The organism is Microbispora sp. CA-135349 (genome assembly GCF_050947365.1).
Lineage (GTDB): Bacteria > Actinomycetota > Actinomycetes > Streptosporangiales > Streptosporangiaceae > Microbispora.
Genome location: NZ_CP192001.1, coordinates 2,200,839 through 2,258,509, shown reverse-complemented (window position 1 = coordinate 2,258,509; position 57,671 = coordinate 2,200,839). Strand labels below are relative to the sequence as shown.

52 protein-coding genes and 2 riboswitches (2 of these 54 cut by a window edge) are annotated in these 57,671 nt (G+C 70.6%); of the genes, 17 read left to right on the top strand and 35 right to left on the bottom strand.

The annotated features are described in order from the left end of the window. The 5 genes from ffh to ACQPZZ_RS10770 form a co-directional block, all read right to left on the bottom strand. A protein-coding gene (gene ffh, locus ACQPZZ_RS10790; protein ID WP_363647266.1) for a signal recognition particle protein crosses the window boundary here: on the bottom strand, positions 1-268 show its 5' end (the start). Its footprint begins 1,280 nt before the window's first position; the window shows 268 of its 1,548 coding nt (coding positions 1-268); it begins with the start codon at positions 266-268; its stop codon lies beyond the left edge, outside the window. Positions 269-395: 127 nt separating this feature from the next. Beyond that, complete coding sequence (locus ACQPZZ_RS10785; protein WP_432934344.1) at positions 396-947, bottom strand: GTP-binding protein; 552 nt, start codon at positions 945-947, stop codon at positions 396-398. 7 nt (positions 948-954) lie between these two features. Beyond that, positions 955-1,389 carry a DUF742 domain-containing protein gene (locus ACQPZZ_RS10780; RefSeq protein ID WP_432931221.1) on the bottom strand — a complete coding sequence of 145 codons (435 nt, stop codon included), beginning with the start codon at positions 1,387-1,389 and terminating at the stop codon, positions 955-957. A 3-nt stretch (positions 1,390-1,392) separates the two neighbouring features. Then, the gene (locus ACQPZZ_RS10775; RefSeq protein WP_432931219.1) at positions 1,393-1,821 is read right to left on the bottom strand and encodes a roadblock/LC7 domain-containing protein; all 429 of its coding nucleotides are present in this window, start codon (positions 1,819-1,821) and stop codon (positions 1,393-1,395) included. Further along, entirely contained in the window at positions 1,818-4,577 is a 2,760-nt protein-coding gene (locus ACQPZZ_RS10770; protein WP_432931217.1) for a sensor histidine kinase, read from the bottom strand. The genes ACQPZZ_RS10775 and ACQPZZ_RS10770 overlap by 4 nt, the downstream gene beginning before the upstream one ends. A gap of 402 nt (positions 4,578-4,979) precedes the next feature. On the opposite strand from ACQPZZ_RS10770, the gene ACQPZZ_RS10765 reads away from it, so the two are divergent. Genes ACQPZZ_RS10765 through ACQPZZ_RS10745 form a run of 5 tightly spaced genes read left to right on the top strand, consistent with a single transcriptional unit; the run spans position 4,980 to position 9,371 of the window. Then, positions 4,980-5,951, top strand: a complete 972-nt coding sequence (locus ACQPZZ_RS10765) for an ABC transporter substrate-binding protein (RefSeq protein ID WP_432931215.1) — start codon at positions 4,980-4,982, stop codon at positions 5,949-5,951. Continuing rightward, a complete protein-coding gene (locus ACQPZZ_RS10760; RefSeq protein WP_432931213.1) occupies positions 5,948-6,721 on the top strand; it encodes an ABC transporter permease in 774 nt (257 codons plus the stop codon). The genes ACQPZZ_RS10765 and ACQPZZ_RS10760 overlap by 4 nt, the downstream gene beginning before the upstream one ends. Positions 6,722-6,723: 2 nt before the next feature. Continuing rightward, a complete protein-coding gene (locus ACQPZZ_RS10755) occupies positions 6,724-7,533 on the top strand; it encodes an ABC transporter permease (protein ID WP_432934342.1) in 810 nt (269 codons plus the stop codon). A 12-nt stretch (positions 7,534-7,545) separates the two neighbouring features. Next, positions 7,546-8,361, top strand: a complete 816-nt coding sequence (locus ACQPZZ_RS10750; protein ID WP_432931211.1) for an ABC transporter ATP-binding protein — start codon at positions 7,546-7,548, stop codon at positions 8,359-8,361. A gap of 5 nt (positions 8,362-8,366) precedes the next feature. Further along, a complete protein-coding gene (locus ACQPZZ_RS10745) occupies positions 8,367-9,371 on the top strand; it encodes a methyltransferase (protein ID WP_432931209.1) in 1,005 nt (334 codons plus the stop codon). Between the two features lie 28 nt (positions 9,372-9,399). On the opposite strand, the gene ACQPZZ_RS10740 is transcribed toward ACQPZZ_RS10745, so the two are convergent. From ACQPZZ_RS10740 to ACQPZZ_RS10635, 22 genes are all read right to left on the bottom strand, one after another. Next, positions 9,400-9,963 (bottom strand): GTP-binding protein, encoded by a 564-nt coding sequence (locus ACQPZZ_RS10740; RefSeq protein WP_432934340.1) that lies wholly within the window; start codon positions 9,961-9,963, stop codon positions 9,400-9,402. A 7-nt stretch (positions 9,964-9,970) separates the two neighbouring features. Next, entirely contained in the window at positions 9,971-10,408 is a 438-nt protein-coding gene (locus ACQPZZ_RS10735; RefSeq protein ID WP_432931207.1) for a DUF742 domain-containing protein, read from the bottom strand. Positions 10,409-10,529: 121 nt separating this feature from the next. Then, the gene (locus ACQPZZ_RS10730; protein ID WP_076434898.1) at positions 10,530-10,952 is read right to left on the bottom strand and encodes a roadblock/LC7 domain-containing protein; all 423 of its coding nucleotides are present in this window, start codon (positions 10,950-10,952) and stop codon (positions 10,530-10,532) included. After that, positions 10,952-13,774: a sensor histidine kinase gene (locus ACQPZZ_RS10725; RefSeq protein WP_432931205.1), complete on the bottom strand. Its 2,823-nt coding sequence runs from the start codon at positions 13,772-13,774 to the stop codon at positions 10,952-10,954. The genes ACQPZZ_RS10730 and ACQPZZ_RS10725 overlap by 1 nt, the downstream gene beginning before the upstream one ends. A gap of 260 nt (positions 13,775-14,034) precedes the next feature. Further along, positions 14,035-14,592 (bottom strand): GTP-binding protein, encoded by a 558-nt coding sequence (locus tag ACQPZZ_RS10720; protein WP_363648214.1) that lies wholly within the window; start codon positions 14,590-14,592, stop codon positions 14,035-14,037. A gap of 7 nt (positions 14,593-14,599) precedes the next feature. Next, the gene (locus tag ACQPZZ_RS10715; protein ID WP_432931203.1) at positions 14,600-15,043 is read right to left on the bottom strand and encodes a DUF742 domain-containing protein; all 444 of its coding nucleotides are present in this window, start codon (positions 15,041-15,043) and stop codon (positions 14,600-14,602) included. Between the two features lie 98 nt (positions 15,044-15,141). Beyond that, a complete protein-coding gene (locus ACQPZZ_RS10710; RefSeq protein ID WP_076434898.1) occupies positions 15,142-15,564 on the bottom strand; it encodes a roadblock/LC7 domain-containing protein in 423 nt (140 codons plus the stop codon). Beyond that, positions 15,564-18,764, bottom strand: coding sequence for a sensor histidine kinase (locus tag ACQPZZ_RS10705; RefSeq protein WP_432931201.1), 3,201 nt, complete (start codon positions 18,762-18,764; stop codon positions 15,564-15,566). Before ACQPZZ_RS10705 ends, ACQPZZ_RS10710 begins: the two co-directional genes overlap by 1 nt. Before the next feature lie 269 nt (positions 18,765-19,033). Then, a complete protein-coding gene (locus tag ACQPZZ_RS10700) occupies positions 19,034-20,308 on the bottom strand; it encodes a glycosyltransferase (protein WP_432931199.1) in 1,275 nt (424 codons plus the stop codon). Positions 20,309-20,328: 20 nt separating this feature from the next. Beyond that, on the bottom strand, positions 20,329-21,447 hold the full coding sequence (locus ACQPZZ_RS10695; protein ID WP_432931197.1) for a polyamine ABC transporter substrate-binding protein: 1,119 nt from the start codon (positions 21,445-21,447) through the stop codon (positions 20,329-20,331). Positions 21,448-21,709: 262 nt separating this feature from the next. After that, on the bottom strand, positions 21,710-22,249 hold the full coding sequence (locus ACQPZZ_RS10690) for a GTP-binding protein (protein ID WP_363644202.1): 540 nt from the start codon (positions 22,247-22,249) through the stop codon (positions 21,710-21,712). A 28-nt stretch (positions 22,250-22,277) separates the two neighbouring features. Beyond that, positions 22,278-22,637: a DUF742 domain-containing protein gene (locus ACQPZZ_RS10685; RefSeq protein ID WP_030510865.1), complete on the bottom strand. Its 360-nt coding sequence runs from the start codon at positions 22,635-22,637 to the stop codon at positions 22,278-22,280. A gap of 15 nt (positions 22,638-22,652) precedes the next feature. Beyond that, positions 22,653-23,072 carry a roadblock/LC7 domain-containing protein gene (locus ACQPZZ_RS10680; protein ID WP_432931195.1) on the bottom strand — a complete coding sequence of 140 codons (420 nt, stop codon included), beginning with the start codon at positions 23,070-23,072 and terminating at the stop codon, positions 22,653-22,655. Further along, complete coding sequence (locus ACQPZZ_RS10675) at positions 23,069-26,470, bottom strand: nitrate- and nitrite sensing domain-containing protein (protein ID WP_432931193.1); 3,402 nt, start codon at positions 26,468-26,470, stop codon at positions 23,069-23,071. The genes ACQPZZ_RS10680 and ACQPZZ_RS10675 overlap by 4 nt, the downstream gene beginning before the upstream one ends. Before the next feature lie 230 nt (positions 26,471-26,700). Beyond that, entirely contained in the window at positions 26,701-29,019 is a 2,319-nt protein-coding gene (locus ACQPZZ_RS10670) for a [protein-PII] uridylyltransferase (protein ID WP_432934338.1), read from the bottom strand. Between the two features lie 7 nt (positions 29,020-29,026). After that, entirely contained in the window at positions 29,027-29,365 is a 339-nt protein-coding gene (locus ACQPZZ_RS10665) for a P-II family nitrogen regulator (protein ID WP_030510869.1), read from the bottom strand. Then, entirely contained in the window at positions 29,362-30,678 is a 1,317-nt protein-coding gene (locus ACQPZZ_RS10660; RefSeq protein ID WP_363644208.1) for an ammonium transporter, read from the bottom strand. The genes ACQPZZ_RS10665 and ACQPZZ_RS10660 overlap by 4 nt, the downstream gene beginning before the upstream one ends. A 334-nt stretch (positions 30,679-31,012) precedes the next feature. Further along, a complete protein-coding gene (locus tag ACQPZZ_RS10655) occupies positions 31,013-31,945 on the bottom strand; it encodes a sigma-70 family RNA polymerase sigma factor (RefSeq protein WP_363644210.1) in 933 nt (310 codons plus the stop codon). Between the two features lie 224 nt (positions 31,946-32,169). Further along, entirely contained in the window at positions 32,170-33,318 is a 1,149-nt protein-coding gene (gene hutI / locus ACQPZZ_RS10650; protein ID WP_432931191.1) for an imidazolonepropionase, read from the bottom strand. Positions 33,319-33,393: 75 nt separating this feature from the next. Further along, positions 33,394-34,737, bottom strand: a complete 1,344-nt coding sequence (locus ACQPZZ_RS10645; RefSeq protein ID WP_432931189.1) for a formimidoylglutamate deiminase — start codon at positions 34,735-34,737, stop codon at positions 33,394-33,396. 67 nt (positions 34,738-34,804) lie between these two features. After that, positions 34,805-35,491 (bottom strand): SDR family oxidoreductase, encoded by a 687-nt coding sequence (locus ACQPZZ_RS10640; protein WP_432931187.1) that lies wholly within the window; start codon positions 35,489-35,491, stop codon positions 34,805-34,807. A 74-nt stretch (positions 35,492-35,565) separates the two neighbouring features. After that, complete coding sequence (locus ACQPZZ_RS10635; protein WP_432931185.1) at positions 35,566-35,940, bottom strand: hypothetical protein; 375 nt, start codon at positions 35,938-35,940, stop codon at positions 35,566-35,568. A gap of 39 nt (positions 35,941-35,979) precedes the next feature. Here ACQPZZ_RS10635 and ACQPZZ_RS10630 point away from each other — a divergent pair, with 39 nt between their 5' ends. Genes ACQPZZ_RS10630 through ACQPZZ_RS10620 form a run of 3 tightly spaced genes read left to right on the top strand, consistent with a single transcriptional unit; the run spans position 35,980 to position 37,931 of the window. Next, positions 35,980-36,531: a PadR family transcriptional regulator gene (locus ACQPZZ_RS10630; protein ID WP_432931183.1), complete on the top strand. Its 552-nt coding sequence runs from the start codon at positions 35,980-35,982 to the stop codon at positions 36,529-36,531. A gap of 13 nt (positions 36,532-36,544) precedes the next feature. Then, a complete protein-coding gene (locus ACQPZZ_RS10625) occupies positions 36,545-37,162 on the top strand; it encodes a DUF4162 domain-containing protein (protein WP_432931181.1) in 618 nt (205 codons plus the stop codon). 19 nt (positions 37,163-37,181) lie between these two features. Continuing rightward, complete coding sequence (locus tag ACQPZZ_RS10620; protein WP_432931179.1) at positions 37,182-37,931, top strand: ABC transporter permease; 750 nt, start codon at positions 37,182-37,184, stop codon at positions 37,929-37,931. On the opposite strand, the gene ACQPZZ_RS10615 is transcribed toward ACQPZZ_RS10620, so the two are convergent. From ACQPZZ_RS10615 to ACQPZZ_RS10590, 6 genes are all read right to left on the bottom strand, one after another. Beyond that, positions 37,928-38,746 (bottom strand): alpha/beta fold hydrolase, encoded by an 819-nt coding sequence (locus ACQPZZ_RS10615; protein ID WP_432931177.1) that lies wholly within the window; start codon positions 38,744-38,746, stop codon positions 37,928-37,930. The two genes, ACQPZZ_RS10620 and ACQPZZ_RS10615, sit on opposite strands and share 4 nt — an antisense overlap. Positions 38,747-39,042: 296 nt before the next feature. Further along, on the bottom strand, positions 39,043-40,830 hold the full coding sequence (locus tag ACQPZZ_RS10610; RefSeq protein ID WP_432931175.1) for an ABC transporter ATP-binding protein: 1,788 nt from the start codon (positions 40,828-40,830) through the stop codon (positions 39,043-39,045). A 140-nt stretch (positions 40,831-40,970) separates the two neighbouring features. Continuing rightward, positions 40,971-41,687, bottom strand: coding sequence for a nucleotidyl transferase AbiEii/AbiGii toxin family protein (locus ACQPZZ_RS10605; RefSeq protein WP_432931174.1), 717 nt, complete (start codon positions 41,685-41,687; stop codon positions 40,971-40,973). A gap of 38 nt (positions 41,688-41,725) precedes the next feature. Then, a complete protein-coding gene (locus ACQPZZ_RS10600; RefSeq protein ID WP_363644229.1) occupies positions 41,726-41,920 on the bottom strand; it encodes a hypothetical protein in 195 nt (64 codons plus the stop codon). 77 nt (positions 41,921-41,997) lie between these two features. Further along, on the bottom strand, positions 41,998-45,537 hold the full coding sequence (locus ACQPZZ_RS10595; RefSeq protein ID WP_432931172.1) for a WD40 repeat domain-containing serine/threonine protein kinase: 3,540 nt from the start codon (positions 45,535-45,537) through the stop codon (positions 41,998-42,000). Positions 45,538-45,681: 144 nt separating this feature from the next. Further along, a complete protein-coding gene (locus tag ACQPZZ_RS10590) occupies positions 45,682-45,999 on the bottom strand; it encodes a hypothetical protein (protein WP_363644233.1) in 318 nt (105 codons plus the stop codon). 205 nt (positions 46,000-46,204) lie between these two features. Here ACQPZZ_RS10590 and ACQPZZ_RS10585 point away from each other — a divergent pair, with 205 nt between their 5' ends. Further along, positions 46,205-47,194: a hypothetical protein gene (locus ACQPZZ_RS10585; RefSeq protein ID WP_432931170.1), complete on the top strand. Its 990-nt coding sequence runs from the start codon at positions 46,205-46,207 to the stop codon at positions 47,192-47,194. 50 nt (positions 47,195-47,244) lie between these two features. Here ACQPZZ_RS10585 and ACQPZZ_RS10580 read toward each other — a convergent pair whose 3' ends face one another. Next, a complete protein-coding gene (locus ACQPZZ_RS10580; RefSeq protein WP_432931168.1) occupies positions 47,245-48,114 on the bottom strand; it encodes a hypothetical protein in 870 nt (289 codons plus the stop codon). Between the two features lie 61 nt (positions 48,115-48,175). Next, positions 48,176-48,934: a FadR/GntR family transcriptional regulator gene (locus tag ACQPZZ_RS10575; protein WP_432934336.1), complete on the bottom strand. Its 759-nt coding sequence runs from the start codon at positions 48,932-48,934 to the stop codon at positions 48,176-48,178. Between the two features lie 280 nt (positions 48,935-49,214). On the opposite strand from ACQPZZ_RS10575, the gene ACQPZZ_RS10570 reads away from it, so the two are divergent. The 8 genes from ACQPZZ_RS10570 to ACQPZZ_RS10535 all read left to right on the top strand — a co-directional run. After that, entirely contained in the window at positions 49,215-50,552 is a 1,338-nt protein-coding gene (locus tag ACQPZZ_RS10570) for a glutamine synthetase family protein (RefSeq protein ID WP_432931167.1), read from the top strand. Then, positions 50,519-51,904: an aldehyde dehydrogenase family protein gene (locus ACQPZZ_RS10565; protein ID WP_432934332.1), complete on the top strand. Its 1,386-nt coding sequence runs from the start codon at positions 50,519-50,521 to the stop codon at positions 51,902-51,904. The genes ACQPZZ_RS10570 and ACQPZZ_RS10565 overlap by 34 nt, the downstream gene beginning before the upstream one ends. A gap of 4 nt (positions 51,905-51,908) precedes the next feature. Beyond that, on the top strand, positions 51,909-52,673 hold the full coding sequence (locus ACQPZZ_RS10560) for a 3-oxoacyl-ACP reductase (RefSeq protein WP_432931165.1): 765 nt from the start codon (positions 51,909-51,911) through the stop codon (positions 52,671-52,673). A gap of 10 nt (positions 52,674-52,683) precedes the next feature. Further along, positions 52,684-53,373: a gamma-glutamyl-gamma-aminobutyrate hydrolase family protein gene (locus ACQPZZ_RS10555; RefSeq protein WP_432931163.1), complete on the top strand. Its 690-nt coding sequence runs from the start codon at positions 52,684-52,686 to the stop codon at positions 53,371-53,373. Between the two features lie 509 nt (positions 53,374-53,882). Then, the gene (locus ACQPZZ_RS10550) at positions 53,883-54,665 is read left to right on the top strand and encodes an AfsR/SARP family transcriptional regulator (protein ID WP_432934330.1); all 783 of its coding nucleotides are present in this window, start codon (positions 53,883-53,885) and stop codon (positions 54,663-54,665) included. 104 nt (positions 54,666-54,769) lie between these two features. Then, a riboswitch (glycine riboswitch) is annotated at positions 54,770-54,867 on the top strand. Next, positions 54,868-54,963, top strand: a riboswitch (glycine riboswitch). Between the two features lie 42 nt (positions 54,964-55,005). Next, a complete protein-coding gene (gene gcvT / locus ACQPZZ_RS10545) occupies positions 55,006-56,097 on the top strand; it encodes a glycine cleavage system aminomethyltransferase GcvT (RefSeq protein ID WP_432931161.1) in 1,092 nt (363 codons plus the stop codon). Next, positions 56,094-56,486 (top strand): glycine cleavage system protein GcvH, encoded by a 393-nt coding sequence (gcvH, locus tag ACQPZZ_RS10540; RefSeq protein WP_432931159.1) that lies wholly within the window; start codon positions 56,094-56,096, stop codon positions 56,484-56,486. The genes gcvT and gcvH overlap by 4 nt, the downstream gene beginning before the upstream one ends. Before the next feature lie 24 nt (positions 56,487-56,510). After that, positions 56,511-57,671 carry the 5' portion of an L-serine ammonia-lyase gene (locus ACQPZZ_RS10535; protein ID WP_432931158.1) on the top strand. It continues 213 nt past the right edge of the window, so only the first 1,161 of its 1,374 coding nucleotides appear in the window; its start codon is at positions 56,511-56,513; its stop codon lies beyond the right edge, outside the window.

Here is a 57,671-nt window from a genome sequence, read left to right as displayed (position 1 = left end):
TCTCGCCGCCCAGCACCTCGATGAGCTCGTCGTTGACGATCTTCACGACCTGCTGCGCGGGGTTGAGCGCCTGGGAGACCTCGGCGCCGCGGGCCCGCTCCTTGACCCGGGCCACGAAGTCCTTCACGACCGGCAGCGCGACGTCCGCCTCGAGCAACGCGATGCGGATCTCACGGCAGGTCGCGTCGATGTCGGCGTCGGAAAGCCTGCCTTTGGACCGAAGGGAGGAGAAGACCGAAGTCAGCCGGTCGGAAAGCGTCTCGAACACGTGTTTGGCCAGCCTCGAAGCGAGTGGACGGGTCGGTGAATCATCAGTCTCCCCAGACTATCCGCCCGTACGCCCTTCACGCCCGTGCCGCCGTGGAGAGATCGCCGGTCCGGTCCGTTCGGGGTCCTCACCGGATCGCGCCCACATGGGATGCCAGCGCGTGTTCGACGAGCGTGATCAGGGTGCTCTTGACCGATTCCCGGTCCCGGGCGTCGGTGCGGACGATCGGGGTGTGCGGCGACAGCGTCAGGGCCTCGCGTAGTTCGTCCTCCCCGTGGGTGTACTCCCCGTTGAAACCGTTGACGCCGACGACGAAGGGCAGGCGCGCCTCCTCGAAGTAGTCCACGGCGGGGAAACTGTCGGCCAACCGGCGGGTGTCGACCAGCACCACCGCACCGATCGCCCCCCGCACCAGGTCATCCCACATGAACCAGAACCGATGCTGACCCGGCGTACCGAACAGATACAAAATCAGGTCCTGGTCCAGCGACACCCGGCCGAAGTCCATCGCCACCGTCGTCGTGGTCTTGTGCGGCACCAGCCCCACATCGTCCACCCCCGCCGAGGCGTCGGTCATCACCGCCTCGGTCGTCAGCGGCACGATCTCCGACACCGCCCCCACGAAGGTCGTCTTCCCCACGCCGAAGCCCCCCGCAACGACGATCTTCGTCGAGGTCAGCCCCCGGCTAGAGCCTGCGAAGTCCACTGAGCACCCTTTCCAGCAAGTTCAGATCCGGCTTACCGGCCTCCAACTGCGGCTGATGCACATGCACCAGCCCCTCCGCCGCCATGTCCGCGATCACCACACGAACCACACCCAGCGGGATCCGCAGCAACGCCGACACCTCCGCCACCGACCGCACCTGACGGCACAAAGAGGCGATGGCCCGAAACTCCGGGGGCCTCGCGGACAGGTCGTAGTGCGTGGTCGTGGCGGAGGAGACCAGCGCCTCCATCGCGAGTTGCATGCGAGGGGTCGTACGCCCGCCCGTGACCGTGAACGGGCGGACCGGAGACGCGGGCTCCTGGGGTGCCGGGGCGCCGGGCGGCCGTCCCCACGGGTCCCCGCCGGGCTCCTGACCCCACGGTTCCGCGCCCGGCTGCTGTCCCCACGGATCCATCCGTCACCTCCGGGGATACGACATGGATTGGAGTTCGGCGCGGACCGCGGGGGTCAGCACCTGACCCGCCCGTTCCACCAGCAACGTCATCTGATAAGCCACCAGCCCCAGATCCGAATCCGCCGCCGCCAGCACCGCAAGACAGGAACCGTCACTGATCGACATGATCAGCAACAACCCCCGCTGCATCTCCACCACCGTCTGCGTCACCGGGCCACCCTCGAACACCCGCGAAGCGCCCTGCGTCAAACTGATCAACCCGGCCGCCACCGCCGCCAACTGGTCGGCCCGGTCCTTGGGAAACCCGTGAGAGAACGCCAGGGGCAACCCATCCGCCGACACCACCACGGTGTGCGCCACACCCGGCACGTTGTTCACAAAGTCCGTGATCAACCAGTTCAGGCCGCGTGCGCCCTGACTCAACTCACTCATGCGCCGTCCCCTTTCGGCAGTCGGTAGCCCTCGTCCTCGCTCAGTTCGCCCCGGGCCACCGCCCGGCCCTGCCGAACGCCCTTCTGCAGGCTCGCCAGCCGGCTGCGGGCCCGGTCGGGCGACAGGATCGGCTGCGACGTGGCGGGCGCCGCCGACGCCGGCTCGGCCGAGCCGGGCACCAGGTTGGCCTTCGGCACCCGCTTCGGCAGGCCGGAGGTGGTGGTGCCGTCCGAGGCCGGCTTCTCGGTGGCCGCGGCCGCGGCCTGCCACCCGGCGTCCACGGAAGGCGCGGGCTGCCAGTCGGGTCCGGTGTCGGCGGCGGGAGTGCGCCGGAACCAGGCGGACTCGACGGAGGCGAAGATCGGCAGGTACTCCTCGGTGGGGGCCGGGCCGGTCTGTGTCCCGTCCTGGGAGATCGGCGCGCCGTGCATCGGAGCGGAGATCGAGACCGGCCCGGTCGACAGCCGCGACGCCCCCGCGCCCAGGGGGACGGGCCCGGTCACCTTGGGCAGCGGGCCGGTGGCCGCCTCGTCCGGCACCGAGTCGAACCGGCGTCCGCGCAGCCGCGTGAGCGGGTCCTGCGCCGGAATCGGCGGGGAGATTGGCGGAGGAGCCGACGGGGAGGGCCCGCCCCAGGACGACTGGCCGGGCTGGGAGCTCCAGGCGGGGGCGAAGGCGTCCGAGTAGGACTGTTGCGCGGAGGCCGGACGGCCCATCAGGGTCTCCGGCAGCAGGACCATCGCGGTCAGCCCTCCCCCGTCGTGCGGCCTGAGCTGCACCCGGATGCCGTTGCGCATGGCGAGGCGGCCGACCACGAACAGGCCCATGCGGCGGGACACCGACACGTCCACGACCGGCGGGTTCGCCAGCCTCCAGTTGGCCTGGGAGATCTCCTCCGTGGTCATCCCGATGCCGGAGTCGGTGACGGAGATCATCACGCCCCCGCCGTCGATCCGGTTGCCCGAAACGACCACCCGGGTGTCGCGAGCGGAGAACGACAGCGCGTTCTCCACCAGCTCGGCGAGCAGGTGGATGACGTCGTTGACGGCCTGGCCGGCGATCGAGACGTCGGAGGGGAAGTTCAGCACGACCCGCTCGTAGCCCTCGACCTCCGACAGCGAGGCCCGCAGGACGTCGGTGATCTCGACGGGCTGGCTCCAGCGGCGCGCGGGCTCCTGGCCGGCGAGGACCAGGAGATTCTCACTGTTGCGGCGCATACGGGTCGCCAGGTGGTCGAGCTTGAACAGGTTCGCGAGCCGCTGCTCGTCCTGCTCGCCCTGCTCCAGCCCGTCGATCAGGGTGATCTGCCGCTCCACCAGCGTCTGCGTACGCCGCGACAGGTTCACGAACATCGCGTTGACGTTACTGCGCAACCGGGCCTCGTCGCCCGCCAGCCGGATCGCCTCGCGGTGGACCTCGTCGAACGCCCGCGCGACCTCGCCGATCTCGTCCGCCGAGACCACCCCGATCGGCTGCACCTGCTGGGAACCGGCGGAGTCCGACTCGCGCAGGCGCTGCACGAGGTCGGGCAGCCGGTGGCCGGCGATCTCCAGCGCCTCGCTGCGCAGCCGCCGCAGCGGACGTACGACCGAGCGGGCCATGACCGAGGTGATGAGCAGGACCACCAGCAGGACGGCGGCGACCAGGATCACGTTGACCGCGGCGATCCGCTGGTCGGACCCCTGGAGCTCCACGCTGCGCGAGATCACCGAGCGGGCGACCGCCAGGTTCACCTTGTGCATCTGGTCACCGGTCTCGGTGATCGCATCGAACCAGGTGTCCACCGCCTGGCCGCCGGGCTCGATCCGGCGCAGCGTCAGGCCGTCGCGGGTGAGACTCAGGGCGAGCGCACGCAGGTATTCGGCGCGGTCGACCTTCTGGCCGGTGACAGTGTCCGAGAAGAGCTGACGCTGCGCGAGCGTGGCCTGCGCGAGGAACGCGTTGCGCTCGCTGACCTCGCGGGCGCGAGCGGCGGTGAACGCGTCGATCTCCGCGGTCTCGAACCGGTCCCGCACCAGCGCGGCGGTCAGCAGCGCACGCTGCTTGGAGATCTCCTCCTCCGCCCGCGCGAGCGAGGCCATCGACTTGAGGCCGGCGATGACGCCCTCGTCCACCGCGCCCTGCACGGTCTCGTCGTACAACCGCAGGGCGTCGGCGACGAACAGCGAGTACTTGTCGATCGTGGGCAGCGCGGGAAGCCTGCTCTGCAGGACCGTGCCGCGCAGCGCGGTCAGCTCGTCGAGACGGCCGTGCAGGCGGACGAGGTCGGCGCGGCCGATGTCGCCGAACGCGTCACCCGCGGTATCCGCCTTCGACCGCACCCGCTGTGCGGCCGCGTCGACCGCCGCCTGCTGCTCGCGGATCAGCGAGAGCATCGTGCCGCTGCGGCGGTCCATCGCCACGTAGCGGGCCGTCAGGTCGCGCTCGAGCTGCAGCTCGTGGACGAAGTCGCCAATGCCGACGATCAGCTCGGCCACGTCCTGCACCCGCTGGTACTCGGCCGCGCTGCTGATCGAGGAGGCCACCCGCAGGCCCCCCAGCGTGACCGCGACGGCGGTCGGCACCAGGATCAGCGCCAGCAGCCGGGTGCGCAGCCGCCAGTTCTTCAGCGCCAGCGGACTGCCGGCGTCGTGCCCGGGCGGCTCGGGCTGCTCCGGTTGTTCCCCCTGGTCCGCCGCGGGCGCCCCGGAGCCGACCGGCAGCGGGGGCGGCTTCCGTTCACTACGACGACCGCTCTCGACTGTTGCCGTCCTCACTGGTGCAACCTCACGCGGTTCTTCTAGATGGGATTCGGACCTATCACTCGGGATACCTCCCATAAGACATCGGCAATTGGAGCATAAGGCGACGAGATAGACCAACCTGTCGAATCTTTTGGCACGTTCCAAGCAGCCAGACTTTCGTGCGACGATGCGCGGGAAGGCCTTTCGCGAGCATCAACGGGCGGCGAACAGCATCTCAGAATAAGGTTCCGGACATGTATCGGTCCAAACCACCACACCCCAGGTTATGGGGCATAGTGGATTTACTGACAAGTTTTATGACATAGGACTCTTAATCCTGTTATCTCGGTTTAAGTACAGCTACGCTTCTCGCCCGTCGCCCAGTGCCGCCATCTCCCGCCGGGCGCCTTCACTTCCCCCACCTGAGGAGACTCCATGAGGCTGACGGGTCGCAGGACCGTCATCGGCGTCATAGCAGCGTTGACACTCACCGCCTGTGGCGGTACGGATACGACAGCGACCGGCAATAACGGACTGGAAAAAACCACCATTAAAGTCGGCATTCTCCCCATCGCGGACGTCGCGGCGCTGTACATCGCGACGGAACGGGGTTTCTTCAAAGCCGAAGGGCTGACCGTAAAGCCCGAAATTGTGGCGAGCACTCAGGTCGCCATCCCGAAGCTGGTGAGCGGTTCGGTGGACATCACGCTCGGCAACTACTTTTCGGTACTTTCGGGACAAGAGGCGAAGGTAGCGAACTTCCGCATCCTTGCCGACACTTTCCAGGCCAAACCGGATGTCTTCGACATCGTGGTGAAGAAGGACTCACCAATCCAGTCGGTGAAGGACCTCAAGGGCAAGAAGATCTCGGTCGCGTCGTTCAACAGCATCGGCACGCTAGCCGTCGACTCGACCCTGCGGGCCAATGGTCTGTCGCCTAAGGACGTGACGTACGTACCGGCCGCGTTCCCCGACGCGCCGGGCAAGCTGGCGTCGGGCCAGACGGACGCCGCCTGGCTCACCGAGCCGTTCCTCACCGGTGTGCAGAAGGACATGGGCGCCCGGAAGATCGCCGACACGATGACCGGCGCGATGGCGGACTTCCCGATCGCGGGCTGGACCACGACCGAGCCCACCCTGTCGAAGTACCCGAAGGCGATGGCCGCCTTCCAGCGCGCGATCGTGAAGGCGCAGCAGATCGCCGACTCCGACCGCAAGGCCGTGGAAAAGGTGCTGCCGACGTACACGAAGATCACTCCTGACGGCGCCTCGATCATCACGCTCGGCGCATACCCGTCCACCCTGAACGCGACGCGCATCCAGCGGGTGGCCGACCTGATGCTGGAGTACGGCTATCTGAAGACCAAGATGGACGTGAACCCGCTGCTGGTGCCGATGCCGCAATGATCCTCAGCAGAGTGGCCCGCGGCGCCGCCGGCGTCGCGGGCCTGCTCGTCGCCGCGGAGGTCGCCGGCCGCACCGGCCTCCTGGACACCCAGATCATGCCTCTCGCGTCCACGGTGCTCGCGGGGGCCGCGGGGCTCGCCGCCGACTCCGGGTTCCTGCGCGACGTCTCGGCCACCGTCGAGGTGTGGGCCGAGGGCCTCCTGCTCGCCACCCTGCTGGCCGTACCGGCCGGAGTGCTGCTGGGCAGCCTGCCGAGGGCGGAGACGGCGCTGCGGCCGGTGATCGAGTTCCTCCGGCCGATCCCCTCGGTCGCGCTGATCCCGCTGGTCGCGCTCATCGCGGCAGCGGACGGCGCGATGAAGGTCACGGTCATCGTCTACGCCGCCTGCTGGCCGGTGCTCGTCAACACGATGTACGGCCTGCACGACGTGGACCCCGTCGCCAAGGACACGATGCGCGTCTTCGGCTTCGGCCGCCTGGCCGTGCTGCTGCGGGTGACGCTGCCGAGCGCCGCGCCGTTCGTCCTGACCGGCGTACGGCTGGCGGCCTCGGTCGCGCTGGTGGTGGCGATCAGCGCCGAGCTGCTCGCCGGCGGCGAGGGCGGCATCGGCGTCTACATCGTCAGGGCCGGGTCCGGCTACCGGATCGACCTCATGCTGGCGGCCACTGTGTGGGCCGGGCTGATCGGCCTGGTCGTCAACGCGCTGCTCGTCCGGACCGAACGCGGCCTGTTCCGCTGGCACGCCGCACGCGCGGGGGTGACCCAGTGACGATGACCGTCGCGAGCGGCAGCCGGTTGCGCGGGCTCGCCCTGCGGCTGTGGACCGTGCCCGTCGTCGTCGCCGTGTGGGAGGCCGCCGCCCGCGCGGCGGAGTCGGTCTACTTCCCGCCGCCGTCGGCGATCCTGGCCCGGCTGCGCGAGCTGTGGTTCTCCGGGCCCCCGGTCCGCCTGTTCCTCAGCGACGCCGCCCTCGCCGACTTCCTGCCCAGCCTCGGCCGGATGTTCGGTGGCTGGGCGCTCGCCTGCCTGGGCGGAATCGCCCTCGGTGTGGCGATCGGCCGGTCGAGGACGCTGGCCGGCTACGTCGACCCGCTGATCGAGTTCGGGCGGGCGATCCCGCCGCCGACGCTCATCCCACTGTTCGTCGTGCTGTTCAAGGCGGACACGCGGATGCAGGTCGCCACCATCGTGTACGGCGTGGTCTGGCCGGTCCTGGTCAACTCGGTGGACGGCGCCCGCTACGTGGACCGCCTCCACATCGAGACGGCGCGGGTCTTCGGCCTGTCGCGGGCCGAGCGGCTCACCCGGGTCATCCTGCCCGCGGCGGCGCCGAAGATCTTCGCGGGGCTGCGGCTGAGCCTGTCGCTCGCGCTCATCCTGATGGTCGTCGCCGAGCTCGCGGGCAGCGCGACCAGCGGAATCGGCTACGAGCTGCTCTACACGCAGCAGAACTTCGACCTCCCGGGGATGTGGGGGACGATCGCGCTGCTCGGCGTCCTCGGCTTCCTCCTCAACTCGTCGTTCCTCGTCGTGGAACGGCGCACGCTGTCCTGGCACCGGCGTGCCGGGCGGACGAAGTGAGGTGACATCACCGTGCTCGACGTCGTCAACCTGACCCACACCTACGGCAGCGGCCCGGACGCCCACCGGGCGCTCGGCGGAATCGACCTCAATGTCCCGGAGGGCCAGCTCGTCTGCGTCGTCGGCCCGTCGGGCTGCGGGAAGTCGACCCTGCTGCGGTCGATCGCCGGGCTCGTACGGCCGACCGGCGGCGAGGTGCGCGTCAAGGGCCGGCCGGTCACCGCGACGCCGGACGACCTCGCCGTGGTCTTCCAGGACTACAGCAGGTCGCTGTTCCCCTGGATGTCGGTCCGCGACAACGTGGCGCTGCCGCTGCGGCGGCGCGGCCTCGACCGGGCGGCCCGCCGCACGGCGGCGGCCGAGGCGCTGGCGGCGGTGGGGCTGGAAATCGCCGCGGCCAAGTATCCCTGGCAGCTGTCCGGCGGCATGCAGCAGCGGGTGGCCATCGCGCGGGCCCTCGCCTACCGTCCTTCGCTGCTGCTGATGGACGAACCGTTCGGCTCCGTTGACGCCCAGACCCGCGAGGACCTGGAGGATCTCGTCCTCGCCGTACGCGGGCACCACCGCATGACGATCGTCCTGATCACCCACGACATCGACGAGAGCGTCTACGTCGGCGACCGGGTGGTGGTGCTGACCAAGGCGCCCGCCGTGGTCGCCGCCGACCTGCGGGTCGATCTGCCCGGTCCCCGCGACCAGATCGGGACCCGGGAGCTGCCCGCCTTCGTGCACCTGCGGAGCGAGGTGAGCCGCCTGGTTCGCGGCAGACCCGAGTTCAGCATGACCCCGCCTCACATGATGACCCCTTCACACATCAACAAGGAGTAGTGGACGTGACAGAACCCAGCAGCGTCGTATGGGAGCTCCTGCGCGGGGCCTACCGGGCCGCGGCGCTCGGCGCGGTCGTCGACCTCGACTGCGCCGGCCACCTGAAGGACGGGCCGCTCACCGTCGAGGAGCTCGCCACGCGCTGCGGCGCGCACGCGCCGTCCCTCGCCCGCCTGCTGCGGACGTGCGCCGCCAGCGGGCTGTTCACCTCCGTCTCCCCCGGCACGTACGCGCTTACCGACGCGGGCCGGCTGCTGGTGGATGGGGTTCCCGGCTCGCTGCGCACGGCCGTCCAGACCAACACCACGCCCACGCTCTCGTACGGCATGCACAATCTGGTCACGACGGTGCGCCAGGGACGGTCGGCGTTCGTCGAGAAGTACGGCGTGCTCTACGACCATCTGGGGACCGACCCCGAGCTGAACCGCGTCTTCAACGACTTCATGACCCAGCGGTCGCAGCCGATGGCCGACGGGGTGGCCGCGAGCTACGACTTCTCGTCGGTCAAGACGCTGGTGGACGTGGGCGGCGGCCGGGGCCACATCCTGGCGACGGCGCTGCGGGCCAACCCGCACCTGCGCGGAGTGCTGGTGGAGCTGGCGCACGTGCTGCCGGACGCGCGGGCCGCCTTCGACGAGTGGGGGCTGTCGGAGCGGGTGGAGCTCGTCGAGGGCGACTTCTTCGCGTCCGTCCCCGCGGGTCACGACGCCTACCTGCTGGGCAGTGTGATCCACAACTGGGACGACGAGGACGCGACCCGCATCCTGCGGGTGGTCCGCGAGGCCATGAGCGACGACGGCCGGGTGCTGCTGGTGGAGATAGTCCTGCCGGACGACGACTCACCGCACTTCGGCAAGGACCTCGACATGCGGATGCTCGGCCTGTTCGGGCAGGGAAGGGAGCGCAGCAGGTCGGAGCACGACGCTCTGCTGCGGGCGGCCGGGCTGCGCCTCGTCGGCGCCTACGACCTGCCGTTCCACGCCACCCTCATCGAGGCGATCCGCGCCTAGACCGGTGACTCCCGAGCCGGGGGCCGCGTCAGGCGCGCCCCCAGCCGGGTACGGCGACACGCATGGTCAGCGCGTGCTCGACGAGCGTGATCAGGGTGCTCTTGACCGATTCCCGGTCCCGGGCGTCGGTGCGGACGATCGGGGTGTGCGGCGACAGCGTCATCGCCTCCCGCACTTCCTCCCCGGCGTGCGGGAACTGCCCGTTGAAACCGTTGACGCCGACGACGAAGGGCAGGCGCGCCTCCTCGAAGTAGTCCACGGCGGGGAAACTGTCGGCCAACCGGCGGGTGTCGACCAGCACCACCGCACCGATCGCCCCCCGCACCAGGTCGTCCCACATGAACCAGAACCGATGCTGACCCGGCGTACCGAACAGATACAAAATCAGATCCTGATCCAGCGACACCCGGCCGAAGTCCATCGCCACCGTCGTCGTGGTCTTGTGCGGCACCAGCCCCACATCGTCCACCCCCGCCGAGGCGTCGGTCATCACCGCCTCGGTCGTCAGCGGCACGATCTCCGACACCGCCCCCACGAAGGTCGTCTTCCCCACGCCGAAGCCCCCCGCAACGACGATCTTCGTCGAGGTCAGCCCCCGGCTAGAGCCTGCGAAGTCCACTGAGCACCCTTTCCAGCAAGTTCAGATCCGGCTTACCGGCCTCCAACTGCGGCTGATGCACATGCACCAGCCCCTCCGCCGCCATGTCCGCGATCACCACACGAACCACACCCAGCGGGATCCGCAGCAACGCCGACACCTCCGCCACCGACCGCACCTGACGGCACAGCGTGCTGATCGCCTGGCGTTCCGGGGTGAGCGTGGAGATGTCCTGGTGCATCACCGTGGCGGAGGAGACCAGCGCCTCCATCGCCAACTGCACGCGCGGTGCCGTACGCCCGCCCGTGACCGCGTAGGGACGCACCAGTGAGCTCTGCTCCGCCGCCGTCGGCGTCGGGACGGGGTTCGTGCCGCCGTACTGCCGGTGGGCGTCGCCCACCGGCGGATAGGCCTCGTTGTTCCAGCCGCCGCCTGCCACAGCGTCCTCCTGACCTGTTAGCTCTCACTCCGGAACCCGCCGGCCGCTCCGGCCGCCCCGATCCCGGGGCGTCTTCCCCGATCTGTCCTCCGCCGCGTGCCTGACTTCGCGGAGTCTTCCGTCACCGCGGGTGGGAGGCCTGGAGTTCGGCGCGGACCGCGGGGGTCAGCACCTGACCCGCCCGTTCCACCAGCAACGTCATCTGATAAGCCACCAGCCCCAGATCCGAATCCGCCGCCGCCAGCACCGCAAGACAGGAACCGTCACTGATCGACATGATCAGCAACAACCCCCGCTGCATCTCCACCACCGTCTGCGTCACCGGGCCACCCTCGAACACCCGCGAAGCGCCCTGCGTCAAACTGATCAACCCGGCCGCCACCGCCGCCAGCTGATCCGCCCGGTCCTTGGGAAACCCATCCGAGAACGCCAGAGGCAACCCATCCGCCGACACCACCACGGTGTGCGCCACACCCGGCACGTTGTTCACAAAGTCCGTGATCAACCAGTTGATGCCGCGCGCGGCCTGGCTCATCTCCCTCATCAGTCCTCCTTCTCACTGTCCTGGGCATCGGGCCTGCCCAGGGCCGCCGCCCCGGGATATCCCTGGTCCTCCCCGGCCTCCCCACGAGCGACCGCCCGGCCCTGCCGAACGCCCTGCTGCAGGCTCGCCAGCCGGCTGCGGGCCCGATCGGGCGACAGGATCGGCTGCGACGTGGCGGGCGCCGCCGACGCCGGCTCGGCCGATCCGGGAACCAGGTTGGCCTTCGGCACCCGCTTCGGCAGACCGGACGACGTCACCCCGCCCAGGGCCGGCTCGCTGGCCGCCTTCGCCGCCTGCCAGCCGACGTCCGCCGGGGACGACCAGGCGTTGCTTTCCACACCGGTCTCGCCGTCGGAGTCGCTCTTGTCCCCCGGGACGTCGACCTTCCTGAACCAGTCCGACTCCACCGCGGCGAAGATCGGAAGGAACTCCTCCCCCGACTCCAGCGGCGAGGTCCGCACCACCGGCAGCGGGCCGGTGTTGTCATCGCCCTCGAAGGCGCCGCGGCCCGTCTGTCCGGGCCAGCCGGCGCCGCCCTCCTGCGGGGTGCCGGGCCAGGAACCACCCCCCGGCGGAGGCAGATGACCAGGCCAGGGCGTGTCCACCGGAGCCTCGCCGACATGACCCCGGCTGAAGGGATCGGTGTCGAACGGGCTGGTGTCGAAGGGACTAAAAACGAACGGATCGGGGTCGAAGTCGACGGTCTCCCGCGGGAAGGACTCGAACGGCCCCCGTTCGAAGGGATCGGCACCCGGAGCACCCACACCCGGCGCATCCGCACCGAACACCCTGGTGGGCTCCGGCTGCGGCACACCCGGGAACGCCCCACCGGCATTGGCCAGCAACGCCTCGGGCAACAACACCATCGCCGTCAGACCACCCGTGTCCTGCTGACGCAACTGCACCCGAATGCCATGACGCAACGCCAGACGACCGACCACGAACAAGCCCATGCGACGCGACACCGACACATCCACAACCGGCGGATTGGCCAGCCGATAATTCGTCTGAGCCAACTCCTCCGGCGTCATACCGATGCCCTGGTCACTCACAGAGATGATCAACCCACCGCCGTCGATCCGGTTACTCGACACCGTGACCTTCGTCTCACGAGGCGAGAAGGAAATAGCGTTCTCCACCAGCTCAGCCACAAGATGAACGACGTCGTTCACCGCCTGACCGACGACCGACGCCCCCGCCTGAACCTGAACGCTGACCCGCTCATAGTTCTCGACCTCCGACAACGAGGCACGCACCACATCGACGATCGGCACCGGCTGACCCCACCGACGCGCGGCCTCCTGCCCGGCCAAAACCAGAAGGTTCTCACTGTTACGACGCATACGAGTCGCAAGATGATCCAGCTTGAACAGGTTCCCGAGCCGCTGCTCGTCCTGCTCACCCTGCTCCAGCCCATCAATCAAAGACAGCTGACGCTCCACCAACGTCTGCGTACGCCGCGACAAGTTCACGAACATCGCATTGACATTGCTACGCAACCGCGCCTCATCACCCGCCAGCCGCACAGCCTCCCGATGCACCTCGTCAAACGCCCGCGCCACTTCACCGATCTCGTCGCGGCCGACCACCTGGATCGGGGCGGTGAGCGGGATCTCGGCGGCGTCGCCGGCCTCCCGCAGCTTCTGGACCGTGCCGGGGAGGCGACTGCCGGCGATCTCCAGCGCCTCACTGCGCAGCCGCCGCAGCGGGCGTACGAGCGACCGGGCGACGCCGGTGGTGACGAGCAGCACCGCGATCAGCAGGAGGGCGACGGCGACGGCGACAATGATGGCCCGCTGCTGCTCGTCGTCCTTGAGCGTCTGGCTCCGGGCCACGATGGAGGAGGTCAGCTTGGCCTCGACGGTGCGCATCCGGTTGACGGGCTGCGACATCGCGTCGTACCACAGGCGGGTGTCGTCGCGTTCCGACACGTCGAGGCCCTTGAGTGGAAAGCCCGCGTTGGCACGGTCGAGCACCAGGGTGCGGATGAACTCCGCCCGGTCGACCTGGCCGCCGATGACCGTGTTGTCGTAGCCGGTCCGCTCTTCGGGGGTGGCGCTCTTGCGGAAGGCGCGCAGCTCGCTCTCCTGAGCGGACACGGCACCGAGGAAGCTCTGCAGCTGGTCCTGCTCGAAGCGGCCGACTGGCAGCACCGTGGTCAGCAGGCCGCGCTGCACGGAGGCGTTCTCCTTCGCCCGGGCGAGCGCGGCCAGTGTGACGGCGGAGCCGGCGAGCCGGTCGTCCTGGGTGCTCTTCGCCAGCTCGTCCTGCAGGGACAGCAAGGTGTCGATGACAAGGCCGTACTGGTCCAGCACGGCTCTCGGGAGGAGGTTTCCCTCCATGGCCTGGCCGCGCAGGGACTCCACACCGTCGAGCCTGCCGAGGATGTGCTCGATCTCGGCGGAGGGGCGGCTGTTCACCTTCGACCTGAACTCGTCGGCCAGGTCACGGACGGCGGTGGCCGCCTTGTTCGTAAGAACGATCTGTGCCCGCACGGCGGCCGTCGCCTTCGCCGGGCGGCCGATCGTCGCGTTCCAGGCGGCCAGGTCGCGTTCGGACTGCAGCTCGTGGGTGAGGCCCGCGACCTTGTCCACGAGCCGTGCCAGGTCGCTGATCTGCTGATACTCAAGCGCCGTGTTGATCGACGTGACGACCCGCAGGCCGCCCAGCAGCAGCGCCGCCAGGGTCGGGATGAGGATCAGCGCCACAAGCCTGGAGCGCACGCGCCAGTTGCGCAGGCGGATGCGGCTTCCTTCTTCGGGCCTCCGCTCGGGAACCCCGGTCCCGGGGCTCTCGTCGGGCCTGGGGTCTTGTGTCCTCACGGGCCTCGCAACCTCCACCGTACGTGCGCCCAGGGGGGAGCGCCTCGTCACTCATGTGGTTGCCGTGACATCGGAGACGTCCTGCGGGCAAGGGTAATTGCAGCACGCCGAATACGCGGAGGCCAAGCAAAAGATTCTGCGCGAATGACAGAAGAAATCCCCTGAATGGGGATAATCAGCCAAGAACGGTGCCCGTCTTATTACCGGACTCTGTCCTTACGGCAAGCCGACGAAATACGTCCCCTGCCGGCCGAAGGGCTTCAGGGCGTCCTCTCATAGGCCGCGCGGACCGTCAGGACGTACTCCACCAGGCTGATGAGAGTGTTCTTCACCGCCTCGCGGGACCGGGCGTCCGTGCGGACGATGGGCACGTTCGGCGACAGGGAGAGGGCTTCGCGAATTTCGTCCTCCGCGTGGATGAATTGCCCCTCCCAGCCGTTCAGGGCGACCACGAACGGCAGCCGGGCCTCCTCAAAATAGTCAATTGCGGGAAAACAGTCCGCCAGTCGCCTGCTATCCACGAGTACGATCGCACCGATCGCCCCCCGCACCAGGTCGTCCCACATGAACCAGAACCGATGCTGACCCGGCGTACCGAACAGATACAAAATCAGGTCCTGGTCCAGCGACACCCGGCCGAAGTCCATCGCCACCGTCGTGGTCGTCTTGTTGGGCACCAGCCCCACATCGTCCACGCCCACCGAGGCGTCGGTCATCACCGCCTCGGTCGTCAGCGGCACGATCTCCGACACCGCCCCCACGAAGGTCGTCTTCCCCACGCCGAAGCCCCCCGCAATGACGATCTTCGTCGAGGTCAGCCCCCGGCTAGAGCCTGCGAAGTCCACTGAGCACCCTTTCCAGCAAGTTCAGATCCGGCTTACCGGCCTCCAACTGCGGCTGATGCACATGCACCAGCCCCTCCGCCGCCATGTCCGCGATCACCACACGAACCACACCCAGCGGGATCCGCAGCAGCGCCGACACCTCCGCCACCGACCGCACCTGACGGCACAGCGTGCTGATCGCCTGGCGTTCCGGGGTGAGCGTGGAGATGTCCTGGTGCATCACCGTGGCGGAGGAGACCAGCGCCTCCATCGCCAACTGCACGCGCGGTGCCGTACGCCCGCCCGTGACGGCGTAGGGACGCACCAGTGAGCTCTGCTCCGCCGCCGTCGGCGTCGGCGTCGGGAGGGGGTTCGTGCCGCCGTACTGCCGGTGGGCGTCGCCCACCGGCGGATAGGCCTCGTTGTTCCAGCCGCCGCCTGCCACAGCGTCCTCCTGACCTGTTAGCTCTCACTCCGGAACCCGGCGACGCTGTGGCCGCCTCGCCTCGAACCTTCTCGCCCGTCCTGATCTCCCACCACTCATCATCTCGGGTGGGAGGCCTGGAGCTCGGCGCGGACCGCGGGGGTCAGCACCTGACCCGCCCGTTCCACCAGCAACGTCATCTGATAAGCCACCAGCCCCAGATCCGAATCCGCCGCCGCCAGCACCGCAAGACAGGAACCGTCACTGATCGACATGATCAGCAACAACCCCCGCTGCATCTCCACCACCGTCTGCGTCACCGGGCCACCCTCGAACACCCGCGAAGCGCCCTGCGTCAAACTGATCAACCCGGCCGCCACCGCCGCCAGCTGATCCGCCCGGTCCTTGGGAAACCCATCCGAGAACGCCAGAGGCAACCCATCCGCCGACACCACCACGGTGTGCGCCACACCCGGCACGTTGTTCACAAAGTCCGTGATCAACCAGTTGATGCCGCGCGCGGCCTGGCTCATCTCCCTCATCAGTCCTCCTTCTCACTGTCCTGGGCATCGGGCCTGCCCAGGGCCGCCGCCCCGGGATATCCCTGGTCCTCCCCGGCCTCCCCACGAGCGACCGCCCGGCCCTGCCGAACGCCCTGCTGGAAACTGGAGAGCCTGCTGCGCACCCGCTCGGGCGAGAGCACGGGCGGAGGCGACGGCGGGGAAGCCGGCGCCGCGGCGGCGGGCTCCGCTGAGCGGGTGGGAGCCGTGGCCGATCCGGGCACCAGGTTGGCCTTCGGCACCCGCTTCGGCAGACCGGACGACGTCACCCCGCCCAGGGCCGGCTCGCTGGCCGCCCTGGCCGCCTGCCAGCCGACGTCCGCCGGGGACGACCAGGCGTTACTTTCCACACCGGTCTCGCCGTCGGAGTCGCTCTTGTCCCCCGGGACGTCGACCTTCCTGAACCAGTCCGACTCCACCGCGGCGAAGATCGGAAGGAACTCCTCCCCCGACTCCAGCGGCGAGGTCCGCACCACCGGCAGCGGGCCGGTGTTGTCATCGCCCTCGAAGGCGCCGCGGCCCGTCTGTCCGGGCCAGCCGGCGCCGCCCTCCTGCGGGGTGCCGGGCCAGGAACCACCCCCCGGCGGAGGCAGATGACCAGGCCAGGGCGTGTCCACCGGAGCCTCGCCGACATGACCCCGGCTGAAGGGATTGGTGTCGAACGGGCTGGAACCGAACGGCCCCGAATCGAACGTCGTGCTCTCGAACGGGTCTCGCTCGGACGCCGTCTTTCCGGACGGCGCGTCGAACGGCGCCTTGTCGAAGGCCGCCCGGTCGAACGGCCCGGACTCGAACGGGCTCCTGGCGAACGGATCGGGCTGCTGCCCGCCCTGTCCTGCCGCGCCCTGTCCTGCCGCGCCCGGGCCGAAACCGCCCGTGTCGAAGGGGTTGCGGGCGAAGGGATCGGAGTCGCCCTGACGCCCCTGGCCGCCCGTGTCGAACAGGTTGCGCGCGAACGGGTCGCCGCCCGCGCTCCGGCCCTGCGGCGGCTCGAAGGGGTTGCGAGCGAACGGATCGGGGTCGAAGTCGACGGTCTCCCGCGGGAAGGACTCGAACGGCCCCCGTTCGAAGGGATCAGCACCCGGAGCACCCACACCGGGCGCATCCGCACCGAAGACCGGGGTACGCGGCGGGTTCTCGAACGGCGTCGGGCTGGCCAGAGCCGGCGCCCCGCCGAACACGGAGCCACCGAACTGCGGACCCGCCCCGCCACCCGGCATCGGACTGGCCAGCTCCGGCTGCGGCACACCCGGGAACGCCCCACCGGCATTGGCCAGCAACGCCTCGGGCAACAACACCATCGCCGTCAGACCACCCGTGTCCTGCTGACGCAACTGCACCCGAATGCCATGACGCAACGCCAGACGACCGACCACGAACAAGCCCATGCGACGCGACACCGACACATCCACAACCGGCGGATTGGCCAGCCGATAATTCGTCTGAGCCAACTCCTCCGGCGTCATACCGATGCCCTGGTCACTCACAGAGATGATCAACCCACCGCCGTCGATCCGGTTACTCGACACCGTGACCTTCGTCTCACGAGGCGAGAAGGAAATAGCGTTCTCCACCAGCTCAGCCACAAGATGAACGACGTCGTTCACCGCCTGACCGACGACCGACGCCCCCGCCTGAACCTGAACGCTGACCCGCTCATAGTTCTCGACCTCCGACAACGAGGCACGCACCACATCGACGATCGGCACCGGCTGACCCCACCGACGCGCGGCCTCCTGCCCGGCCAAAACCAGAAGGTTCTCACTGTTACGACGCATACGAGTCGCCAGATGATCCAGCTTGAACAGGTTCCCGAGCCGCTGCTCGTCCTGCTCACCCTGCTCCAGCCCATCAATCAAAGACAGCTGACGCTCCACCAACGTCTGCGTACGCCGCGACAAGTTCACGAACATCGCATTGACATTGCTACGCAACCGCGCCTCATCACCCGCCAGCCGCACAGCCTCCCGATGCACCTCGTCAAACGCCCGCGCCACTTCACCGATCTCGTCCTTCGATGTGACACCGATGGGCGGGATATTGGTCGTCTCCGCCATCTCGCCGGAATCGCGCAGCCGTTGGACGGTGTCCGGCAGTCGCTGACCGGCGATCTCCAGCGCCTCACTACGCAGGCGGCGCAGGGGCCGGGTGAGCGAGCTCGCGACGACCGCGGTGATCAGGAGGACCACGACCAGCAGCGCCACGATGGCGACACCGGAGACGATGGCCCGTTGCCGCTCGGTCGCCTCCAGTGCCTGAGCCTGTGCGACCACGGAACCGGCGATCCGATCCTCGACCTTCCGCATCCGGTCGATCTCCGTACCCGTGGTGTCGAACCACAGGCGGACGTCGTTGCCCGGATTGGTCCGGTCGAGGTCCCGGATCGCCCGGTACTCGCGCAGCTGGGCCAGCGCCCCGGCTCGCAGGGAGTCCGCTTTCTCGACCTGCAGGCCGCGCACTGTCTGCTTGTAGAACTGGGCATCGGAGGCAGACGCCTCGGACTGGAAGCTGGCGAGCTGGGTGTCCTGGGTCTTCCCGGATCCGAGGAAGTCCGCGAGGTCGTCGTAGTCGAGCTTGCCCTCGACGAGCGCGACCGTGAGGATGCCCTGCTGCCTGGACTGCTCCTCCTTCGCCTTGTTCAGGGCGTCGAGCGCGCGGCTGGCGGCGAAGAGTCGTTCGTCGTTGCCGGTGGTCCCCACGTCCTCGTGCAGCGACGAGAGGGCCGCGATCATTCGGGTGTACATGCCGAGCGCGGCTCGCGGCGCCACCTCGCTGTCGTCGATCAGCTTCCGGAGACCTTTCAGCCCCTGGAGCCATCTTTTGATCTCGGCCACCTGGGTGCGGACGCGCAGCGGCTGGGACGCGTCGAGGGTGGCCAGCGAGGCCAGCACTTTGCCGCTGGCCGCGTCGACCTGGCTCTGCTGCTCGGTGACCGTGCCACGCCTGGACGGCCGGCGGTGGTCCGCGATGTACCAGGCCGTGTAGTTCCGCTCACGCGCGACCTTGTGCGTGAGGTCGTCGAGCTCGTCGACGAGACCGGCCACCTCGGTCAGACGCCGGTACTCGGCCGCCGTACCGATCGCCTGGGTGAGCTGGACACCGGCGAACAGCACGCCGACCACGGTCGGCAACAGGATCAGGGCGATCAGCCGGGAGCGCACCCGCCAGTTGCCCAGCCGCATGAACGAGGCGCCCGCACGTGGCGAGACCTCCGGAGCCGCGGACTCCGGCTCTCCCTGAACTCGACCATCTTGCTGGTCGTGCGTCCTCACTGCTTTCGCAACCTCTCGGCCTTGTTGCCGTCCTGCCGATCTGTGGCTTCGGTGACCCCTGTGCTGTGGGAGATTTCACGAAGCGATGGCAATTGGAGCACACCATTACTCGATCGGCGAATAGTACATTTTGGTGGAATTCGCCCTAAATACGGCCAGCAGCGGCGGTAAAGGACACCTCACTTGGCGGCGATCTTCTCGATGACGTCGGCGGCCAGACGCAGACCGTCCCGCCGGCGGATCTCCTGCCCCGCCTCCTCTACCCGGGCCCGCAACTCGTCGTCGCCGAGCAGCCGGTCGATCGCTTCGGCCAGCTCCTCGTCCGCGAACCCGTAGGTGTCCAACCGGACACCGAACCCCATCTCCTGCACCCGCTGCGCGTTGTCGTACTGATCCCAGAACAACGGAAGCACGATCATCGGCTTACCGAAATGCATCGCTTCCGTCGTCGTGTTGTTGCCGCCGTGCGTGATCACCAGGTCGACCAGCGGGATGATCTTCGTCTGCGGGACGAACTCCGCTCCCCACATGTTGAGGGCCAGCTCGATCTCCTCGTGCAGCGGGCCCTTCGACACGATGTAGCGATGCGGCGTACGGGCCAGCACGGAGATCACGCGGCGCATCAGCTCGACGTCCGCAGAACCGAGCGAGCCCAGCGAGAAGTAGATCAGCGCGCCCTCGCCGGGGATGTCCGGCAGCGTGAACTCCTCATCGGTCTCCCGCACCGACGAGTCCAGCCGCGCCCACGTCTCGTCCAATGGACGCTGCCCCGTGTAGTCCAACGCCTCCGGATACACGTACAGGTTGGCGTCTCCGTCGTGGATGAACTCCAACTCCGGCAACGCCGGAGCCCCCTGCTCCACCACCCACGCGTTGAACGCCTCCCACATCTCACGGTGGGTCCGGTCGTACTCCGCCCGGAACTCCGCCCAGCCGGTGCCGTCGGCCGGCAGTCCGGAGAACGGCGGGGCCACGCCCGGGCCCTTCACCTCCAGCGGGTTGCACGAGACGATCCGTACGAACGGGACACCCGCCGTCACCAGCGCCGGGAACGTGATCACGTTGTCCTCCACGATCACGTCCGGCCGCACCCGCTCGATGATGGCCTTCAACTGCGGCTCGCAGTACTTGGCCCCGTCGATCAACGCCTCCCAGATCGGCTTGATCACCGTGTCCAGCTGCTCGGCCGTGCTCTTGCGATACTCCGGCGCCGTGTCGCGGATGAAGTCCTTCCAGAACTGCCCCGCGTCCTGCTCCTCCTCTGCCGGCGGAGCCAGGTCGACCAGGTCCTCCTCGAAGCCCAGCGCCGAAAGCCTGCCCTTCCACGACGCCTCCGCGGCGAACACCACGCGGTGACCGCGGCGGCGCAGAACGTCGCCGATGCCGACGCAGTTGTTCGTCGGCCCGTAGGCGCTCTCCGGCATGAACAAGATCGTCAACGGATGCTCGGTCATGTCCACTCCCTGTAAAGATGTCACCGCTTGCCCGCGACCTCGTTCGCCAGGCGCGTGAACTTCGCCGAGTCCTGGCCGAGGTCGATGATCGACTCACCCTGAAGCAGGTCCGCGGGGGTCATCTTCAGCGGCGGGTTCTGGGCGAGCAGGGCGGGGTCGACCTTGTCCATGGCCGCCTTGTTGGGGACCTTGTAGAGGATGTTGGCGGCCATCCACCCGTGGATCTCCGGGTCGAGGATGTAGTTGATGAAGGCGTGCGCCGCCTCCTTGTGCTTGGAGCTCTTCAGAATCACCATCGTGTCGGCCCAGAGGTCACTGCCCTCCTTCGGCACCACGAACTTGATGTTCTTCTCCGACGTCGGGCACCAGCCGTCCCAGGCCTCGACGATGGCGGCCTCTCCGGACTTCAGCCGGTCGCCGAACGTGGTGTCGTCGTAGCCCAGCAGGTTCTTCTTCGCCTTGACCAGCAGGTCCTTGGCCTTCTTGAGCTGCGCGTCGTCGGAGGTGTTGATGGAGTAGCGGAGGTACTTGAGGGCCGGCAGGGCGAGCCAGCGCTCCGTGGTCATCATCGTGACCTTCCCGCGCAGCGCGGGGGGCGGGCTGAGCAGGTCCTTCCAGCTCGTCGGCTCGGTCTTCACCAGGTCGCTGCGGTAGCACAACCCGGTCGTCCCCCACGTGTACGGCACCGAGAATTTGTTGCCCTTGTCGTAGGAGAGGTTGGCCGCTTCGGGGTAGAGGTTGGCGAGGTTCGGGATGAGCTCGGGGTGAAGGGGCTCGAGCAAGCCGGCCTCGTTGAGCGCCTGCGCGTACTGCCCCGACACGAAGGCGACGTCGATCTCTTTGCCGGCACTGCTGTGAATCTTGGACAGCGCGTCCTCGTTGGTGTCGTGGAGCGTCACCTTGAGGTCGAAGCCGAGCTTCGCCTTCACCCGCTGCGGCAGGTCCTTCGGGCTGTATCCGTCCCAGATGGTGATGGTCAGGTTCTGCTTGGTGAGGTCCGCGTTGGGGTCGAGCGTGGCCGCCGCCGCTACGGGGGCCGCCTCGGTCGCCCCTGTGCCGCCAGAGCATCCAGCGAGCGTCAGAGCGAGACCGGCGGCCAGAACTGTAGATACATGCCGGATATGCCGGTTTTGAGGCATGGCCTCAACTTCCTTTGGATTCATCCCTGAACCTGCGAGCAGCAGTCAAACGGGGATAGGGGGTTTTCGGAGTGGACATCAGCATAGATCATGAGCTGCCCGATATCGGCAGTACGCCCAAGCTCGCGGAAATCTCCGTGAATCGGCACCGCGGAAGCCGGGCATCTTCGGCCGGCTCGACGCGCACCGGGGCCGTCGTCGAGTCGCCGGCAGCCCGGCCGTCCGGCGATTCCGAACGGCCGGGACCCTACAGGCCCGGTCCTCAGTAGGCCCGGCCCCCATAGGCGGCGCGCACGGTCAGCACGTACTCGACCAGGCTGATGAGCGTGGACTTCACGGCATCACGCGAGCGCGCGTCCGTACGGACGACCGGGACGTGCGGGGGCAGCGACAGCGCCTCACGGACCTCCTCCTCCGAATGGAGGAACTGCCCCTCCCAGCCGTTCATCGCGACCAGGAAGGGCAGCTGGGCCTCCTCGAAGTAGTCGATCGCCGGGAAGCAGTCGGCGAGCCTGCGGCTGTCGACGAGCACGACCGCACCGATGGCGCCGCGGACGAGGTCGTCCCACATGAACCAGAAGCGGTGCTGACCCGGCGTGCCGAACAGGTAGAGGATGAGGTCCTGGTCGAGCGAGAGCCGGCCGAAGTCCATGGCGACCGTCGTGGTCGTCTTGTTCGGCGTGAGCCCGAGGTCGTCGATGCCCGCGCTGGCGTCGGTCATCACGGCCTCGGTCGTCAGCGGCAGGATCTCGGAGACGGCACCGACGAAGGTCGTCTTCCCGACGCCGAACCCACCCGCCACGACGATCTTCGTCGAGGTAAGACCACGGCTAGAGCCTGCGTAGTCCACTGAGCACCCTTTCGAGCAGGTTGAGGTCTGGCTGTCCCTGGTTCAGCTGCGGCATGTGCAGGCGGACCAGACCCTCGTCGGCCATGTCGGCGATGAGCACGCGGGCCACGCCGAGCGGGACCCGGAGCAGTGCCGAGATCTCCGCGACCGATCGTACGGAACGACATAGCATCATGATCGATTCCTGCTCGGGACTGAGCAGGGAATAGTCATTGCTCTTCAAGGTCACCGATGATACGAGGGTTTCCATCGCCATGTGGTAACGCGGCTCGGATCGGCCACCGGTGACGGCGTACGGACGGAACAGAGGCTCGTCCTCTGTCCCGTCACGATCACGCATGGCCCTCTCCCATGGTCATCGCCGCGACGTCTGGAGCTCGGCACGCAGCGCCGGGGTGAGCACCTGACCCGCCCGCTCGACGAGCAGGGTCATCTGATAGGCCACCAGGCCCATGTCGCAGTCCGGCGCGGCGAGGACGGCCAGGCAGGAGCCGTCGCTGATCGCCATCACGAGCAGCAGTCCCCGCTGCATCTCGACGACGGTCTGCGTCACCGAGCCCCCCTCGAACACCCGCGCGGCGCCGACGGTGAGGCTGAGCAGGCCGGCGGCGACCGCCGCGAGCTGGTCGGCGCGGTCAGGCGGAAAGCCGTCCGATTGGGCCAGCCGCAGGCCGTCCGACGACACCACCACCGCGTGCGCCACGCCAGGCGTGCTGCCGACGAACTCGGTGATCAGCCAGTCGAACCTGCGTGCTTCCACGCTCAACTCAGTCACGAGCCCTCCTCCTCTTTACCCGAGCCTTCGGCGAGACCTCCGGCCGCCTGGGCCCGGCCTCGCCTGACACCCTGCTGGAAGCTGGACAGGCGGTTGCGCACCGCCTCGGCGGAGACCGGGGGGCGCGGGGCCGCGGCGGGGCCGTCCGCGCCCACGGAACCGGGCACCAGGTTGGCCTTCGGCGTGCGCTTCGGCAAGCCCGCCGCGGTCACGCCGCCCAGCAGGGGGTCCCGCGCGCTCGCCGCGGCCTGGAAGCCGCTGTCGGCCCGCGACCGCCACCCGCCCGGGTCCGCGCCCTGCTCCTGTGGGGCGGCCGGCCCGGAAGCCGGGGCGGAAGCGGACACCCTCGCGATCTCCCCGGTGCTCTCGCCGTCTTTCTCCGTGCCCGCCTCGGTGCCGGTCCGCGCCGCGGAAGCCGCCTGTGAATCGTCGTCCGACGGACGCCGGAACCAGGCCGACTCGACCGAAGCGAAAATCGGCAGGAACTCGTCGCCCCGCTCCAGCGGCGATTCCTCGACCGACGGCAGCGGCCCGGTCGACGACGCCACGCCCTCGCCTGCGTAGGCCCCGGCGCCACCGGCCTGCCCCGTTCCCGCGGCCGGCGTCGCACCGGGGAAAGCGATCGGACCCGTACCGGACGGCGAGAAGGCCGTCGGGCCTGTGCTCGACGGGGGGAACGCCGTCGGGCCTGTGCTTGACGGGGAGAACGCCGTCGGCCCGGTGCCGGACGGGGTGAACGCGCTCGGTCCCGTGCTCGACGGGGAACTCGGCGGCGGAAACGCCGTCGGGCCTGTGCTCGACGGGGAGAACGCCCTCGGCCCGGTGCCGGACGGGGAGAACGCCGTCGGACCCGTGTCCGACGCGGACCCCGGCTGAGGGAACGCGTCAGGACCGGTGCCAGGCGGAGAGAAGGCCGTGGGCCCGGTGGGCACGCCCCGCTGCGGCAGCCCCGTCGGCCCGGTGGGCAGCGACGGCCACGAGTGCTCCGAGCGGTCATCTCCGCTTCCGCTCCCCGCTCCGTGCCGCGCGGACCCCGAGGGCCCGGCGGGCGCCGGGGGCCACGAAGGCTCGGACGGTTCGCCGAACGCCGGGCGGCGGGTGTCGTCCGCCGCCCTTTCGGGCGCGTCCGGCATCGGATGCGGTCCCGAGTGCTCGGTGAACGCGCCTTCGGTGAACGGGTTCGCCGCGGCCGGCGCCTCTCCCGGCGGCGCGCCGAACGCGCTGAACCCGCCGCTGCCGCTCGCCCCGAGCCCACCTACTCCGAGCCCACCCGCTCCGAGTCCGCCCGCTCCGAGTCCGCCGGTCCCGTTGACGCCGGGCCCGCTTCCGGCGCCGGCCGAGGGACTGGGGGACCCGGCGCCGCCGCCCGCCGCGCCGTTGCCGGAACTCCAGGACTCGAACGAACCGCTCCCCTGCGCCGGGCCGAGCGGGTCCGGGTCGGCGAACGCCTGCCGCGTCGGCAGCCCGGCCGCCGTCTGCCCGGCCGGAACGGAGGGGCGCGGCATGTGGGGCTGGTCGGCGTTGGAGACGAGCTGGGCGGGGAACAGCACCATCGCGATGACGCCGGCGCCGTCGCCCCGGCGCAGCTGCACCCGGATGCCGTGACGCAACGCCAGACGGCCGACCACGAACAGGCCCATCCGGCGGGACACGGACACGTCGATCGTGGGCGGCTCCGCGAGACGCCGGTTGATCTCCGCGAGCTCCTCCTGCGACATGCCGATGCCCGCGTCGGTGACGCCGAGCATCACGGCGCCGCCCTCGACGGGGCTGCTGGAGACGACGACCTTGGTGTTGCGCGGCGAGAAGGCGATGGCGTTCTCGACCAGCTCGGCTAGCAGGTGGACGACGTCGTTGGCGGCGTGCCCGGCGATCGCGATGGTGCGGGGGATCCGGACGACGACCCGCTCATAGTCCTCGACCTCCGACAGCGACGCGCGGACCACGTCGACCAGCCGGGCGGGCTGGCTGCGCTTGCGCGGCGGCTCGTGCCCGGCGAGGACCAGGAGGTTCTCACTGTTGCGGCGCATGCGCGTGGCCAGGTGGTCCAGCTTGAACAGGTCGGCCAGGCGCCGGCCGTCCTCCTCGCCCCGCTCCAGGCCGTCGATCAGCGAGATCTGCCGCTCCACCAGCGTCTGCGTACGGCGCGACAGGTTCACGAACATCGCGTTGACGTTGGCGCGCAGGCGGGACTCCTCGGCGGCCAGGCGCACGGCCTGCGTGTGGACCTCGTCGAACGCCTGCGCCACCTCGCCGATCTCGTCGGTGCTGTCGACTGCGATCGGCTGCACGTGGGACTCGCGCCCGGGGTCCTCGGACTCGCGCATCTGACGCACGATCTCCGGCAGCCTCCGGCCGGCGATGTCGAGCGCCTCGGCCCGCAGGCGGCGCAGCGGCCGCACCATCGACCGCGCGATGAGCACGGTCGTGGCGAGCACCAGCACGAGGAGTGCGAGGATCAGGCCGCCGGCGATGAGGGCGTTGCGCTGCTCGGCCGACTGCAGCTCGCGGGAGCGGTCCTGCACGAGCCCCGACACGCGGCCCTCGACGGCCGCCATCTGCTCGATCGCCTTCGTGCTGTCCTGGAACCACTGCTGGGCCGTCCTGTCCCTGGCCCGATAGCGGCTGAGGGACTGGTTCTGCAGGCCCAGCGTGAGCGCCCACGACTTGGTCAGCTCGCTGTTGACCACGTTCTTGTCGCCGAAGAGGGTGACCAGGCGGCTCGCCTCGGCCGGCGGGGCCTCGGTGTAGAACGTCGCCAGGTAGCTCTGCTGACGGGATTGCGAGGCCAGGAAGTCCTGCAGCTCGAACGTGGTGAAGGTCTGGTTGCGCTCCAGCAGCTCACGCGTGAGGATGGCCCGCTGCAGGGCCGCCTCCTCCTTGGCGTGGGCGAGAGCGTTGAGTGCGCGGATGTTGCCGACGATCGTGGCGTTGTCGTCGTTGTTGCCCAGCTCGTCCTGTAGGCGCAGGATGTTGGCGATCAGCGCGCTGTAGTCCTCCGGCGCGCCGTTCTCGCGGATGCCCGCGAGGCTCGAGATGCGGCTCGTGAGCTGCTGCGACTGCTCCACCGCGCGCGTGCCGTAGGCCGCGTCGAGGTCCTTGAGGTCGGCCTTCACCTGCTGGACCAGCGGGTCGACCGCCGCGCGCTGCTGGGCGCGGGTCACCTCGGTCTCCCCGTCGATGTTGAACTTGCGCCTGCTGGTGCCGCCCCAGACGAACAGGTCGCGTTCGAGTGCCAGCTGCTCGGCCAGATCCCGCAGATGCACGGAGTACTCCGCCGCCGACCTGGTCCGCTGGTAGGCCGTCAGGCTGTCGATCGAGCCCACGACGCGGACACCGGCGAGCACCACGGCGATGAGGGTCGGAGCGACGATCAGCGCGGTCAGGCGTGTGGGCACCCGCCAGTTGCGCGGCGAGAGACGACTCCGCCGCCTGCGGTTATCGGTATTCGACTGCTCCATGCTCACCGGCCCCGCCATCGTTCGGCCTGTCTTCACGCGTCTGGACAGCATGAAGTGACACAGCTATATAAGCGGGGACAATTCGACCACAAGGTCACGATAACCAGCGGCACTACCCCTCTCGCAGCACCCCAATTGTTACCAAGAGGTGAGGATCGTGACCCAGCTCACCTGAGGGCGGCGAGCACATGCTCCCGCACCTCCATACGCTGCTGCTCATCGTGGATGGGACGGCCGGTGCGATCCGCTACATAGAAGACATCCACCGCTTCTGCGCCCAGAGTTTCCACACGCGCCGCGCGCACGTCAAGCCCGCACTCGCCGAACGCGCGGCCGATCCGCCACAGCAGGCCGGGCCGGTCGTGTGCCCGTACCTCCACCACGCTCGCCGTGGTGGACGCGTCGTCCACCAGAGTGACCCGGGGCGGCGCGACCGGCACCCGGGACGGCCGCATCGACCTGGCCCGCCGGGCCAGCCGCTGCTCGATGTCGAGCCGTCCGGCCAGGACGAGGCGCAGGTCGGCTTCCAGCGTCGCGGGGTCGGGCGGCGTGCCGTACTCGGGGACGACGACGAACTCGATGACGGCCGTCGACCCGGCGGACGCGGCGGAGGCGGAGCGCACCGCCATGCGGTGCGCCGCGAGCACCCCGGCCGCCCGCCACAGCAGGCCCGGCCGGTCGGGCGCCACCACGGTGACCGCGCTTCCGTTCACGCGTACGGCGCCGCCGCCGTGCCGGGCGAGCGCCGCCTGCTCGGGGGAGAGCGCGGGCGCGGGCGCGGGCGGCGTGCCGGACAGCACCGACCGCACTCGGCGGACCAGGTCGGCGACCAGGGACGCCTTCCACGAGTTCCACGCGGCCGGGCCGGTGGCGTTGCCGTCGGCCACCGCCAGCGCGGACAGCAGTTCGAGCACCTCCCTGGACCCGACGGCCTCCGCGACCCGGGAGATGGTGACCGGGTCGTCCAGGTCCCGCCGGGTGGCGGTCTCCGGCAGCAGCAGATGGTGCCGCACCACGGTCGCGAGGATCTCCACGTCGGCCGGGGGCAGGCCCATCCGGGTGCCGATGTCCCTGGCGACGATCTCGCCCGTGGTGGAGTGGTCGCCCGGCCAGCCCTTGCCGACGTCGTGCAGGAGCGCCGAGATCAGCAGCAGGTCGGGGCGGGACACCTCGCGCGTGAAGGCGGCGGCCCCGGCCGCGGTCTCGATGAGGTGCCGGTCCACCGTGTAGCGGTGGACGGGGTTGCGCTGGGGACGGTGACGTACGCGCTCCCAGTCGGGAATGAGCTTCATGAGCACGCCGGCCTGGTCGAGCTCCTCCCAGACCGGTACGGCGGCCCGTCCCGCGCCGAGCAGGGCGACCAGCGCGCCGCGGGCCTCCGGGGGCCACGGCACGGGCAACGGCGGCGACTGGGCGGCCAGCGCGGCGACCGTCGCGGGCGCGAGCGGCAGCCCGGCCTCCGCGGCGGCCGCGGCCGCGCGCAGCACGAGCGTGGGGTCGGTGCGCGGGGTGGCGCCGCGGGCCAGCACGACCTCGCCGCCGTGCTCCACGACACCGTCGGCGAGTGGCCTGCGCCCCCGGGGCGCGGGGCCGGTGAGCAGCCGGTCGACCGTCCGCCAGGTGGCGTCGAAAGCGTGGGAGATGGTCCGGCCCGCCTCGGCCAGGCGGCGCATCAGCGCCTCGGCGTCCAGCAGGCCCAGCGTGCCGGCGACCGCGTCCTGTTCCTGGAGCACCAGGCGGTCGGTGCCACGGGCGGTGACGAGGTGCAGCCCGTGCCTGATGTCCAGCAGCAGTTCGTACGCCTCGCGGACCCGCGGGCCCGGGGCCGAGGCGACCCACGCGGCGGCCACCGCCTGCATGGCCTGCACGTCACGCAGCCCGCCCCTGGCGTCCTTGAGATCGGGTTCGAGCAGGAAGGCCAGCTCGCCGCCGGAGTCGGCGCGTTTGTCCGCCGACGCGCGCAGCTCCGCCAGCCTGCGCCGGGAGTCGGCGCGCCACTCGGCGAGCACCGCCTCCCGCGCGGCCCTGGTCAGCTCCGGGTCCCCCGCCACGTGCCGCGCCTGGATCAGGCCCAGCACGGCCTTGAGGTCCTCCCTGGCGACCTTGACCGCCTCGTCCACGGTACGGACCGAGTGGTCGAGGCCGATTCCGGAGTCCCAGATGGGGTACCAGATGCGGTCGGCGATCCTGGCCACATCGTCACGGCCGTTGTGGAGCAGGACCAGGTCGAGGTCGCTGCCCGGGGCGAGTTCGCCCCGCCCCAGGCTGCCGACCGCGACCAGGGCGACCCCGCCGCTCCCGTTGGCGCCGATCCCCTGGGAGGCGGCGGGGCCGCTCTCGTGGGGGAAGCCGCCCTTCCCTCCCGATCCCCCCTCCCGCGCGTACGGCCTCGTGGCCGCCGTGCGGAACAGATCGGTGAGCCATCTGTCGATGTCCGCGGCCCGGTCCTTGCGTGCCGCGGCGAACGAGCGCGCCTCCCCTCTCATCATCCGCTTACAGCGCCTCCGGCCCGCGCTCCCCGGTGCGGACCCGGACGACCGTGTCCACGGGGACCGACCAGACCTTGCCGTCGCCGATCTTGCCGGTCTGCGCCGCCTTGACGATGACGTCGATGACGTCCTCGGCGTCGTCCTCCTCGGCGAGCACCTCGACCCGGACCTTGGGCACCAGGTCGACCTGGTACTCGGCGCCGCGGTAGACCTCGGTGTGGCCGCGCTGACGGCCGTAACCGCTGGCCTCCGAGACCGTCATGCCCTTGATGCCGAACTGTTCCAGTGCGGCCTTCACGTCGTCCAGTTTGAACGGCTTGATGACTGCGGTGATGAGTTTCATGCGTCGACCTTCTTCGCAGGCGCGGGCACGGGCCCGTTGACGGAGGCCACTCCCGAGGAGTGGACGGTGCCGAGGTCGTACCCCGTCTCGGCGTGGGTGGTGATGTCGATGCCGGTCACCTCGTCCTCCTGGTTGATCCGGAAGCCCATCGTCTTGTCGATGATCTTGCCGATGACGTACGCCATGATGAAGGAGTAGAGGCCGACCGCGACAGGGCCGAGGGCCTGCACGCCGAGCTGGGAGATCGGGCCGCCGTAGATGAGGCCCTGGTTCTGGCCGTCCGCGAAGGGGTAGCGGGCGATGATGCCGAGCGAGACCGCGCCGATCGCGCCGCCGACCAGGTGCACGCCGACCACGTCGAGCGAGTCGTCGAAGCCGAGGCGATACTTCAGGCCCACCGCGTACGCGCAGACCGCGCCGGCGACGAGGCCGAGCACGAGCGCCGCCCACGGGTCGACGAAGCCACAGGCGGGGGTGATGGCGACGAGGCCGGCGACCGCGCCGGAGGCGACGCCGAGGGTGGTGGAGTGGCCGTCGCGCAGCTTCTCCACGAGGATCCAGGCGCCGGCGGCGGCCGCCGTGGCGACCTGGGTGTTCATGAACGCGAGACCGGCGGTGCCGTCGACGGCGAGTTCGGAGCCCGCGTTGAAGCCGAACCAGCCGAACCACAGCAGGCCCACGCCGAGCAGCACCAGGGTGAGGTTGTGCGGGCGCATCGGGTCCTTGCGCCACCCGGTGCGCTTGCCCAGCACGAACGCGAGCGCGAGGCCGGCGGCGCCCGCGTTCACGTGGACGACCGTGCCGCCCGCGAAGTCCTCGATGCCGAGGTTCGCCAGCCAGCCGCCGCCCCACACCCAGTGGGCGACCGGGAAGTAGACGAGCGTCGCCCAGGCGAGGCCGAAGACGACCCACGCGCCGAACTTCGCCCGGTCGGCGATGGCGCCGCTGATGAGGGCCACGGTGATGATGGCGAAGGTGAGCTGGAAGGCCGAGAACACCAGGCTCGGCATACCGGTGCCGTCGTCCTTGGTGGTCGTGTCGATGAGGCTCTGCAGGCCCAGGGCGTCCCCGCCGCCGATGAGCTTGTTGACCCAGTTGTCCCCGTCGCCGAAGGCGTCGAAGGCCAGCGAGTGCCCGTACAGCACCCAGGCCATGGTGACGGTGATGATGCTGACGAACGACATCATCATCATGTTCAGGACGCTCTTCGCCCTGGTCATGCCCCCGTAGAAGAACGCGAGCCCGGGCGTCATCAGCAGCACCAGTGCGGTGGCCGTGATCATCCAGGCGGTGGTGCCGGTATCGATCTTCACCGACGCGGCCCTCCTTACAATTGGCGTGTGGCCGGTTATCACTCCCTCAGTGGCTTCGCTCGGGGTCACCATCGGCCGGCTGGCGCACTGACGTTGGCGACAGCGTGTTCTTCCGCCGTTTCAGCCCACGACCATGCGTGTTTCACATGTGTGAAACTCACCGCCGACGTGTTTCGGGCCGGTTTCGGACGTGCTCAGAACGACGAAACGCGCACCCGCAACGGGTGCGCGTCGTCGAGGGCGGGCCTGCGGGCACCGCGTGGGCGGGCGTCGCGGCCGCCTCGGAGCCGTCGTGACGGCCCGTGGCCCCCGGCCCTCCGGCCGGGACTCGCGATTAGGCGGCCGTGGCCATCTTGCGCAGCCGCGTCAGCGCGTCGCGCTCGATGCGCCTGGCGCGGTCACGGCCGATGCCGTAACGCTCCCCCACCTCGGTGAGGGTGTGCTCGCGGCCGTCCACCAGGCCGTACCGCCAGCGCAGCATCTCGCGCATCTGGCCGTCCAGGCCGGTCAGCCACTGCTCCAGCCGTTCCTTGTCCAGCGTGGCCATGGCCTGCTGCTCGGGGTCCGCCCACGTCTCGTCGGCGATCATGTCGCCGAGCTCGGTCTCGTCCTCGTCGCCCACGCCGAGCTGGAGGGAGACCGGATCGGAGGCCCAGCGGCGCAGCTCCTGCACCCGCTCGATCGGCAGGTCGAGCACCGCGGCGAGGTCGGCGTCGGTCGGCTCGGCGTCGAACTCCGCCAGCATGTCCCTGCGCACCCGCATCAGCCGCGTCATCTGCTCACCGGCGTGGGTGGGCAGCCGCACCGGCCGCGCCTGCTCGTGGATCGAGCGGCCCACCGACTGCCGGATCCACCAGGTCGCGTAGGTCGAGAACTTGTACCCCCGGCGGTAGTCGAACTTCTCCACCGCGCGGACCAGCCCGAGGTTGCCCTCCTGCACCAGGTCGATCAGCGGCATCCCCCGTCCGGAGTACTTCCTGGCGACCGCCACCACAAGGCGCAGGTTGGCCTGGATGAACTCGTCCTTCGCCCGCTGCCCCGAGATCGCGATGCGCTCCAGCTCCTCGTCGGTCGCGTCCGCGATCTTCGGCTCGGTCCGTCCGCTGTCGAGCAACTGCTCGGCGAACAATCCCGCCTCGATGCGCTTGGCCAGCTCGACCTCCTGCTCCGCGGTCAGCAGCGGGACGCGGCCGATCTCGGCCAGATACGTCCCCAGCAGATCCCGGTCAGAGACGTGCTGTTCCTGCGTCCGATTCCCCGTCGCCATCCGATGGCACCTCGTTCCGCCGCCGCGATATGCATTATGTGAGCCGGCTGACCGGACGTGTCCGCCCCGCTCGGCACGGCCCCCGGTTTCCTGCTCCTGACCCGCTCAACGGCCGATCCATGGCAAAGATTCCCCGAATGAATACGACCCCGGAATGGTTTCGTTTTCCTCCCCAAGGAGGATGCGAGACCGGGAAAAAAGGCGTTTACCCAGGTTTCCCGGGCTCAAACGAGGCGGCGTCCCGCGCGCCACACCTGCGCCGCCAGCGGCACTCCCGGCCGGTACGCCAGGTGGACGTACGACGGGGCCTCCAGGATGACGAGGTCGGCGCGGGAGCCCGCGCACAGGGTGCCCACGTCGGTGCGCCGCAGCGCCCGCGCGCCGCCGCGGGTGGCCGCCCGCACGGCCTCAAGCGGCGTCATGCCCATCTCGCGCACGGCCAGGGCGACGCAGAACGGCATCGACGTGGTGAACGAGGAGCCGGGGTTGCAGTCGGTGGCGAGGGCCACGGCGACGCCCGCGTCGAGCAGCCGCCGCGCGTCCGGGTAGGGCGACCTGGTGGAGAACTCCGCGCCCGGCAGCAGGGTGGCGACCACCCCGCTCGCGGCGAGCGCGTCCACGTCGGCGTCGTGAAGGTAGGTGCAGTGGTCGGCCGAGGCCGCCCCCATCTCGCAGGCCAGCCGCACCCCCGGCCCCTCTCCCAGCTGGTTGGCGTGCACCCTGATCCCCAGCCCGGCCTTGCGGCCCGCCGCGAGCACCTCCCTGCTGTGCTCCTCGCCGAACGCCCCGCGCTCGCAGAACACGTCCACCCACTTGGCATACGGCGCGCACGCCTCCAGCATCGGGCCGGTCACGAGCCGGACGTAGTCGTCGGCGGTCGTCTCCGGCGGCACGACGTGCGCCCCGAGGAACGTCGTCTCCTCGGTGAACTGGCGGGCGATCTCCAGGCTGCGGCGCTCGTCCTCCACGGTGAGGCCGTACCCGCTCTTGATCTCGAACGTCGTCGTGCCCTGCATGGTCATCTCCGCCACCAGCAGCGCGGTCGTCGACACCAGCTCGGGGATGGTGGCCCGCCGGGTCGCGGCGACGGTCGAGCGGATGCCGCCCGCGGTGTAGGGGCGCCCCGCCGTCCGCGCGGCGAACTCCTCGGTGCGGTCGCCGGCGAACACCAGGTGGGCATGGCTGTCCACGAATCCCGGGATGACGGCGCGTCCCTCCACGTCGACCCGCTCGTCGGCGGGCGGCGCGTCGGCGGAGCGCCCGATCCACCGGACCACGCCGTTCTCCGCGACCAGCGCGGCGTCCTCGATCTCCTCCCGCTCGGGGTCCGCCGTGTACAGCAGCCCGATTCCCGTGAACACCGTCGATGTCATGCCGCTCGATCCCACGTCCTGTCATCCTCGCCAGGGCGCGCGCCACGCAAACCCACCGGCTCGGTCCGGAACGGGTCAGGGACGCAGTGGGGCGAGCGCGTCGCGCAGCAGCGCGCCGGCGTCGCCCAGCACGTGCCGCCCGTCCTCCACGATCCGCCGGCCGCCGGAGACCACCGAGTGCACGTCGGCGGAGGTGGCGGCGAACACCACCGACTCCACCGCCGAGGCCTTCGTCGCGCCGGCCGTACGGACCGAGTCGAGCCGGACGGAGACGAGATCGGCCCAGGCGCCGGGCACCAGGCACCCGGCGTCGGGGAAGCCCAGCGACGCCTGCCCGGCGGCGGTCGCGGCGTGCAGGAGCTGCGCGGCGGGCCAGTGCCCGCGCTCGCCCGTGACCAGCCGTTCGTCCAGCTCCACCGCCCTGGCCTCCTCGAACAGGTCGATGACCGCCTGGCTGTCGGTGCCGAGCGTGACGGGCGACCCGGCCTCGAGAAGCCTGCGGGCGGGGCCGACGCCGTCGGCGAGGTCGCGTTCCGTGGTGGGGCACATGCACACGTGGGTGGTGGAGCCGCCGAGCAGCGCCACGTCCACGTCGGACAGGTGGGTGGCGTGGACGGCGGTCGAGCGCGGCCCGAGCGCGCCGTGGTCGTGCAACACCTGGACGGGTGTGGCCGAGTAGACCTCGACGCACGCCTCGTTCTCGGCCCGCTGCTCCGAGACGTGCGCGTGCAGCGGCCCGGTGTTCCGGTGGGCGAAGTCGACCACGACGTGCATCTGCTCGGGGGGCACCGCGCGCACGGAGTGAATGGCCGCGCCGATCTCCACGTCCTCCTCGCCCTCGTGGGCCCGCGCGAGATCGTCGGCCCTGGCCGCCCAGCGTTCGGCGTCCCCGTCGCCGAAGCGCAGCTGGGTGCCGACGAGGGGTTCGCCGATGCCGCCGGTCAGGTAGCAGGTGTCGAGCAGGGTGATGCGCAGCCCGGCCCGCCCGGCCGCCTCGACCAGCGCGTGGCCCATCGCGTTCGGGTCCGCGTACGGCCTGCCGCCGGGGCCGTGGTGCAGGTAGTGGAACTCGCCCACGGTGGTGATCCCGGCGAGCGCCATCTCGGCGTACGTCGCGGTGGCCAGGGCGAGGTAGCGGTCCGGGTCGAGCGCCTCGGCGACCGCGTACATCCGCTCGCGCCAGGTCCAGAAGCTGCCGCGGCCGGTCTGCGTGTGGCCGCGCAGTGCGCGGTGGAAGGCGTGAGAATGGCAGTTGGCCAGGCCGGGCAGGGTGAGCCCGGCGAGCCGTACGGCTCCCGGAGGAGGCGGCGCCTCGGGCCTGATCTCCCCGATGCGGCGGCCCTCCACCCCGACGACGACGCTCTCGACGACCTCGCCCGGCGGCAGCCATGCCATCTCGCACCAGTAAGTCACGTGCACCGGTCCTCCAGGTGGGCGACGTGTGAATCGAAAGGTGAGCGTCCGTCCCCCGTGCCTCGTACGTCCGTCAGCGGGAGGGCCCCGCGGCCGGCCGCACGGTGATCTCGGTGACGTGGGCGTCGGGCGTCGCCGTCGCCGCGGCCAGGACGGCCCTCGCCACCGATTCCGCCTCCAGATACCTTCCCGGCTCGTACGGCCCCTCCTCCTGGGCACGGACGTCCCTTTGCATATCCGTGTCCACCCGCCCGGGGAAGATCGAGGTGACGCGTACGCCGTGGGCGTGCTCCTCCTCGCGCAGCACGTCCGCGTACGCGCGGAGGGCGAACTTGCTGGCGGCGTAGGCGCCCCAGTTGGGGTTGGCCCGCTGCCCGGCGCCGGAGTTGATCAGCACGACGTGTCCCCGGGCCGCGCGCAGCGCGGGCAGCAGCAGCCGGGTCAGCTCGGCGACCGCGATGACGTTGACGTCCATCGTCCGCCGCCACACCTCGGCCGGCATGTCCGCGAGGTGGCCGAGCCTGGCGATGCCCGCGCTGTGCACCAGCAGGTCGAGCCGGTCGATCCCCTCGACGTCGGCCGGGGTGAGCTCGGTGAGCTCCACCGCCCAGGGGCGGGCGGCCGGCAGCTCGGCGCACATCGCGTCGAGCGCGGTGCCGTCCCGCCCTCCCAGGAGGAGTTCGTACGTCGGGGCGAGGGCGCGGGCGATCGCCGCCCCCACCCCCCGTGAGGCGCCGGTGATCAGAGCCGTGGGTCGCATGGACCTCACCTTAGAACGTCGCGCCGGACCGGCCGTGGCGGAGTCCGGCCGACCCGCTCGATCACCGTGCTCGATCACCGTGCTCGATCACCGTGTTCGATCACTGTGCCGGGGCGCAGGGTCCGCGGATTGGGGTGTTCCAGAGTCAGGGAGTAGAGGTGGTGCGGGTAGCGGTGGTCCACAGGCCGCACCCGCACCTCATGGGCGGCGGCCTCGAGGATCACGCAGCGGTACCACTCGCCTTCCTCCAGGAACTCCCACTGCCCGGCGAGCACGTCGAGGCCGGCGCGGCGCACCTCCTGCTCGGCCCGCTCGTACGGCCCGGCGGCGCCGATGGGATAGCCGAACACGGTGTGCGGCTCCCACCCCTCACCGGCCCGGTGGACGTAGCCGAGCAGGGCCCCGTCGTCGTCCCTGCGGATCTCGTGCCTGTCTGTTTCAGGGCTCATGGTTGACCACAATACTCAAATTTGTATACAAATTTGAGTATGTCATCGACGCGAGTGCTGATCCTGGGCGTGCTGCTGGACGGGCCGCTGCACGGATACGAGGTGCGCAAGACGCTCGAACTGTGGGGCGCCCAGCACTGGGCCAACGTCGCCTTCGGCTCGATCTATCACGCGCTGGGAAAGATGGCCCAGGAAGGCCTGCTCGAGGTGATCGAGAGCGACGAGGGCGCCGGGCCGGGCGGCGGACGCGGGCGCACGGTCTACGCGATCACGCCGGACGGGCGGGCCGAGTTCGACCGGCGGCTGCGCGAGCACTGGTCGGAGATCATGCCGATCGTCGATCCGTTCCAGGTCGCGCTGACGTTCATGGACCGGCTGCCGAAGGCCGACCTGCTGTCGGCCGTACGGGAGAGGACCGAGCGGCTGCGCGCCGGGTTCGCGAGCTTCGAGCGGGCTCGCGACGCCAAGCGCGCGGCGGACGCCCCCAGGCACGTGGACGAGTGCCTGGTGCTGAGCGCGGCCGAGTACCGCGCGCAGCTGGAGTGGCTGGAACAGGCGATCGCCCGCATCGAGCGCGACGACATCCCCTGACCGAGGAGTAAAAATGATCATTGATGCGCACGGACTGCGCAAGACCTACCGCACGCGCGGCCCCGGGGGCCGTCGCGGCGGCCGGGCGGCCCGCACGCTGTCCGGCGGCCAGAAGCGGCGCGTCGCGATCGCGCTCGGCCTGGTCCACCGGCCGCCGCTGCTGTTCCTCGACGAGCCCACGACCGGCCTCGATCCGCAGAACCGGGCCCATCTGTGGGACCAGATCGGGGCGCTGCGCGACGGCGGGACGAGTGTCCTGCTCAGCACGCACTACCTGGACGAGGCCGACGCGCTGTGCGACCGCCTGGTCATCGTCGATCACGGGCTCGTCGTCGCGGCCGGGACACCCGCAGAACTGAAGCGCGAGATCGCCGGCGACGTGGTGTCCCTGCGCGTGTCCGGCCCGCGTGAGGCGGCGCGGGTGCTGGACGGCCTGCCGTACACGAGGGAGGTCAGGGCGGACGCCGGCCTGCTGCGCGTCTACCTCGACGACGGCGAGCGGGCGCTGCCGCACCTGCTGGCCACGCTCACCGAGCACGGCCTGGCCCTGGAGTCCGTGACGCTCGACCGCGCCACGCTCGACGACGTCTTCCTGCACAAGACGGGCCGCTCGCTCCGCGACGCGGCCTGAACCCCCGGAAGGTCCGACGATGCTGAAGCACACCGGCCTGTTTCTGGCCTACGAGCTGCGCAACACCGCACGCAACCCCGTCTGGCCGTTGTTCGGCCTCCTCCAGCCCGTCCTCTACCTGCTGCTGTTCGCCCCGCTGCTGGCCAACACCATGCCCGGCGTGCCGGACGAGCGGACGCTCGCCATGTTCACGCCCGGCGTGATGGTGATGATCGCGTTGTTCGGCTCGCTGTTCGTGGGATTCGGCATGATCGCCGAGATCCGCAGCGGGGTCCTCGAACGGCTCGCCGCGAGCCCGGCGAGCCGCCCGGCCATCGTCTTGGGCCGGACGCTGCGCGACATGATCGTGCTGGTAGCGCAGGCGGCGCTGATCATCGTGGTGGCGCTGCTCATGGGCATGCGGCCCAGCCTGCCGGGCGTCGCCCTGATGCTCGTGCTCATGGCCCTGACCGGCCTGTTCGCCTCCGGCCTGTCGTACGGGCTGGCCCTGGCCGTGCGGGACGAGAACGGCATGTCGCAGATCCTGCAGTTCTTCGCGCTGCCGCTGATCCTGTTCACCGGCATCCTGCTGCCGATGTCGCTCGCCCCGGCGTGGATGCGGACCGTGGCCCAGGTCAACCCGCTCTACCACGCGGTCGAGGCCGGGCGGGCGCTGTTCGCCGGCGACCTCGCGGACGGCCACGTGGCGCTCGCGTTCGTGCTGATGGCGGTGCTGGCGGTGCCCGCCCTCGCCTGGTCGGTCCGCTCCATGCGGCACCTCGCCGGCTAACTGTTCTTGAGGAAGGCCAGCAGGTCGTCGTTCAGGGCGTCCTTGTGGGTCACGAACAGGCCGTGCCCGGCGGTGGGGTACTCCTTGTAGACCGCCCCGGGGACGAGCGCGGCCGTACGGCGGCCGGTCAGTTCGACCGGCGCCGACATGTCGGCGGCGCCGTGCACGACGAGCGTGGGGACGGTGATCACGCGCAGCCCCTCCCGGTGGTCGGCGTGGAAGATCGCCTCGAACACCCGCGCGGTCGCCCACGGCGAGGCCGACAGGCACTGCGCGAGCATCCAGTCGGTGAGGGCCGGGGAGACGTCGTTGCCGAGGTGCGTGGCGAACCACACCTGCGCCTGCCGGGCGAACCACTTCGGCCGGTCGGTCGCGAACTGGGCGAGGGTGGCCCGCAGCGCCTCCTCGGGGATACCGTCCGGGTTGTCCTCGGTCCGCTTGACAAACGGCACGACGGCGGAGACGAACGCGACCCTGGCGACGCGCTCCTCGCCGTGCCTGGCGAGGTAGCGGGCGACCTCGGCGCCGCCCGCCGAGTGCCCGACCAGCGTCACTCCACGCAGGTCGAGGTGCTCGATCAGCGCGGCCACGTCGTCCGCCAGGCTGTCCAGGTCGTAGCCCGTGGAGGGGCGGTCGGAGCGGCCGTGCCCGCGCCGGTCCAGCAACACGCACCGGTAGCCGTGCTCGACGAAGAACGGAAGCTGGTACTCCCACATGTCGCTGTGCAGCACCCAGCTCGCCAGGAAAAGGATCGGCTCACCCTGGCCGTAGTCCTCATAGGCCAGCCGCGTGCCGTCGAAGGTCTCGAAGAACATGTCCACTCCCGCCGTCTCGGTTCGACAGCCGAAGCCTGTCCGGACGCGGGCAGAAGATCGATTACGGGGAAGGTAACGGACGGCGGGGCGCCCGGCCCGATCGGCCCGGCGCCCCGCCTCCGCCCAGGATCACCGGACGCGCCCGCACGCGCGTGAGCTCCGGCAACCGGGCGGTGGTGAAGGAGAGGTTACGCACCACCGACCTTCCCGGTTCCCGGTCGAAAGAAGCTGTGGCCTGGTGTAAGGGCTGCTCACGGCTTCGCCATCGGCGCCTGCGGACAGGCGCGGGCTCCCGGTCAGGACGAGACGAGGAACTGCGTGGCGGCCAGCTCGCGGTAGAGGTCGTCGGCCGCCACGAGCTCGTCGTGGGTGCCCCAGGCCCGCACGCGTCCGGCCTCCATCACCACGATCCGGTCGGCCCCGGTGACGGTGGACAGGCGGTGGGCGATCACCAGGACCGTCGTTGCCTGGGCCACCTCCGCGACGACCTCTCGCAGCCGCATCTCGTTGACCGCGTCGAGCTGGGAGGTCGCCTCGTCGAGCAGCAGCAGCCGGGGCCGGCGCAGCAGCGCCCTGGCGATGGCCACCCGCTGCCGCTCGCCGCCCGACAGCAGGACGCCGCGATGGCCGACCGGTGTGTCCAGCCCCTCCGGCAGCCGCTCGACCAGGTCGTCCAGGCGCGTACGGGCGAGGGCGACGTCGATCTCCTCGTCGGTCGCCCCGGGCGCGCCGAAGACGAGGTTCTCCCGGAACGTGCCGGCCAGCACCGGGGCGTCCTGCTCGACGTACCCGAGCATGGCCCGCAGCTCGCCGAGCGGCCAGTCGCGGATGTCCCGCCCGCCGACGGTGATCGTCCCCTCCTGCGGCTCGTAGAACCGCTCCAGGAGGCCGAACACCGTGGACTTGCCCGCGCCCGAGGGACCGACCAGCGCGGTCATGCCGCCCGCCGGCACCTCGAACGTCACGTCGCGGTGGACCACCGGCCGGTCCTCGCCGTACCGGAAGACGACGCCGGAGAACGTCACGCCGACGGGCTCACCGCCCGCCCGCGCCACGGGGGCGGCGGCGGGCTCGGTGCGCAGCGTGGCGATCTCCTGAATGCGGGTCACGGCGGCCAGGCCGTTCTGGATCTGGGTGAGGCTCTGGATGATCTGGCCGATCGGGGAGACCAGGTAGAACAGGTACATGAGGAACGCGATCAGGGCGGAGATCTCCATCGCCCCCGCCGCAACGCGCGCGCCGCCGACTCCCAGCACCGCGAGGAACGCGAGCTGGATCGACATCCACGCGCCGACCCCGGCCAGCGAGGTCCACGCGGCCGCGGCCACGCCCCGGTCGCGCGCCTCGACCGCCGCCGCGCTCACCACGGCGGTCTCCCGCGCCTCCGCGCCGCTGGCCTTGACCGTGCGGAACGCCTGCAGAGCCCGGTCGAGCACCGAGCCCATCTCGCCGAGCGCCACCTGCGCCTGCAACGAGGCACGACGGATGCGCGGGGCGATGACCACGCCCAGGAGACCGACCAACGCGACGACGGCGAGCGTGACGACCAGGAGCAGGCCGTCCATGATCGCCATCATCACGGCGGCGCCCAGGAACGTGAAGACCGAGCCGACCAGCGAGGCCAGCGCGTCCGTGCAGACGGCCCGAAGCAGAGTGGTGTCGGAGCCGACCCGCGACAGCAGGTCACCGGGCTTGAGCCGGTCCACGTCGGAGACCGTGAGCCGCAGGATGCGGTCCACCAGACCGCGGCGCGAGTCGAGCACGATCGTCTCGCCCGTCCGTTCCAGCAGGAACCGCCCGCCCGCCGAGATCAGCGCGCCGACCAGCACCGCGAGCGACAGCCCGAGCACCGGGCCCGCCAGCGTGTTCCCCTCGCCGAACGCGTCGATCACCCGCTTGGCCATGACCGGCATGGCGAGCCCGGCGAGGCTGCCGACGAGGCTGAGCAGGCCACCCAGCAGGAGCACCCGCCGATGGGGACGCACCTGGTCGAGCAGCACCCGCCAGGAGGCGCGCTCCCCCAGGGACGCCTTCAGCCGTGGCGCGGGCTGACCGCCGTCGGCGCCGTCGTCCTCCGTCCCCATGGAGCCCCCTTCACGCGAACCCGGCGTGCGATCTTCCGGAGACCCTAATTCACCGGGAACGCCGGTGCGCGCGGCCACGAGCGCACCAAGGGATATCTCGCGGACCGGGATTCGGGAAAGCGTCCGGACCTGTTTCGCGCTCAGTCCACGTCGGGGACGTCGAGGTCGAACTCGGCGTCGCCGTCGTCGACGCGGCGCAGCTTGATGTCCTCCGCCCAGGCGTACGCGAAGCGGCGCACCTCGGCGACGCCCTCCTCGGTCAGTCCGCCGAACCCCTCGTCGGCGAGCAGGTCGACGGTCTCCAGCCGCTCGACCAGGTCCTCCACCCGCCACTCGTCGTCGTACCGCGCGCCGAGCTGTTCGAGCAGGCGGAAGGAGTACAGGCCGGACACCGCGGCCACGTCGGCGAAGTCGCGCGGCAGACCGCGGTCCCGCAGGGCGCGGACCTTGAGACCCACGGCGTCGTCCAGGCCGAGCACCCGGCAGGGCCCGATGTCGGCGGGCCGGTCCCGCAACGGCTCGCGGAGCAGGGTCACCTCGCACGACTGTCCGGTGAGCTCGTCGGTGACGACGACGCGCCCGATGCGGGCGCCGGCCTCGCACACCTCGGCCGACAGGCCGGTGCTCCCGAACGCCTCGGCCAGCGCCTCGCCGATCTCCGCCAGCGGGGATTCCCCGCCGGTGGCGAAGGTGAGGTCGCCGCCCGGCCAAGACGTGCACCCGTGCGCCGCCAGCGCGTAGCCGCCGGCGAGCAGCAGGCCGTACCGGTCGAGGACGGGCCGCGCGTCCTCGACGAGGCGCAGGTGGAACGGAGGCCCCGGGAAGGAGGGCGCCGGAAAGGCGGAAGACGCGGTCACCATCTCAGTATCGCCCGCGCACCCACCGTGATGATCCCTCATCCGGGCACCCCGTAGAACAGGCGGATCTCCCGGACGGTATCCATGATCTCGTACCAGGTGAGGCACAGGTCGGCCTCGGCCTCCTCACCGCGTGCCTCCGCCGCCATCAGCCGGTCGCCTGTGAGCAGCGCCGCCTCCCGTTTGAGCTGGGCCGCCATCCGTTGGAACACGAACCGCTCGCGAGACTCCATTGCCACCCCTCCCGCCCCCAACAGCTCTTACATCACCTGAAATACCCACAGAACCGGCCGAAATGCTCTTCAGATGATCAACACACCTTCTGGTAGGGCGTCTCCGGCAGATAGCGCGCCCACTCCTGGCCGGTCAGGGTTCGCCCGGCCCGCGCGCACACCTGCCGTGCCACGGACTCCCCGTCCACCGGCATCTCGAACAGGGCCCCGCTCTGGTCGGCCACGTACAGGCGCGTGCCGTCCGCACTGAACGCGAGGCTGTAGTCGCCGAATTCGGGCAGCGTGACGGCGCCGCCCAGACGTCGTCCGGCCCGCACGTCCCAGAGCTGGACCGTCCCGTTCTCGCTCACCGTTGCCAGGAGGTCTCCCCGCGGCGAGAAGGACATGGCGTCGACCCGCTCCATGGCCCCGTGCAGCGCCGGCGGCACCAGGGCCGGGCCCTTGACGGTCCACAGGAAGATCCGTCCGGTGCCGCCGCCGACGGCGATCATGTTCCCGGCGGGACTGATCGCGAAGGCCTCGCCCGGGGTGAAGGAATCACCCGTCTCCCTGCCGGTCGCCGGGTCCAGGAAACGCCCCCCGCCGGTGACGATCGTCCGCCCGCCGGCGTCGAAGGCGATCCCGCCCGCCTGGCGGCCGAGGGCGACGTCCACGATCTTCCGGCCGGTGCGGGCGTCCCATTCGAGCAGGCGGGCCAGGTCGGGTCCGGGGCCGTTCGAGCCCCGGACCAGTGACGCGGCGAGGACGCGCCCGTCCGGTGTGAACGCCTTGCCGTCGATGACGAGTCCCTCGGGCACCCGGTAACGCCACAGCGCCCTGCGTCCGGCGGCGTCCCACACCTGCAACCGGTCGGCTGACGAGGTCTGGACGGCGATCGTCCCACCGGCCCGGTCGGACACCGGGGAGCCGAAGTCGGTCGTCCCCGGCATCGGTCCCGCCAGCCGGCGGTGCGACACGTCCCAGAGCCGCAGCGGCTTGTCGTCATACACCGACTTGAGCACCGCCCACCGGGCATCGGGGCTCAGCGTCGCGCCGTAGCCGGGCAGCGGGTGTGTCGCGGCGGTGCGCGGCCGGATGCCGAGGCTCACCACGGAGTCGTCGAGGAGATAGCGCAACGTGTGCCCGTCGGGGTCGAGGCGGGCGTCCTGCACCTGGTCCTCGGCGCGATAGCCGAGCACCTGGACGCGGTCGCGCACCCGCCACACCCGGACGCTCCGGTCGGCGAACCCCACCAGGAACCGCCCGTCGGCGCTGAACCGCAGCCCGCTCGTCGTGGCGTTGCCCGGCTCGTTCGTGCCGTTGTCGTTCCACGTCCAGACGTCCTGGTCGGCCGTGGGCGCGACACGGGCGCCCGTGGCCGTCGAAACGAGGTGGATCTCGCTTCCCGCGCAGGCGAGAACCCTGCCGTCCGGGCTGAAGGCCGCGACCGCGGCGTTCCGCGGGCAGGCGCGCCCGAGCGCCGGAACCGGTGCCCCGCCGGGAATCCGCCGGACGTCGATGCGGCCGAGGTCGGTCACCGCGGCGAGTCCCGCCCGGCTGGACACGACCGGCGCGAAACCCTGCCAGCCGCCCTCGCCGTTCACCTCCCGGCCGTAGGTCGTGCCGCGCGCCGGGTCCCACACGAAGCCGTTGCCGTCCACCATGAGCGAGATCCGGGACTCGTCGTCGAACTCGGCGTCCGCGCCGCCCTCGGCGCCGTAGACGGTCAGCCGGCCACGGATCCGGCCGGTGGCCAGGTCCCACACGACCGCCTTCGTGGTGGTGAGCACGACGGCCGACCGGCCCGTGGGGCTCACCGCCACGGCCTCCAGGGCGTCCTCGCGCAGTTCGGTCGTCGTGATCCGCCGCACGACTCGCCGCCCGGCCACGTCGATGACGTCGATCTCGCGGTCCGACGCCGTGACCAGCCGTCGCCCGTCGCCGCTCATCGCGGGGAACCCGACGGCCGGCAACGGCCGCAGGGCCGCGATCTCGGGCTGGTAGAGCGAGGACATCAGGCTCGACCGGGCCTCGGAGCCGCCGTCGAGGCGCCAGGCGGCGACGCTCAGCAGCATGGCGGCGGTGGGGTCGGTGGTCCGCAGGGTCCCGGCGCGCAGCGCCGCCTCCCGGCCGCCCGCCCGGTCGCGCTGCGCGGAGATCTGGTCGCGCTGCGCGGCGATCCGGCTGCCCTGGTAGGCCGCCAGGCCGCCGCCCGCGAGGGACAGCGCGAGCAGCACGGCCAGGGCGGCCGTGAGCAGACGGCGGCCACGTGCACGCCGGCGGGTCAGCGCGGCCGACGCGTCGAGGAACTCGCGTTCCAGGGCGTTCAGGGCGAGACGCCGCCTGCCGGTGGCCGCCCAGCCCACGGCCGCGTCCAGGCGGCCGCCCTGCATGAGGTCGGCGGGACGGCGGCCCGCCGCGGCCCACTGCCGGGCCCGCAGGCGGATCTCCGCGTGCACCGGCAGGCCGTCCCACTCGTCGGCGAGCCAGGCCCGCAGCCTGGGCCAGGCGCGCAGCAGCGCCGGGCGGGCGAGGCCCACCTCGCCGTCCTTGCGCGACAGCACATAGGTGAACATCCGGAGCACCTCGCCCGAGCCGGGCGGCAACTCGTCCTCGGCCGCCCTGCGGGTGGCGAGCTCGCCCTCCGGACCGGCCGTGACCAGCCGGAGGAAGATCTGCGGCACCAGGTCGCGCTCCGCCGGGCCGAGCGCGTCGTAGGCGTTCTCGGCGAGCACGCCCAGGCCGGGGTCGGGCTCGCTCTCCGCATGCCCCTCCGCGTGCACGGCCCGCGCCGCCCGGCTGCCCTCCGCGAGCAGCCGCGCCGTCTCCACCCGCGAGCCCCCGCTGATCAGCGCCATCAGCAGGTCGCGGGCGGACGGGCGGGCGGCCGGGTCCTTGACGAGGGCCGCGCCGACCAGCGGCCGCAGCGGCTCGGGCAGCACGGACAGGTCGGGATCGGCCGACAGCACGCGGTGCATCACCCCGCCCAGGCTCTCCGCCCGGAACGGATCCGCGCCGGTGGCGGCGAACAGCACGATCCCGCCCCAGGCGAACACGTCGGCGGCGGGGCCCGCGCGCTGCCCGGTGAACACCTCCGGCGCCATGTACGTCGGCGTTCCGGCCACCAGACCGGTGCTGGTGAGCGACATCTCCAGGGTCCTGGCGACACCGAAGTCGATCACGCGGGGGCCGTCCGGGCCGAGCAGCACGTTGTCGGGCTTGAGATCGCGGTGGACGACCCCAGCCTCGTGGATGGCGGTCAGCGCCGTGGCGATCGCGGTCGCGAGCCTGTGCAGGCCGTCCCCGGCGAAGACGTGCCCCTCCTGCACGGCCCGGCGCAGGCTCCGCCCCTCGACGTACTCGCTGACGATGTACGGCCTGGGCCCGTCCAGTTCGGCGGCGATGACCGGCGCGGTGCAGAACGACGCCACCCGCCGGGCGGCCGCGGCCTCCCGGCCGAACCGCTCCCTGAGCTCGGGATCCGCCGCGGCGTCACCGTGCAGCACCTTGACCGCCACCCGGCGGCCCTCGCCGTCGTACGCCTCGTAGACCACGCCCTGGCCGCCGGAGCCGAGCCGCCCCGACAGCCAGTACTCCCCCAGCCGCTCCGGATCCTCCGGCAGCAGCGTCCCCGTCATGCGTTCACCCCTCGTGCCTGCACGTGGGATTGGACGCCGCCGGGCGCGGATGGGTTCTGCGCCGGCCTGTACGCAGGCGCGCGGGAACACCTGGGCCCGTGAGATGTTCCCGCGCGTGCGGTCGCGCCGCGGAGCCGCTCCGCGTCAGCAGTTGTGCAGGGCGGAGAACTTGCCCGGCCACTTCCACGAGAAGTTCCAGGTGTGACCGGGGGCGAAGTACGTGCACTTGAAGTCCCTGCGATGGGCCAGGATCACCTTGAGGTAGTGACCCGCGCCACAGCCGTTGGTCACGCTGAGGTGGTCCGTGACGCCGCTGCTCGACAGGTGCCAGTGCACGCACCCGGGAAGGGGACTGCGCGCCTGGGCGGTGGCCGCGGAGGCCGCTCCGCCGGTGGACAACAGCAGCGCGGCCGCTCCCGCGGACGCCGCGATGGGGAGTGCGATCTTCTTGCTGAACCGCATGGCTTCCTTCTCCTGTCTCCGGTGTGGCAGTTCACCTGGACTCGGGCCAGGCATTGCCAGCTCACCTGGGAAGACAGGTGTCCAACAAGCGACGCAACACAATTGCACGCGATTGGCCGATCTTGTACGACAGGCTTGGAAGCACGACGCCAGAGGGGACCGTCCGACCGTCCCGTTCCCGTCCCTCAGGAAGGTGGGTCTCTACATGAGCGACGCGGTGACCTCGCCTCCGCCGGATCCGGCGGAGGCGCACAGCGCCGAAGAACTCATCGACGTGCTCAAGCGGCTCAGAACCTGGGCGGGACAGCCCTCGCTGCGCCGCTTGCGTCACCTGGCCGGCCGCTCGGCCACCCCCGACGGCCACCAGGTGGATGCCCTGCCGGCGAGCACCGTGTCCTACATCCTCAACGGTCGGGGGCTGCCCGGCCTGCCGCGGCTGGCCTTCGTCGAGGCCTACGTGGCGGCGTGCCTGTCCGCCTGCGACCTGTCGCCGGAGGAGATCGGGGCTCAGATCGCCCGGTGGCAGGACGCCTGGCGGCGAATAGCCGGCCCCGGTGATCTCGAGCCCGCCACCCGGCAGGCCGAGGAGACGACACCCTCGGTCCACGCTCCGGGCTCGGTCTCCGAGCCGATGCCCCCCGATCCCGTGCCCACCCGGCCGAGCCGTGGCCGCGTCCTACTGGCCGGCCTCGCCGGGCTCGTGGCGGGTGCGCTGATCGCCACGGTTGTGACCCTGCTCCTACGGCCCGCGAACGGCGAGATCCCCTTGGTCCGCGGTGAGGATCCCAACCGGTGCGACGCGCCCAGCGTCTGCTTCTACGACCACGGGCAGACCGGCCGGTTCCGCGACGTCACCGACGACTATCAGTCCCTCAACGACAGCCGTGACACGGTGGCCATGGTCAACCCGCGCAAGGACGACGTGGTGTGGCTGCGCTGGGAGGACGGTCACAGCGAGTGCACCATGCCGTTCGCGACCTACCGCCTCGCCCCCGGAGTGGCCGACATCCGCATCAGCCGCGACTACCGCTGCCCCTCGAACGGGAAGGGCGAGCGTCGCGCCGTCCTGGACCCGGCCGCGGTGGTGCCGGCGCCCCTGCCCCCTTGCTACGCCACCACTTCCCAGGGGCAGGCGACCGTGGGGGCTTCGACGACCTCGACGCCGCCGACGGGACGGTCCCGAACCGCTGTCTAGTCGCGTACGCGGGCTGCTGCTTGTCGGGGGCCTCTGGTTCTCAGGGGTTTTCAGCGGGCACGGGGCCGGCCCGACCGCCAGTGGCGCCCGGAGTGGTCCGTCCCCGGCCGGGGACGCGGGGACACGACCCGCCGCCGGTGGTGCCGCACGGGCGGTTCCGGCGCGGGCAGATCGTGGCGGCCGGAGACGAACTCCTGCACCGCGATCTTCGCCCTGATGACCGGGCGACGCCAGCGCTCCTCCCGATGAACCGCCTTGGCCATCAGCCGCGGCCGGGGCCGTCTCGCCCGCTCCGAGTAGAACCAGCGGGCCCAGGGGGAGCCGGGACGGGCCACCCGCACCGCTCCCACATACAGCAACGGCGGCACGAACAGCCCCAGCAGGCCACTCCAGATCTTCCCCTTGAGCAGGGTGGCCACGGCGAAGACGAGATTGACGACGAGGAACGCGGCGGCCGTCCAGCCGCCTCCGCCGTCCGCGCCGTCCGCGCCGTTCCAGGCGAGCGGGCGCAACCCGAGCAGCAGCAGGCCGGTGGCCGCGATCGCCACGAAGACCGCGTCCACGGAGGTGCGGCCCTTCTCCTGCCAGTAGACGTCGCGCAGGTGCAGGATCAGCGCGAACTCGTCGAGCACGAGCGCGGCGCCCGCGCCGAACACGGCGGAGGAGAAGGAGTACCACCCCGTGGAGACACCGGAAAGGACCAGCCCGGCCACCCCGCCCAGCAGCGTGAGCACCACGCCGAACACCACGTGGTGGATGTGCATCTCGCCCACGCTGATGTTGCCCAGCCACCGCACTCGCGCCCTGATCAGCCGTACGTTCACCCGCGTGAAGACGAACGCCGTGATCAACGCGACGAAGAACCAGAACAACGGCAGGCGGTGCGCCTCGACGACGCGTTCCCGGAACCAGTCGGTCATGAAGCGTTTCCCCCAGATCCCGATGCTAGTGCCGGGAGGGACACCGGGCGCGGCGGGAGTGTCAGGCGAGGAAGCCGCGCAGCAGGGCCGCCGTGCCCTCCAGGTGCTCGGCCACCGCCCGTTCGGCCGCCTCGGGGTCGCCGTCCAGGATCGCGGCGGCGATGGCGGCGTGCTGGACCGCCGCATGCTCGATGTTGGGCCGCAGCACGGGGATCGCGTTGAGCAGGTCGGTCACCCGCAGCCGGGCGTCGGCGCAGGCCGCGGCCAGCAGCGGCGAGCCGGTCAGCTCCCCGATCGCCAGGTGGAACGCGATGTCCATCCGGCGGTAGTCGGCCGGCGCCGCGTCGTTCACCCCGGCCAGCCGGGCGGCCAGGGTGTCCCGCTGGAGCGCGGTCAGCTCGGCCGTCGCGAGGACCCGGGCCGCCCCGCACTCGACGGCCATCCGGAACGTCAGCGCGTCCTCGAGATCGTCTTCGCCCATGCGGGTGAGGGCTCTGCGCAGGTCGCCCTTGCGCGGGCTCGGCGGCCGGTAGACGACGAAGGCCCCGCCGTAACGGCCGCGCCGTACGTCGAGGTAGCCGGACTCCTGCAGGGCGCGGATCGCCTCGCGCAGGGTGACCCGGCTGATGCCGAGCCGGGTGGCCAGCTCGCGTTCCGGCGGCAGCTTCTCGCCGTGCGGGACGACGCCGAGCTTGATGGCCTGCAGCAGGCGCTCGACGGTCTCCTCGAACGCGTTGCCCGCCCGCACCGGCCGAAGCAGCGACACCGCGCCGGTGATCCCCACGGCCGCGGGCCGCGTATCGGGCACCGGCGGCGACATGGAGACGGAGGCGGGCACGGCCCGTGGGCGGGAGGGCGTCCGGGCACCGGAGACGGACGACTCCGCCGGGGTGATCTCCATGCGTGTCGCCCCTCCGTCCCTCCACCCGTTGCCGCCGTCGCCGGCGGCCCCCCGCTCCCACGGTCGAGGTTAGACCACGGCGCGTTTCCGGCCACACCGCGTTATGGGCGTCGCGTTGTTGACGACGAGGGGAGCATGATGCTTGCATGCCCTCAATGGTCTGATTCCAGACTTTTGGACGGGAGGCACCGTGCTCAGCGTGGAGCGACTCCGCGATGACGTCGAAGCGGGCCGCGTGGACACGGTCCTGCTCGCGGTCACCGACATGCAGGGGCGGTTGCAGGGCAAGCGGCTGTCGGCGCGGTACTTCCTGGAGGAGGTGCTGGACCACGCCGCCGAGGGCTGCAACTACCTGCTCGCGGTGGACGTCGACATGAACACCGTGGACGGCTACGCCATGTCGTCCTGGGAGCGCGGATACGGCGACTTCGTCATGCGGCCGGACCTGTCGACGCTGCGCCGGGTGCCCTGGCACGAGGGCACCGTGCTGCTGCTGGCCGACCTGGTGTGGGAGGACGGCTCCGACGTCGTGCCCTCCCCCCGGCAGATCCTGCGCCGCCAGCTCGCCCGGCTCGCCGAACGCGGCTGGACCGCGTACGTCGGCACCGAGCTGGAGTTCGTCGTCTACGACGACAGCTACGAGCAGGCCTGGCGGCGTGGCTACCGCGACATGACCCCGGCCAACCTCTACAACGTCGATTACTCGCTGCTCGGCACCTCCCGCATCGAGCCGCTGCTGCGCAAGATCAGGCTCGGCATGGAGGGCGCCGGACTGTACGTGGAGTCGGCCAAGGGCGAGTGCAACCTCGGCCAGCACGAGATCGCCTTCCGGTACGCCGACGCGCTGACCACCTGCGACAACCACGTCATCTACAAGAACGGCGCCAAGGAGATCGCCGCCCAGGAGGGCAGGTCGATCACCTTCATGGCCAAGCCGAACCAGCGCGAGGGCAACTCCTGTCACATCCACATCTCGCTGCGCGACGCCGGCGGCACCCCGGTGATGGCGGGAGGCGAGCCGTACGGGCTGTCGGAGGTCGGGCGGCGGTTCATCGCCGGTCAGCTCGCCGCGATGCGGGAGCTGACCCTGCTCTACGCGCCCAACGTCAACTCCTACAAGCGGTTCGTGCCCGGCAGCTTCGCCCCCACGGCCGTCAAATGGGGCGTCGACAACCGCACCTGTTCGCTGCGGCTCGTCGGTCATGGCCCCTCCCTGCGCATCGAGAACCGGGTGCCGGGCGGCGACGTCAATCCGTACCTCGCGGTCGCGGCCATGATCGCGGCGGGGCTGCGCGGCATCGACGCCGGGCTGGAGCTGGAGGAGCCGTTCGCCGGGAACGCCTACGACTCCGGGGCGGAGCGGGTGCCCGCGACGCTCCGCGACGCCCTGGCGCTGTGGGAGGGCTCGCCGATCGCCGAGGAGGCGTTCGGCAAGGACGTGGTCGAGCACTACGCCAACAACGCGAGGGTCGAGCTGGCCGCCTTCGACGCGGCGGTCACCGACTGGGAGCTCTATCGGGGGTTCGAACGGCTGTGAAGATAGTCAATCCGGCGACCGAGGAAGTGATCGCCGAGATCGAGATGGCGGACGCCGCCGAGGTGGACCGCGCCGTCGAGCGCGCCCGCCGGGCGTTCCCGGCCTGGAGCGCGGTCGCCCCGGGCGAGCGGGCGCGGCTGCTGCGGCGCTTCGCGCAGGTTGTGGAGGACCACGCGGAGGAGCTGGCGCGACTGGAGATCACCGGCGCCGGGCACACGATCGGCAACGCCCGCTGGGAGGCGGGCAACGTCCGCGACGTGCTGAACTTCTACGCGGGCGCGCCCGAGCGCAACCACGGCAGGCAGATCCCGGTGCCGGGCGGGGTGGACGTCACGTTCGCCGAGCCGCTGGGCGTGGTCGGGATCATCGTGCCGTGGAACTTCCCCATGGTCATCATGACCTGGGGAGTCGCCCCGGCCCTCGCCGCCGGCAACACGGTGATCGTGAAGCCCGCCGAGTGGACCCCGCTGACCGCGCTGCGGCTGGCCGAGCTCGCCCTGGAGGCCGGGCTGCCCGAGGGCGTGCTCCAGGTCGTCCCCGGCGAGGGTGAGGTCGCCGGGGCCCGGCTCGTCGAGCACCCGGACGTACGGAAAATCGTGTTCACCGGCTCGACCGAGGTCGGCAGGCTGATCGGCGCCAAGGCCGCCGAGCAGGTCAAGCGGGTGACGCTGGAGCTGGGCGGCAAGAGCGCCAACATCGTCTTCGCCGACTCCGACCTCGACAAGGCCGTGGCCTCGGCGCCGATGGCGGTCTTCGACAACTCGGGCCAGGACTGCTGCGCCCGCTCGCGCATCCTCGTGGAGCGTTCCGTCCACGACGACTTCCTCGCGCGGCTCGCCGAGGCGGTGCGCGCGGTGAAGGTCGGCGACCCGGGCGACCCGGCGTCGCAGATGGGCCCGCTGATCAGCGCCGAGCATCGGGAGCGCGTCGCGTCGTTCGTCACCGAGGCCGACGTGTACGCCGCCGGGTCGTGCCCGAGCGGGCCCGGCTTCTGGTTCCCGCCCACGGTGCTGGCCGGATCGTCCTCGGAGTCCTTCCGCAGGGCGTTCACCGAGGAGATCTTCGGGCCCGTGGTGTCCGTCGTGCCGTTCGAGGACGAGGCCGACGCGATCCGGATCGCCAACGACACGGCGTACGGCCTGTCGGGATCGATCTGGACCCGCGACGTGGGCCGGGCGCTGCGGGTGGCACGGGCCGTCGAGGCGGGCAACCTGTCGGTCAACTCGCACTCCAGCGTCCGCTACTGGACCCCGTTCGGCGGCTTCAAGCAGTCGGGCCTCGGCCGGGAGCTCGGCCCGGACGCCCTGTCGGCCTTCACCGAGACCAAGAACGTCTTCATCTCCACGGAGTAGATCAATGCAGCGTTTGCAGGACCGCGTCGCCGTCATCACCGGGGCGGGCAGCGGCATCGGGCTGGCCACGGCCCGCCGGTTCGCCCAGGAGGGCGCCAAGGTCGTGGTCGCCGACCTCGACGAGGAGGCCGGCGCGAAGGCGGCCGGGGAGGTCGGCGGCCTGTTCGTCAAGGTCGACGTGGCGAACGAGGACGACGTGGCCCGGATGTACCGGACCGCGTCCGAGGAGTTCGGCGGCGTCGACATCGCGTTCAACAACGCGGGCATCTCGCCGCCGGACGACGACTCCATCCTGGAGACCGGCATCGACGCCTGGCGCCGGGTGCAGGAGGTCAATCTCACCAGCGTCTACCTGTGCTGCAAGCACGTGATCCCGTACATGCGGCGGCAGGGCAAGGGCTCGATCATCAACACCGCGTCGTTCGTCGCGGTCATGGGCTCGGCCACCTCGCAGATCTCCTACACCGCCTCCAAGGGCGGGGTTCTGGCGATGAGCCGCGAGCTGGGCGTCCAGTTCGCCCGCGAGGGCATCCGGGTCAACGCGCTGTGCCCCGGACCGGTGGACACCCCGCTGTTGCGGGAGCTGTTCGCCAAGGACCCCGAGCGCGCCCAGCGCCGTCTCGTCCACGTGCCGATCGGCCGTTTCGCGCGGGCCGAGGAGATCGCCGCCGCGGTCGCGTTCCTCGCCTCCGACGACGCCTCGTTCATCACCGCCTCGGAGTTCCTGGTGGACGGCGGCATCTCCGGCGCGTACGTCACTCCGCTGTAGGGGGATCGTCATGGCCCGTCCCGTCATCGGCGTGACGTGTTACGTCGAGCCGGCGAAGTTCACCGTGTGGGACATGCCGGCGGCGCTGCTGCCGTACATGTACGTCGACCACATCGTGCGGGCGGGGGGCCAGCCGGTCATCCTGCCGCCCGCGGGGGAGCCCGCCGCGCTGGTGGAGCGGCTGGACGGGCTGATCATCGCGGGCGGGGGCGACATCGACCCCGCCCGGTACGGCTCCGCCCCGGCCCCCCAGACCGGCTACATCCGGAAATTTCGCGACGATGCCGAGTTTGGGCTGATGGCGGCCGCGCTAAAGGCCGGGCTGCCGTTCCTCGGCATCTGCCGCGGCCTCCAGGTGCTCAACGTGGCGCTGGGCGGCACCCTCCACCAGCACCTGCCCGAAGTGGTCGGCCACACGGACCACTCCCCCGCCCCCGGCACGTTCGGCCGCGTCCCCGTACGGCTCTCGCCGGGGTTGGCCAAGATTTACGACGGCGAGGACCTGACGCCCGCCCACTACCACCACCAGGCGATCGACCGCCTGGCGGACGGGCTGGAGGTCACCGCCCGTTCCTGCGACGGCACGATCGAGGCCGTCGAAGTGACGGGAGCCGCGTTCGCGCGGGCCGTGCAGTGGCATCCGGAGGCCGACGAGGACGGCCCCCTCTTCCGCGCTCTCGTCGCCGCCGCCCGCCGTTGAGAATCCCGAAGCGGCGCCGCGCCTGAGAACCCCCGCGAGAACCCGCACCCGAGGATCCGGTGTGCGCCGCGGAGCACCCGATGCGACGCCGCCTCGCCCCGTTGGACGCCGTCCGGTGGGACGACGCGCGGCGCACCGGCATGCCGGTCGAGCCCCCGCATAACGCACCCGCCGCAACGCGGCGGCGGCCCGGTGAACACGGCTGTCGCCCTCCTCCCGCGGCGACCGGAGCGGCGACCGGAAACACGCCATCGCATCCTCCTCGGTTTATGTAACCGATTTCATTTGCTGCACGTGCATGTTCGCTGGGCATTCATCGCTTTACGGAACGCAATGCCATGACGGAACTTCCCACCCCGGCGCGCGCCGCGAAAAACAGCAATTTTGACGAATGCAGGGAGAGAGGGATATCGTCAAATACCTATTGAAGCCGCGTCGTCGGCGCGTTCACGCTGCTTTCGTGTGCGAGGGGGATCGTGTTATACGCCGTGCTCGGACCGTTCCTGGCCATGAAACCCTCGGGGGACGTCATCGCCGGGCTCGCCCCGAGACACCGGCAGCTCCTGGCGCTGTTCCTACTCAATCCGAATAACGCGATCCACCGGGACACGCTCATCGATCTGCTATGGAATGGCCGTCCCACTAAATCCGCGCCGCGGAATCTTACCACCTACATCGCACAGGTGCGCAGGCGGCTCTCGCCACGCGACCCCAGCGTTTCTCCGCTGCACACGGTGGAAGGCGGGTACCTTCTTTCCGTGCCGTCCGGATCCGTGGATGCTGCAGTATTCAACCAATTCGTGGCACAGGGCAGAATCGCTCGAGACAATGGCGATTACCACAATGCGGCGAGGATCTTCGAGAGCGCGCTCAACCTGTGGCGGGACGACGCCCTGCTCGGCATGAGGCACGTGGACGAACTGGCCGCCTGGGCCGAACGGCTCGACGAGGACCGGCGTGCGGTGACCGAGGACCTCTTCGACGTACGACTGACGCTCGGGCACCATCACGAGATCGTCGGCGGCCTGGCCCAGTGGGCGAGACGGCATCCGCTGCGTGAACGGCCGCACCGGCAACTCATGCTGGCGCTGCACCGGTCGGGCCGCACCCACGACGCCTCGGCCTCCTACCAGCGGCTGCGCCGCACGCTGGTCGACTGCCTCGGCACCGAGCCGTCCCCCGACACTCAGGCCGTCCACCAGCGGATCCTCACGGGCGACGACCCTTCCTCCACCCTGGCGCGTCTCCACGCGGGGCATCGGCCGCTGCAGGAGTCGGATCACCGATCGTGACCGAAGGCCGGCGTGGACCCGCCGCCGGAGTCTCCATGATGAAATCGGGCGGTCCGGCCGGTTACGGGGGTGGTGGGAGAACCACTAGGCTGGCTGCACACCGGTGACCCCGTGCGGGAGAGCGTCCTGGCATCCGGTCAGGGCCCCTGAAGGAGCAAGCCCTCCCCGCGAACCTCTCAAGGCAAAGGACCGTGCGGGCCAGGTGACCTCTGGAAAGAAGGCCGGAAGGCCTCGCCGAAGGTGAAAGTCCGGCAAAGATCGGACGAAGCTCTCAGGCGCCGATGACAGAGGGGGAGGATGCCCGATAGTTCAACGCAGCATCCGTCCTTCCGAGGTGCGCATGTCCCGATCCACCCCGCTCCGCGGTGTCCATGAACGCCTTGGCGCGACCCTGACCGACTTCGCGGGATGGCAGATGCCCCTGCGCTACGGCAGCGAGTCGGCCGAGCACAACGCGGTGCGAACGGCCGCGGGGCTCTTCGACCTGTCCCACATGGGAGAGATCTTCGTCGTCGGCGCGCAGGCGGGCGAGGCCCTCGACCACGCCCTCGTGGGTCACCTCAGCGTCCTCGCGCCCGGCCGCGCCCGCTACACGATGATCGTGAACGAGACCGGCGGCATCCTCGACGACCTCATCGTCTACCGCCTCGACGAGGACCAGTACATGGTCGTCGCCAACGCCTCCAACCACGCCCTCGTCGCCCGCGAGCTCGCCGACCGGGTCCGGGGATACGACGCGCGGGTGACCGACCGGTCGGACGAGTACGCGCTGGTGGCGGTGCAGGGCCCCCGCAGCGCCGAGATCCTGGCCGCGCTGACCGATGCCGACCTCGGCGAGCTCAAGTACTACGCCATCGTCCCCGGCGTCGTCGCGGGCACGCCCGTCCTGATCGCACGCACCGGATACACCGGCGAGGACGGTTTCGAGCTCTTCGTGCTGAACGAGCACGCCGTACCGCTGTGGGAGGCGCTCGCCGAGGCGGGCAGGGACGCCGGGCTCGTTCCCGCCGGGCTGTCGGCCCGCGACACGCTCCGCCTGGAAGCCGGCATGCCGTTGTACGGCAACGAACTGAGCGCGGCGATCACGCCGTTCGACGCCGGCCTCGGCCGGGTCGTCCGTTTCGACAAGCCCGGCGACTTCGTGGGCAAGGCCGCCCTCGAGCGGGTCGCGGCGAACGGCACCACCCGGCGCCTGGTCGGGCTGGTGGCGCGCGGCCGCCGGGTGCCGAGGCACGGCTACCCCGTCACCCGGGAGGGTGCCGTCGTCGGCGAGGTGACCAGCGGCGCCCCGTCGCAGTCCCTCGGCCGCCCGATCGCCTTGGCGTACGTCGACGAGGACGCCCTGGAAAAGGGTGGCCTGACCGTGGACATCCGGGGCAGCCAAGAACCGGTCGACGTCGTCGATCTGCCTTTCTACAGGAGGAGCAAGTGAGCACCATTCCGGACGACCTGAGCTACACCAAGGAACACGAGTGGGTGGCCGGGATCGAGGACGGCCTCACCGTGACGGTGGGCATCACGGCGTACGCGGCCGAGCAGCTCGGTGACGTGGTCTACGTGGAGGTGCACCCGGAGGTCGGCGCGACGGTCACGGCCGGCGACGCGGTCGGCGAGGTGGAGTCCACCAAGTCCGTGAGCGACATCTTCGCGCCGGTCAGCGGCGAGATCGTCGAGATCAACGCCGCCGTCGCGGACGAGCCCGCTCTGGTCGGCTCCGACCCGTACGGCGAGGGCTGGCTGTTCCGCGTGCGCGTGGAGGAGGAGCCGGACGACCTGCTGTCGGCCGCGGAGTACACCGCGCTGACCTCCGGCGAGTCCTGACAGGAAGCCGAGAGGCGACGATCAATGGCGATCAGCGTCTTCGACCTGTTCAAGGTGGGGATCGGGCCGTCCAGCTCTCACACGGGCGGCCCGATGGCCGCGGCGCACAAGTTCGCCCGCGGGCTGCACCAGGACGGACTGCTGGTGAAGGTCACCAGGGTCGAGGCCATCCTCTACGGCTCGCTCGGGCTGACCGGCAAGGGCCACGGCAGCGACAAGGCGGTTCTGCTGGGCCTGTCCGGCGACAAGCCCGAGCTGGTCGACGTCGACACCGTCGACGAACGGCTGGCGGCGATGCGGGCGAGCGGCACGGTCACGTTGTACGGCCTGCACGAGATCCCGTTCGTGGTCGGCGAGCACCTCGTCTTCGAGCGCACGCTGTCGCTCCCCCACCACCCGAACGGCATGCGGTTCACGGCGTACGCCGACGACACGGTGCTGCGCGAGAAGGTGTACTACTCGGTCGGCGGCGGCTTCGTGGTGGACGAGAACGCCACCGGCGCCGACCGGATCAAGCCCGACGACACGGTGCTGCCGTACGCCTTCACGACCGCGCACGAACTGCTCGCGCGCTGCGCCGAGACCGGCCTGTCGATCTCCGGCCTGATGCTGGAGAACGAGAAGGCCTTCGGCCGTACGGAGGAGGAGATCCGGGCCGGCCTGCTGCACCTGTGGGCGGTCATGGCCGAGTGCGTACGGCGCGGCACCAGCCGCGAGGGCGTCCTGCCGGGCGGCCTCAAGGTGCGCCGCCGGGCCCACCAGCTGTACCGGCGGCTGCAGGGTGAGGCCGACGGGACCGACCCGCTGCGGGCGATGGACTGGGTCACGCTCTTCGCGCTGGCCGTCAACGAGGAGAACGCCGCGGGCGGCCGGATCGTGACCGCCCCGACCAACGGCGCCGCCGGAATCGTCCCGGCCGTTCTGTCCTACTACATGCGTTTCCTTCCGGGCGCCGGCGAGGACGGCGTCGTCCGCTTCCTGCTCACCGCGGGCGCGATCGGCGTGCTGTTCAAGGAGAACGCCTCCATCTCCGGCGCGGAGGTGGGCTGCCAGGGCGAGGTCGGCTCTGCCTGCTCCATGGCGGCCGCGGGCCTCACCGAGGCGCTCGGCGGCACGCCCGAGCAGGTCGAGAACGCCGCCGAGATCGGCATCGAGCACAACCTCGGCCTGACCTGCGACCCGATC

Excerpts from the sequence above, each read along its gene's own strand:
- ACQPZZ_RS10780 (WP_432931221.1), bottom strand. The coding sequence starts at position 1,389 with ATGGATCCGTGGGGACAGCAGCCGGGCGCGGAACCGTGGGGTCAGGAG.
- ACQPZZ_RS10580 (WP_432931168.1), bottom strand. The coding sequence starts at position 48,114 with ATGACCGACTGGTTCCGGGAACGCGTCGTCGAGGCGCACCGCCTGCCG.
- ACQPZZ_RS10665 (WP_030510869.1), bottom strand. The coding sequence starts at position 29,365 with ATGAAACTCATCACCGCAGTCATCAAGCCGTTCAAACTGGACGACGTG.
- ACQPZZ_RS10610 (WP_432931175.1), bottom strand. The coding sequence starts at position 40,830 with ATGGGGACGGAGGACGACGGCGCCGACGGCGGTCAGCCCGCGCCACGG.
- ACQPZZ_RS10560 (WP_432931165.1), top strand. The coding sequence starts at position 51,909 with ATGCAGCGTTTGCAGGACCGCGTCGCCGTCATCACCGGGGCGGGCAGC.
- ACQPZZ_RS10600 (WP_363644229.1), bottom strand. The coding sequence starts at position 41,920 with ATGGAGTCTCGCGAGCGGTTCGTGTTCCAACGGATGGCGGCCCAGCTC.
- ACQPZZ_RS10585 (WP_432931170.1), top strand. The coding sequence starts at position 46,205 with ATGAGCGACGCGGTGACCTCGCCTCCGCCGGATCCGGCGGAGGCGCAC.
- ACQPZZ_RS10710 (WP_076434898.1), bottom strand. The coding sequence starts at position 15,564 with ATGAGGGAGATGAGCCAGGCCGCGCGCGGCATCAACTGGTTGATCACG.
- ACQPZZ_RS10635 (WP_432931185.1), bottom strand. The coding sequence starts at position 35,940 with ATGAGCCCTGAAACAGACAGGCACGAGATCCGCAGGGACGACGACGGG.
- ACQPZZ_RS10590 (WP_363644233.1), bottom strand. The coding sequence starts at position 45,999 with ATGCGGTTCAGCAAGAAGATCGCACTCCCCATCGCGGCGTCCGCGGGA.
- ACQPZZ_RS10670 (WP_432934338.1), bottom strand. The coding sequence starts at position 29,019 with ATGAGAGGGGAGGCGCGCTCGTTCGCCGCGGCACGCAAGGACCGGGCC.
- ACQPZZ_RS10765 (WP_432931215.1), top strand. The coding sequence starts at position 4,980 with ATGAGGCTGACGGGTCGCAGGACCGTCATCGGCGTCATAGCAGCGTTG.
- hutI (WP_432931191.1), bottom strand. The coding sequence starts at position 33,318 with ATGACATCGACGGTGTTCACGGGAATCGGGCTGCTGTACACGGCGGAC.
- ACQPZZ_RS10685 (WP_030510865.1), bottom strand. The coding sequence starts at position 22,637 with ATGCGTGATCGTGACGGGACAGAGGACGAGCCTCTGTTCCGTCCGTAC.
- ACQPZZ_RS10640 (WP_432931187.1), bottom strand. The coding sequence starts at position 35,491 with ATGCGACCCACGGCTCTGATCACCGGCGCCTCACGGGGGGTGGGGGCG.
- ACQPZZ_RS10730 (WP_076434898.1), bottom strand. The coding sequence starts at position 10,952 with ATGAGGGAGATGAGCCAGGCCGCGCGCGGCATCAACTGGTTGATCACG.
- ACQPZZ_RS10655 (WP_363644210.1), bottom strand. The coding sequence starts at position 31,945 with ATGGCGACGGGGAATCGGACGCAGGAACAGCACGTCTCTGACCGGGAT.
- ACQPZZ_RS10700 (WP_432931199.1), bottom strand. The coding sequence starts at position 20,308 with ATGACCGAGCATCCGTTGACGATCTTGTTCATGCCGGAGAGCGCCTAC.
- ACQPZZ_RS10550 (WP_432934330.1), top strand. The coding sequence starts at position 53,883 with ATGAAACCCTCGGGGGACGTCATCGCCGGGCTCGCCCCGAGACACCGG.
- ACQPZZ_RS10625 (WP_432931181.1), top strand. The coding sequence starts at position 36,545 with ATGATCATTGATGCGCACGGACTGCGCAAGACCTACCGCACGCGCGGC.
- gcvT (WP_432931161.1), top strand. The coding sequence starts at position 55,006 with ATGTCCCGATCCACCCCGCTCCGCGGTGTCCATGAACGCCTTGGCGCG.
- ACQPZZ_RS10615 (WP_432931177.1), bottom strand. The coding sequence starts at position 38,746 with ATGTTCTTCGAGACCTTCGACGGCACGCGGCTGGCCTATGAGGACTAC.
- ACQPZZ_RS10620 (WP_432931179.1), top strand. The coding sequence starts at position 37,182 with ATGCTGAAGCACACCGGCCTGTTTCTGGCCTACGAGCTGCGCAACACC.
- ACQPZZ_RS10755 (WP_432934342.1), top strand. The coding sequence starts at position 6,724 with ATGACCGTCGCGAGCGGCAGCCGGTTGCGCGGGCTCGCCCTGCGGCTG.
- ACQPZZ_RS10705 (WP_432931201.1), bottom strand. The coding sequence starts at position 18,764 with ATGCGGCTGGGCAACTGGCGGGTGCGCTCCCGGCTGATCGCCCTGATC.
- ACQPZZ_RS10595 (WP_432931172.1), bottom strand. The coding sequence starts at position 45,537 with ATGACGGGGACGCTGCTGCCGGAGGATCCGGAGCGGCTGGGGGAGTAC.
- ACQPZZ_RS10575 (WP_432934336.1), bottom strand. The coding sequence starts at position 48,934 with ATGTCGCCGCCGGTGCCCGATACGCGGCCCGCGGCCGTGGGGATCACC.
- ACQPZZ_RS10775 (WP_432931219.1), bottom strand. The coding sequence starts at position 1,821 with ATGAGTGAGTTGAGTCAGGGCGCACGCGGCCTGAACTGGTTGATCACG.
- ACQPZZ_RS10695 (WP_432931197.1), bottom strand. The coding sequence starts at position 21,447 with ATGCCTCAAAACCGGCATATCCGGCATGTATCTACAGTTCTGGCCGCC.
- ACQPZZ_RS10760 (WP_432931213.1), top strand. The coding sequence starts at position 5,948 with ATGATCCTCAGCAGAGTGGCCCGCGGCGCCGCCGGCGTCGCGGGCCTG.
- ACQPZZ_RS10630 (WP_432931183.1), top strand. The coding sequence starts at position 35,980 with ATGTCATCGACGCGAGTGCTGATCCTGGGCGTGCTGCTGGACGGGCCG.
- ACQPZZ_RS10555 (WP_432931163.1), top strand. The coding sequence starts at position 52,684 with ATGGCCCGTCCCGTCATCGGCGTGACGTGTTACGTCGAGCCGGCGAAG.